The 57,671-nt window shown below is 54.4% G+C and carries 51 protein-coding genes, 4 tRNA genes and 7 pseudogenes (1 of these 62 running past the window's edge); 41 read left to right on the forward strand and 21 right to left on the reverse strand.

The window, feature by feature from the left end; translation table 11 throughout:
• The 9 genes from DW082_RS09505 to DW082_RS09545 form a co-directional block, all read left to right on the forward strand.
• A partial coding sequence (locus DW082_RS09505) for a recombinase (protein ID WP_118458378.1) occupies positions 1-1,076 on the forward strand: 1,076 nt, incomplete at its 5' end.
• 80 nt (positions 1,077-1,156) lie between these two features.
• Positions 1,157-1,480 carry a helix-turn-helix transcriptional regulator gene (locus DW082_RS09510; RefSeq protein ID WP_118458380.1) on the forward strand — a complete coding sequence of 108 codons (324 nt, stop codon included), beginning with the start codon at positions 1,157-1,159 and terminating at the stop codon, positions 1,478-1,480.
• A gap of 71 nt (positions 1,481-1,551) precedes the next feature.
• Complete coding sequence (arsM, locus tag DW082_RS09515; RefSeq protein WP_118458382.1) at positions 1,552-2,376, forward strand: arsenite methyltransferase; 825 nt, start codon at positions 1,552-1,554, stop codon at positions 2,374-2,376.
• A complete protein-coding gene (locus DW082_RS09520; RefSeq protein ID WP_118458384.1) occupies positions 2,373-2,798 on the forward strand; it encodes an arsenate reductase ArsC in 426 nt (141 codons plus the stop codon). The genes arsM and DW082_RS09520 overlap by 4 nt, the downstream gene beginning before the upstream one ends.
• Positions 2,791-3,840 carry an ACR3 family arsenite efflux transporter gene (gene arsB, locus DW082_RS09525; protein WP_118458386.1) on the forward strand — a complete coding sequence of 350 codons (1,050 nt, stop codon included), beginning with the start codon at positions 2,791-2,793 and terminating at the stop codon, positions 3,838-3,840. The genes DW082_RS09520 and arsB overlap by 8 nt, the downstream gene beginning before the upstream one ends.
• A gap of 4 nt (positions 3,841-3,844) precedes the next feature.
• A complete protein-coding gene (locus DW082_RS09530) occupies positions 3,845-4,285 on the forward strand; it encodes a nitrophenyl compound nitroreductase subunit ArsF family protein (protein ID WP_118458388.1) in 441 nt (146 codons plus the stop codon).
• A gap of 6 nt (positions 4,286-4,291) precedes the next feature.
• Positions 4,292-4,990 (forward strand): aromatic aminobenezylarsenical efflux permease ArsG family transporter, encoded by a 699-nt coding sequence (locus DW082_RS09535; RefSeq protein WP_118458456.1) that lies wholly within the window; start codon positions 4,292-4,294, stop codon positions 4,988-4,990.
• Between the two features lie 11 nt (positions 4,991-5,001).
• Complete coding sequence (locus tag DW082_RS09540) at positions 5,002-5,235, forward strand: thioredoxin family protein (protein WP_118458390.1); 234 nt, start codon at positions 5,002-5,004, stop codon at positions 5,233-5,235.
• Position 5,236: 1 nt separating this feature from the next.
• Positions 5,237-6,580 (forward strand): permease, encoded by a 1,344-nt coding sequence (locus DW082_RS09545; RefSeq protein ID WP_118458392.1) that lies wholly within the window; start codon positions 5,237-5,239, stop codon positions 6,578-6,580.
• A gap of 102 nt (positions 6,581-6,682) precedes the next feature.
• Here the strand turns inward: DW082_RS09545 and DW082_RS09550 are convergent.
• The 4 genes from DW082_RS09550 to DW082_RS09565 all read right to left on the reverse strand — a co-directional run bounded on the left by DW082_RS09550 (position 6,683) and on the right by DW082_RS09565 (position 9,819).
• Positions 6,683-6,764: transfer RNA gene (locus DW082_RS09550), tRNA-Leu, on the reverse strand.
• 112 nt (positions 6,765-6,876) lie between these two features.
• Complete coding sequence (locus DW082_RS09555; RefSeq protein WP_055201897.1) at positions 6,877-7,650, reverse strand: 3'-5' exonuclease; 774 nt, start codon at positions 7,648-7,650, stop codon at positions 6,877-6,879.
• A gap of 98 nt (positions 7,651-7,748) precedes the next feature.
• Positions 7,749-8,876 (reverse strand): DNA polymerase III subunit beta, encoded by a 1,128-nt coding sequence (gene dnaN / locus DW082_RS09560; protein WP_101571251.1) that lies wholly within the window; start codon positions 8,874-8,876, stop codon positions 7,749-7,751.
• A gap of 67 nt (positions 8,877-8,943) precedes the next feature.
• The gene (locus DW082_RS09565; RefSeq protein ID WP_118458394.1) at positions 8,944-9,819 is read right to left on the reverse strand and encodes a nucleoside phosphorylase; all 876 of its coding nucleotides are present in this window, start codon (positions 9,817-9,819) and stop codon (positions 8,944-8,946) included.
• Between the two features lie 67 nt (positions 9,820-9,886).
• Here DW082_RS09565 and glmM point away from each other — a divergent pair, with 67 nt between their 5' ends.
• From glmM to DW082_RS09585, 5 genes and pseudogenes are all read left to right on the forward strand, one after another.
• Positions 9,887-11,275 (forward strand): phosphoglucosamine mutase, encoded by a 1,389-nt coding sequence (gene glmM / locus DW082_RS09570; RefSeq protein ID WP_101571249.1) that lies wholly within the window; start codon positions 9,887-9,889, stop codon positions 11,273-11,275.
• A 295-nt stretch (positions 11,276-11,570) separates the two neighbouring features.
• Entirely contained in the window at positions 11,571-12,350 is a 780-nt protein-coding gene (locus tag DW082_RS09575) for a LysR substrate-binding domain-containing protein (protein ID WP_259335584.1), read from the forward strand.
• Positions 12,314-12,472 carry a hypothetical protein gene (locus DW082_RS15090; protein WP_259335585.1) on the forward strand — a complete coding sequence of 53 codons (159 nt, stop codon included), beginning with the start codon at positions 12,314-12,316 and terminating at the stop codon, positions 12,470-12,472. Before DW082_RS09575 ends, DW082_RS15090 begins: the two co-directional genes overlap by 37 nt.
• Positions 12,473-12,549: 77 nt before the next feature.
• Positions 12,550-13,491, forward strand: a complete 942-nt coding sequence (locus DW082_RS09580; RefSeq protein WP_118458458.1) for a YeiH family protein — start codon at positions 12,550-12,552, stop codon at positions 13,489-13,491.
• 82 nt (positions 13,492-13,573) lie between these two features.
• Positions 13,574-14,946, forward strand: a pseudogene (locus tag DW082_RS09585) (dipeptidase).
• Positions 14,947-15,404: 458 nt separating this feature from the next.
• Here the strand turns inward: DW082_RS09585 and rplI are convergent.
• The 4 genes and pseudogenes from rplI to DW082_RS09605 form a co-directional block, all read right to left on the reverse strand.
• A pseudogene (gene rplI, locus DW082_RS09590) lies at positions 15,405-15,844 on the reverse strand (50S ribosomal protein L9).
• 21 nt (positions 15,845-15,865) lie between these two features.
• Positions 15,866-16,135: a 30S ribosomal protein S18 gene (rpsR, locus tag DW082_RS09595; protein ID WP_101571240.1), complete on the reverse strand. Its 270-nt coding sequence runs from the start codon at positions 16,133-16,135 to the stop codon at positions 15,866-15,868.
• Between the two features lie 6 nt (positions 16,136-16,141).
• Positions 16,142-16,483: a 30S ribosomal protein S6 gene (rpsF, locus tag DW082_RS09600; protein WP_055201877.1), complete on the reverse strand. Its 342-nt coding sequence runs from the start codon at positions 16,481-16,483 to the stop codon at positions 16,142-16,144.
• Between the two features lie 99 nt (positions 16,484-16,582).
• A complete protein-coding gene (locus DW082_RS09605) occupies positions 16,583-18,061 on the reverse strand; it encodes a TlpA disulfide reductase family protein (RefSeq protein ID WP_118458396.1) in 1,479 nt (492 codons plus the stop codon).
• Between the two features lie 191 nt (positions 18,062-18,252).
• Here DW082_RS09605 and DW082_RS09615 point away from each other — a divergent pair.
• Positions 18,253-19,883 (forward strand): annotated as a pseudogene (locus DW082_RS09615) (fumarate hydratase).
• A gap of 85 nt (positions 19,884-19,968) precedes the next feature.
• Here the strand turns inward: DW082_RS09615 and DW082_RS09620 are convergent.
• Positions 19,969-20,847 carry a hypothetical protein gene (locus tag DW082_RS09620; RefSeq protein WP_118458399.1) on the reverse strand — a complete coding sequence of 293 codons (879 nt, stop codon included), beginning with the start codon at positions 20,845-20,847 and terminating at the stop codon, positions 19,969-19,971.
• A gap of 212 nt (positions 20,848-21,059) precedes the next feature.
• Here DW082_RS09620 and DW082_RS09625 point away from each other — a divergent pair, with 212 nt between their 5' ends.
• From DW082_RS09625 to recR, 3 genes are read left to right on the forward strand one after another with little or no spacing between them, the layout of a single operon-like run.
• The gene (locus DW082_RS09625; RefSeq protein ID WP_118458401.1) at positions 21,060-22,892 is read left to right on the forward strand and encodes a BatD family protein; all 1,833 of its coding nucleotides are present in this window, start codon (positions 21,060-21,062) and stop codon (positions 22,890-22,892) included.
• A 10-nt stretch (positions 22,893-22,902) separates the two neighbouring features.
• The gene (locus DW082_RS09630; protein ID WP_101571627.1) at positions 22,903-23,670 is read left to right on the forward strand and encodes a tetratricopeptide repeat protein; all 768 of its coding nucleotides are present in this window, start codon (positions 22,903-22,905) and stop codon (positions 23,668-23,670) included.
• Positions 23,671-23,677: 7 nt separating this feature from the next.
• Positions 23,678-24,271, forward strand: coding sequence for a recombination mediator RecR (gene recR / locus DW082_RS09635; protein WP_101571228.1), 594 nt, complete (start codon positions 23,678-23,680; stop codon positions 24,269-24,271).
• Between the two features lie 292 nt (positions 24,272-24,563).
• Here the strand turns inward: recR and DW082_RS09645 are convergent.
• Positions 24,564-24,638, reverse strand: a tRNA-Pro gene (locus DW082_RS09645).
• Positions 24,639-25,036: 398 nt separating this feature from the next.
• Between DW082_RS09645 and DW082_RS09650 the strand changes: the two genes are divergently transcribed.
• The 8 genes from DW082_RS09650 to DW082_RS09680 all read left to right on the forward strand — a co-directional run bounded on the left by DW082_RS09650 (position 25,037) and on the right by DW082_RS09680 (position 31,723).
• Positions 25,037-25,957, forward strand: coding sequence for a hypothetical protein (locus DW082_RS09650; protein ID WP_259335586.1), 921 nt, complete (start codon positions 25,037-25,039; stop codon positions 25,955-25,957).
• A complete protein-coding gene (locus tag DW082_RS15095; protein ID WP_259335587.1) occupies positions 25,903-26,211 on the forward strand; it encodes an OmpA family protein in 309 nt (102 codons plus the stop codon). The genes DW082_RS09650 and DW082_RS15095 overlap by 55 nt, the downstream gene beginning before the upstream one ends.
• Positions 26,212-26,464: 253 nt before the next feature.
• Complete coding sequence (locus DW082_RS09655) at positions 26,465-26,863, forward strand: hypothetical protein (RefSeq protein WP_118458403.1); 399 nt, start codon at positions 26,465-26,467, stop codon at positions 26,861-26,863.
• Between the two features lie 689 nt (positions 26,864-27,552).
• Positions 27,553-28,452, forward strand: coding sequence for an O-antigen ligase (locus DW082_RS09660; protein WP_147386999.1), 900 nt, complete (start codon positions 27,553-27,555; stop codon positions 28,450-28,452).
• Positions 28,453-28,456: 4 nt separating this feature from the next.
• A complete protein-coding gene (locus tag DW082_RS09665; protein WP_101571220.1) occupies positions 28,457-29,149 on the forward strand; it encodes a hypothetical protein in 693 nt (230 codons plus the stop codon).
• Complete coding sequence (locus DW082_RS09670) at positions 29,149-29,265, forward strand: OmpA family protein (protein ID WP_182424142.1); 117 nt, start codon at positions 29,149-29,151, stop codon at positions 29,263-29,265. Before DW082_RS09665 ends, DW082_RS09670 begins: the two co-directional genes overlap by 1 nt.
• Before the next feature lie 437 nt (positions 29,266-29,702).
• Entirely contained in the window at positions 29,703-30,710 is a 1,008-nt protein-coding gene (locus tag DW082_RS09675) for a glycosyltransferase family 2 protein (protein WP_118458406.1), read from the forward strand.
• A complete protein-coding gene (locus DW082_RS09680; protein WP_101571214.1) occupies positions 30,701-31,723 on the forward strand; it encodes a glycosyltransferase family 2 protein in 1,023 nt (340 codons plus the stop codon). Before DW082_RS09675 ends, DW082_RS09680 begins: the two co-directional genes overlap by 10 nt.
• A gap of 85 nt (positions 31,724-31,808) precedes the next feature.
• Here the strand turns inward: DW082_RS09680 and DW082_RS09685 are convergent.
• Positions 31,809-31,883 (reverse strand) — tRNA-Pro (locus DW082_RS09685).
• 240 nt (positions 31,884-32,123) lie between these two features.
• Between DW082_RS09685 and meaB the strand changes: the two genes are divergently transcribed.
• On the forward strand, positions 32,124-33,224 hold the full coding sequence (meaB, locus tag DW082_RS09690; RefSeq protein ID WP_118458408.1) for a methylmalonyl Co-A mutase-associated GTPase MeaB: 1,101 nt from the start codon (positions 32,124-32,126) through the stop codon (positions 33,222-33,224).
• A 39-nt stretch (positions 33,225-33,263) separates the two neighbouring features.
• Here meaB and DW082_RS09695 read toward each other — a convergent pair whose 3' ends face one another.
• The 3 genes and pseudogenes from DW082_RS09695 to DW082_RS09700 form a co-directional block, all read right to left on the reverse strand.
• The gene (locus DW082_RS09695; protein WP_310648311.1) at positions 33,264-34,109 is read right to left on the reverse strand and encodes an MATE family efflux transporter; all 846 of its coding nucleotides are present in this window, start codon (positions 34,107-34,109) and stop codon (positions 33,264-33,266) included.
• Positions 34,061-34,552 carry an MATE family efflux transporter gene (locus DW082_RS15335; protein WP_310648312.1) on the reverse strand — a complete coding sequence of 164 codons (492 nt, stop codon included), beginning with the start codon at positions 34,550-34,552 and terminating at the stop codon, positions 34,061-34,063. Before DW082_RS15335 ends, DW082_RS09695 begins: the two co-directional genes overlap by 49 nt.
• 68 nt (positions 34,553-34,620) lie before the next feature.
• Positions 34,621-36,182: pseudogene (locus DW082_RS09700) on the reverse strand (NAD(P)/FAD-dependent oxidoreductase).
• Between the two features lie 99 nt (positions 36,183-36,281).
• Here DW082_RS09700 and DW082_RS09705 point away from each other — a divergent pair.
• From DW082_RS09705 to DW082_RS09715, 3 genes are read left to right on the forward strand one after another with little or no spacing between them, the layout of a single operon-like run.
• Positions 36,282-37,007 carry a polyprenol monophosphomannose synthase gene (locus tag DW082_RS09705; protein WP_118458410.1) on the forward strand — a complete coding sequence of 242 codons (726 nt, stop codon included), beginning with the start codon at positions 36,282-36,284 and terminating at the stop codon, positions 37,005-37,007.
• Positions 37,004-38,350 carry a dihydroorotase gene (locus tag DW082_RS09710; protein ID WP_118458412.1) on the forward strand — a complete coding sequence of 449 codons (1,347 nt, stop codon included), beginning with the start codon at positions 37,004-37,006 and terminating at the stop codon, positions 38,348-38,350. Before DW082_RS09705 ends, DW082_RS09710 begins: the two co-directional genes overlap by 4 nt.
• A gap of 40 nt (positions 38,351-38,390) precedes the next feature.
• Positions 38,391-40,139, forward strand: a complete 1,749-nt coding sequence (locus DW082_RS09715) for a DUF4153 domain-containing protein (protein WP_118458414.1) — start codon at positions 38,391-38,393, stop codon at positions 40,137-40,139.
• Here the strand turns inward: DW082_RS09715 and DW082_RS09720 are convergent.
• Positions 40,132-41,363: pseudogene (locus DW082_RS09720) on the reverse strand (DUF2264 domain-containing protein). The gene DW082_RS09715 and the pseudogene DW082_RS09720 sit on opposite strands and share 8 nt — an antisense overlap.
• Positions 41,364-41,573: 210 nt before the next feature.
• On the opposite strand from DW082_RS09720, the gene DW082_RS09725 reads away from it, so the two are divergent.
• The 5 genes and pseudogenes from DW082_RS09725 to clpX all read left to right on the forward strand — a co-directional run bounded on the left by DW082_RS09725 (position 41,574) and on the right by clpX (position 46,092).
• A tRNA-Leu gene (locus DW082_RS09725) sits at positions 41,574-41,655 on the forward strand.
• A gap of 76 nt (positions 41,656-41,731) precedes the next feature.
• Complete coding sequence (gene tig, locus DW082_RS09730) at positions 41,732-43,060, forward strand: trigger factor (protein ID WP_118458416.1); 1,329 nt, start codon at positions 41,732-41,734, stop codon at positions 43,058-43,060.
• Positions 43,061-43,199: 139 nt separating this feature from the next.
• Positions 43,200-43,979 (forward strand): endonuclease/exonuclease/phosphatase family protein, encoded by a 780-nt coding sequence (locus DW082_RS09735; RefSeq protein WP_118458418.1) that lies wholly within the window; start codon positions 43,200-43,202, stop codon positions 43,977-43,979.
• 106 nt (positions 43,980-44,085) lie between these two features.
• Positions 44,086-44,759: pseudogene (gene clpP, locus DW082_RS09740) on the forward strand (ATP-dependent Clp endopeptidase proteolytic subunit ClpP).
• Positions 44,760-44,835: 76 nt separating this feature from the next.
• Positions 44,836-46,092, forward strand: coding sequence for an ATP-dependent Clp protease ATP-binding subunit ClpX (clpX, locus tag DW082_RS09745; RefSeq protein ID WP_118458420.1), 1,257 nt, complete (start codon positions 44,836-44,838; stop codon positions 46,090-46,092).
• Between the two features lie 320 nt (positions 46,093-46,412).
• Here clpX and DW082_RS09750 read toward each other — a convergent pair whose 3' ends face one another.
• Both DW082_RS09750 and DW082_RS09755 read right to left on the reverse strand, forming a co-directional pair.
• A complete protein-coding gene (locus tag DW082_RS09750) occupies positions 46,413-47,777 on the reverse strand; it encodes a PhoPQ-activated pathogenicity-related family protein (RefSeq protein WP_055201836.1) in 1,365 nt (454 codons plus the stop codon).
• A 40-nt stretch (positions 47,778-47,817) separates the two neighbouring features.
• Positions 47,818-48,285, reverse strand: coding sequence for a TlpA disulfide reductase family protein (locus DW082_RS09755; RefSeq protein WP_055201834.1), 468 nt, complete (start codon positions 48,283-48,285; stop codon positions 47,818-47,820).
• 221 nt (positions 48,286-48,506) lie between these two features.
• On the opposite strand from DW082_RS09755, the pseudogene mce reads away from it, so the two are divergent.
• The 6 genes and pseudogenes from mce (at position 48,507) to DW082_RS09785 (ending at position 53,913) form a co-directional block, all read left to right on the forward strand.
• Positions 48,507-48,916 (forward strand): annotated as a pseudogene (gene mce, locus DW082_RS09760) (methylmalonyl-CoA epimerase).
• 34 nt (positions 48,917-48,950) lie between these two features.
• The gene (locus DW082_RS09765; protein WP_055201829.1) at positions 48,951-50,513 is read left to right on the forward strand and encodes an acyl-CoA carboxylase subunit beta; all 1,563 of its coding nucleotides are present in this window, start codon (positions 48,951-48,953) and stop codon (positions 50,511-50,513) included.
• Positions 50,514-50,581: 68 nt separating this feature from the next.
• A complete protein-coding gene (locus DW082_RS14540) occupies positions 50,582-50,734 on the forward strand; it encodes a hypothetical protein (protein WP_182424143.1) in 153 nt (50 codons plus the stop codon).
• Positions 50,735-50,816: 82 nt separating this feature from the next.
• Positions 50,817-51,239, forward strand: coding sequence for a biotin/lipoyl-containing protein (locus DW082_RS09775; protein WP_118458424.1), 423 nt, complete (start codon positions 50,817-50,819; stop codon positions 51,237-51,239).
• A gap of 146 nt (positions 51,240-51,385) precedes the next feature.
• Positions 51,386-52,258 (forward strand): family 43 glycosylhydrolase, encoded by an 873-nt coding sequence (locus DW082_RS09780; protein WP_118458426.1) that lies wholly within the window; start codon positions 51,386-51,388, stop codon positions 52,256-52,258.
• Positions 52,259-52,314: 56 nt separating this feature from the next.
• Entirely contained in the window at positions 52,315-53,913 is a 1,599-nt protein-coding gene (locus tag DW082_RS09785; protein WP_118458428.1) for a beta-N-acetylhexosaminidase, read from the forward strand.
• A 130-nt stretch (positions 53,914-54,043) separates the two neighbouring features.
• Here the strand turns inward: DW082_RS09785 and DW082_RS09790 are convergent, their stop codons facing one another.
• From DW082_RS09790 to DW082_RS09805, 4 genes are all read right to left on the reverse strand, one after another.
• Positions 54,044-55,630 (reverse strand): ABC-F family ATP-binding cassette domain-containing protein, encoded by a 1,587-nt coding sequence (locus DW082_RS09790; protein WP_118458430.1) that lies wholly within the window; start codon positions 55,628-55,630, stop codon positions 54,044-54,046.
• Between the two features lie 293 nt (positions 55,631-55,923).
• Positions 55,924-56,238 (reverse strand): L-rhamnose mutarotase, encoded by a 315-nt coding sequence (rhaM, locus tag DW082_RS09795; protein WP_055201816.1) that lies wholly within the window; start codon positions 56,236-56,238, stop codon positions 55,924-55,926.
• Positions 56,239-56,308: 70 nt separating this feature from the next.
• A complete protein-coding gene (gene rhaT / locus DW082_RS09800; RefSeq protein ID WP_101571193.1) occupies positions 56,309-57,352 on the reverse strand; it encodes an L-rhamnose/proton symporter RhaT in 1,044 nt (347 codons plus the stop codon).
• A gap of 92 nt (positions 57,353-57,444) precedes the next feature.
• A protein-coding gene (locus DW082_RS09805; RefSeq protein WP_055201813.1) for an L-rhamnose isomerase crosses the window boundary here: on the reverse strand, positions 57,445-57,671 show its 3' end. 1,027 nt of this gene lie beyond the right edge of the window; 227 of the gene's 1,254 nt are visible here — the last part of the coding sequence; its start codon lies off the right edge, out of view — the gene reads right to left on this strand; its stop codon occupies positions 57,445-57,447.

Here is a 57,671-nt window from a genome sequence, read left to right on the forward strand (position 1 = left end):
CGCATATCCATGCGGCGGTCGTACCTATCGTAACGGGAGAGCGTCGCAAGGTCAAAGAGAAAAGAATCCCCGACAAACCCGGCAAAAAGAAATACCGGAAGAAAAGCCCGGATGCCGTCCGGTTGTGTAACGACGATGTAATGTCGCGCATAAAATTGAAAGAATATCAGGATACCTATGCCGAGGCGATGGCCGGTTATGGCCTGCAACGCGGCATCGACGGATCGGTCGCCCGCCATATTTCCACGCAGGAGTTTTACCGCAACGCCATAGCCGGGCAGAAGAGTTTGCAGAACAACATCGACGCACTGCTCCAGATCGAAGAACAGAAGCGGCAGGCCGTAGAACAGCTGAAGCAACAAGAGCAGGAGGCCCGGACGGATTACGAGCAGACAAAGGCCATGCGTGAACACAAAACCGCCGAGTTGGAAGCGACCGAGCATGAGTTGAAGGCGGTGAAAGGGGAACTGAAAACCGAAAAGCTGAAAAGTGCGGCGGCGGAAGTAGGTTCCAATATCGTGGAGGGTATCGGCTCGCTGGTAGGAACATCGAAAGTCAAAAGGCAGGAGCAGCAGATCGGGGCATTGCGGCAAGAGGTTGCCGCCCACGAGGAAACCATCGAGATCCTGCAAACCCAGATGCAGACCATGCAGACCGACCACAGCCGGCGATTGTTGGAAGTGCAGCGCCAATCACAGCAGACCATCGGAAAACTGCAAGGTGAGATAGATCGGATATACCACTGGCTTCCCGACACGCCCCGGCTTATCAAGTGGGGTGAGTATTGCCGAGCAATAGGATTCTCCGACGGGCAGGCCCGCGATCTCGTAAATATGCGCCCCGTCCGTTTCTCCGGAGAACTCTATTCGCACGAACATTCCCAACACTTTGAAGTCGAGAACTCGGAGGCTCGGCTCATGCGGGATGAAAAAGGCCCCGGAGGGTTTCAACTGTTCATCGACCGGACTCCGATCCTAAGATGGTTCCGGAAAAAAGCAAAAGAATTTCTCGAACGATTAGGAATAGAAATTCCCGAAAAAAGGCATCAGGCTAACACTCCTAAAATGTGGCATTGATAAAATAATGGAATGATATTGCAGATTAAAAATTAATTCGTACATTTGCGACATATTCGTAAATATACGAATTAATTTTTATGTCAAAAAAAGAACTTACATACCAGCAGGAACAGATCGCCCGGATAGCCAAAGCGCTGGGGCATCCGATCCGTGTGGCTATTCTGCAAATGTTGGCAAACCAGACCTGTTGTTATCACGGTGATATGTCTGAAATTTTGCCAGTTGCCAAAAGTACCCTGTCACAACATCTGAACGAATTGAAAGATGCAGGACTGATACAGGGCGAAATAAACCTGCCGTCTGTTAAGTACTGCATCAATAAGGAAAACTGGGCGCTGGCAAAGAAACTGCTCGGCGGTTTCATCGACGAAGTTTCAGCATCACAAGGATGCTGCAAATAGCCTATTTTTTTATTTTTACAATTCGTGTTTTTACGAACTTTTCGCAAATAAACGATTAACATATAAGCCGCATGAAAGATAAGGATTTAAAGAGACTGGTTTACGATAAATATAGCCAAATAGCTGCCCGGAACGAGAAAAGCACCTGTTGCTGTTCCGGTGCGGACAAAACCGAAGTCTATAACATACAGACAGGCGACTACTCCGAACTTAAAGGCTATGAACAGGATGCAGACCTCGGCCTTGGTTGCGGAGTACCGACAAAATTTGCTGGACTGAAACCGGGCGATACGGTTGTGGACTTGGGATCGGGAGCTGGAAACGATTGCTTTGTGGCCCGTGCAGAAGTCGGAGAATCCGGTACAGTTATCGGCGTGGACTTTTCTGAAGCCATGATAGACAAAGCACGGAATAACGCTGCAAAACGCAGTTATTCAAATGTGGAGTTCCGGCAGGGCGATATAGAGGAAATGCCCGTCAACGGCAACTCCGTAGATGTGGTTATAAGCAACTGCGTGCTGAATCTGCTGCCGTCGAAGGATAAAATTTTCCACGAAATATTCCGGGTGCTGAAACCGGGCGGACATTTCTGCATTTCCGACGTGGTTACTATCGGTACGATGCCCGAAACCTTACGCGGAGCTGCCGAAATGTATGTGGGCTGTATCGCTGGGGCCATACCGAAGAACGAATACATGGACAAGATACTGGATGCCGGCTTTGTATCGCTGGATGTGGTTAAGGAAACGCCTATTGAGATACCCGACGAAATCCTGTCCGAATACCTAACCGCCGAAGAAACGGAACAGTTCAAACGCGGTGGCAGTCCGGTTTTCTCCGTTACCGTCGTAGGTACTAAAAGTGAATGCGGTTGTAAAAGCGGATGTTGCTCATGAGAATTCTGATACTCTGTACCGAAAACAGTTGCCGCAGCCAGATGGCGCACGGTTTTCTGAAATCCTTTGATCCAACGCTTGAAGTGTATTCGGCGGGAACAAAAGCCAGCGGTATGTTAAACCCCGGCGCTGTTGAAGTGATGAAAGAGGCAGGTGTAGATATATCCGGTCATACCTCGGATAGTGTCGATAAATACATCGGTCAGACATGGGATTACGTGATAACCGTCTGCGGCGGAGCAAATGAGAGCTGCCCGGCATTTACCGGGAAAGTAAAACACCGGTTACACATAGGTTTTGACGACCCGTCGGATGCTGCCGGGTCGCCGGAGTTCATTCACAGCGAATATATAAGGGTCAGGGATGAGATAAAAGCCCGGTTCCATGAATTATATGTGACAAAACTGAAAGATCATGAGTAGAAAGAAAATGGGGGTATTGGACAGATACCTGACCTTATGGATATTCCTGGCAATGGCCATTGGCGTTGGCATTGGGTATTTTTTCCCGTCGGCCAGCACCTATGTCGATTCTATGTCCAAAGGAACGACTAATATCCCGCTGGCTATCGGCCTTATCCTGATGATGTACCCGCCGTTGGCAAAAGTGGATTACAAGCAACTGCCCAAAGTATTCAAAAACGTAAAGGTACTGACTGTTTCGCTTGTTCTGAATTGGATAATCGGCCCGCTTTTGATGTTCGCCCTTGCGATCATATTCCTGCATGATTACCCGGAATATATGGTCGGCGTAATCCTGATCGGACTGGCGCGGTGTATCGCTATGGTGTTGGTGTGGAACGACCTTGCCGAGGGAAACAGCGAATACGGCGCGGGATTGGTTGCCCTTAACAGCATCTTCCAAGTATTCTTTTACAGTTTCTACGCATGGATTTTTGTTACCAAGCTGCCGCCCCTGTTCGGATTTGAGGGGGCAATAGTGAATATTTCCATCGGAACGATAGCCAAAACAGTCGGTATATACCTTGGCATTCCGTTCCTTATGGGGATTCTCACGCGGTTCATTATGGTAAAATGGAAAAGCGAACAGTGGTACAAAGAGAAATTCATCCCGAAAATATCCCCGATAACGCTGATTGCGCTGCTGTTTACCATTATACTTATGTTTAGCCTGAAAGGGGAACTTATCGTGCAGATCCCGCTGGATGTGGTACGCATAGCCATTCCTTTGCTGATCTATTTTGTGGTTATGTTCTTCTTCAGCTTCTTTATCGGCAAATGGATGGGAACCTCATACGATAAAAATACCTCGATTGCGTTCACGGCCACAGGTAACAATTTCGAACTTGCCATAGCGGTAGGCATCGGCGTTTTCGGACTGCACAGCGGACAGGCTTTTGCCGGAGTGGTTGGCCCGCTGGTCGAGGTTCCGGTACTTATACTTCTTGTCAATATCGCTTTTTGGCTCAGGAAGAAATACTATCATAAATCAATTAATAGCTGACAACATGAGAAAAATTCTATTCCTTACCGTCATTGCCTTGGTTTCATTAACCGCTTGCGGCCAGAACCGCAGCAACAGGACTAATGCCGATGAATCGGCATCTGTCCATATGACCGCACAAATCGACCAGGCCGATGTAGTGAATGTGTATTACTTTCACGGGAAACAACGCTGCAAGACCTGTATCGCAGTGGGCGATGTGAGCGAGAAAACCATCAAAGATGCCTATGCGAACAATCCCAATGTGAAGTTCACCGAGGTTAAAACCCACGAAGAACAAAACAAGGCGTTGGTCGAAAAATATCAGGTAACGTGGAACGCATTGATTATCGCCAAAGGCGACAACAGCATTGAGATCACACAACAGGCGTTCGCTAATGCTATCAACAGCCCCGAAAAACTTACCGACCTTATCAAAACCGAGGTAGATAAAAGGCTGCAATAGGCTATGATGGAGTATTTGCAGAATCTTGCTGACGGTTCAAGCTGGCCGATACTGACCGCGTTCCTGCTCGGTCTTATGACGGCTATCAGTCCGTGCCCACTTGCGACGAACATCACGGCAACGGCCTACCTGAGCAAAGATATAGGCAACAAACGACGGGTGTTGTTCAACGGTGTATTCTACACGCTCGGCAGAATGTTCACTTATACCGCTCTCGGCATGATCTTTTACTTCGGGGCAAGCCAGTTCCGGATTGCAAAGCTGTTGCAGGGAGTGGGCGGCATGTGGCTCGGTATTGCGCTGGTCGTGATCGGGGTGCTGATGCTCGACGTTATTAGGCTGGGGGGAATCAGCACCGGCAAGCTGGCGGAGAAACTCGGCAATAAAAAGGGAAAGAAAACCTATCTCGATGCCTTTTTGCTCGGCCTGTTGTTCGCGCTAGCCTTTTGCCCCTACAGCGGAGTGCTGTACTTCGGCGGCCTTATTCCCATGACGATAGCGTCGCCGTCCGGATTACTTCTGCCGCCCGTGTTCGCCATAGCTACCGGATTGCCAGTTATCATCATTGCATGGCTGTTAGCTTACAGTGTCGGCAACGTGGGGAAGTTCTACAATAAGATGAACGTCTTTCAGAAATGGTTCAAGCGAATAATCGCCGCCGTCTTTATCGTGGTCGGTGCGTACTACATAATCATAAACATCTAACAATTAAGAATATGGAAATTTTAGTATTAGGTCCCGGTTGCCGCAAGTGTGTAACAACCTACGATGCGATTAAAAAAGTGATCGACGAAACCGGTGCGGATGCAACCGTTCGCAAGATCGACGATATTATGGAGATTATGAAGTTTAACGTAATGACTACCCCTGCGATAGTCGTGGATGGAGAAGTGAAGATAAAAGGCTATGTTCCATCCGACACGGAAATCCGCAAATTGTTAGGTGTGTAGTATGGAAACGAAAAGGGAACTAAAAATCCTCGTCTGGATGACTGTCATATTTTCAGCGGTATTCTTTATGCCGTTGGGAAGCGAACGTTTTATGACGGCCATAAACGCGATGCTCGACCTGTCAAAGTGGTACGCACAAGAACACATCGTGATGTGCCTGCTCCCGGCGTTTTTCATTGCCGGAGTTATAGCGGTATTCGTCAGTCAGGGGGCCGTGATGAAATACTTCGGGGCGAATGCGAAAAAGTGGTTGTCTTATACGGTTGCCGCTGTGTCCGGGGCTATATTGGCCGTGTGTTCTTGTACGATACTTCCACTGTTTACGAGCATCTACAAACGCGGCGCAGGGTTAGGCCCGGCAATCGCGTTCCTTTATTCCGGCCCGGCGATCAGCATACTGTCGATTATCCTCACGTGGCGCATACTCGGTACTGAAATGGGTGTTGCCCGGATGATCGGGGCTATCGCGTTCTCGGTAATTATCGGCCTTATTATGTCGTTCATTTTCCGCAAAGAGGAAAAGGCGAAGAAAGAGGAACAGATGAATTTCGAGGCCCCGCCAGTGAAACGACCGATGCGGCAGACGATGTTCCACTTCTTTGTATTGGTGTTTATCCTTGTGTTCGCTAATTGGGGTGCACCGGCTCCGGACGACACTACAAGCCTCTGGTATTACATCTTCACTTACAAATGGTATATAACCGGGATACTGTCGCTCGGACTGGCCTACTCTCTTATCGCCATACTGAAGATAAAATGGCTGTGGGTTGTGGCCGGGGTTATCGCTACGGCAGGCTCGGCGGTGCTGGCAAATATGCTTATCCCGACCCCGAAACTTATACCGCTTGTTCCTATGGTAGTCGGTATCGCATCGCTGTCGCTTATGACCTTGCTCGACAAACGCGATCCGGAAAACCGCGAATGGACGCTATCGGCTTGGGGTTTTGCAAAACAGATAATGCCCCTGCTTGCTATCGGCGTGGTTACGGCAGGCTTCCTGCTCGGCTCGACGCATGACGATACGGCGATTGCCGGAATTATCCCGAACTCTTGGATTGAATGGGCGGTAGGCGGAAACTCCCTGCTGTCGAACTTCTTTGCCAGCTTTACGGGTGCGTTCATGTACTTTGCCACGCTGACCGAAGTGCCGATTATTCAGGGATTGCTTGCGTCCGGCATGGGTAAAGGCCCTGCATTGGCCTTACTTCTCGCCGGGCCGTCGCTCTCCCTGCCGAATATGCTCGTTATCCGTGGCGTTATGGGAACGAAGAAAACAATTATCTATGTTTCGCTCGTTATCGTAATGGCGACAATCTCCGGATTTGTGTACGGAACTATTTTTTAGAAAAAATTTGGGTGACAATGGAAAGTGCCCAAATTTTGCCCAAAACCATCAAGATAAAAGCCTCAATAATTTGATTTTCAAATTATTGAGGCTTTCCAAAAGTACCCGGAGCCGGGATCGAACCGGCACGGATTGCTCCACTGGTGTTTGAGACCAGCGCGTCTACCTATTCCGCCATCCGGGCAAGATGTGTTTCGAGAGTGCAAATATAGCGCTTTATTCCTTATCTGCAAACCGTTTTCGGGAAAATGCCGCCGGAATGCGTAAAGGATTGCGTTTATTCGTGGCTGGTTCCGTTATTTGCCATTGATGTCCCGCAGGCGGATCGCCGTGATGACTTTTTTCGTATACTGCGGGAAATCGCCGTTCATCATCCACGAGTAATAACTCGGTTCCGTTCGGAACACTTCCGACACGGACCTGCCTTTGTGCTTGCCGAAATTGAACACTTCGACTCCCTTGTCGTTGTATACGATACGTCCGGCATAGTCGACGTTTTGGTCGCGGCACGAAAATTCGGCCAGAAAACCGATGTCGTTTTTCAGGTCGTCGGGGTAACGGTCGAGCTGGGCTTGCAACACTTCCAGGGTGGCCAGCGTATCGGCTTCGGCCGAGTGGGCTTCGGTCAGGTCTTTCTGGCAGTAGAATTTGTATGCGGCGACCAGCGTGCGTTGTTCCATCTTGTGGAAAATGTTCTGCACGTCGATGAAACGGCGTTTTTTCAGGTCGACGTCTATACCGGCTCGCAGGAACTCTTCGACCAGCACCGGGATGTCGAACTTGTTGGAATTGTATCCGGCCAAGTCGCATCCTTCGATGTAGCTCCACAGCGATTTGGCGATCATCTGGAAAGTCGGACAGTCGGCTACGTCCTGGTCGTAGATATGGTGGATGGCCGATGCCGCTTCGGGAATGTGCATCTCCGGGTTCAGCCGGCGGGTTTTGGTCTCCTGGCTGCCGTCGGGCATTACTTTTGCGAGCGATATTTCGACGATCCGGTCTTTGGCAGGATCGACTCCGGTCGTTTCGAGGTCGAAGAAGACGATCGGATTTTTCAGATTCAGTTTCATGGGGTGCGCGTTGTTTTCCGTGTCTCAGGTACGTATATAATACGGCACGGACTTTCCTGCGGGTACGCCGCGGGGGGATGTCCGTGCCGCAGATTCGGTTATGCGTTGATCATCATCGGCATCAGCAGCATCAGCGTGTCGGTGGCCGGCGCTTCGTCGTAAATGGGTTTGAACACTCCGGCGCGGGTCGAGTCAGCCAGCTCCAGCACGACGTTTTGCGTATCGATATTCGCCAGAATCTCGACGAGGAAAGTCGATTTGAAACCGATCGAGATAGCCTCTCCTTCGTACTCGCAGGCCAGCGATTCTTGGGCCGATACCGAAAAGTCCAGGTCCTGCGCCGTCAGGTTGATCGTGCTCGATTCGATGTCCATCTTGATCAGGTTCGTAGATTGGTTCGAGCAGACGGCCACGCGGCGGATGCCGTTGAGCAGCTCGACGCGGTCGACCCGCACGTGATTCGGGTTGTTGCTCGGGATGACGGCGTTGTAGTTCGGGTAGTTGCCTTCGATCAGCCGGCAGATCAGCGTATGGCTTTTCAGCCGGAACGTCACGTTTTTGTCGTCGAATTCCATGCGGATACTTTCGTCTTCTTTACCCAGCATACTGCGCAGCAGGTTGGCCGGTTTTTTCGGCAGGATGAACGAGGCGGCGATTTCGGTTTCGATCGGCGATACGTATTTGACGAGCTTGTGCGCGTCGGTCGCCACGAACGTAATGCTCTGCGATTCGATGTTGATGTAGACGCCGTTCATCACCGGACGCAGTTCGTCGTCGGCCGTCGCGAAGATCGTTTTGTTGATGCCCGTAAGCAACATGTCCGCGTCGGCGTCGAGTTCCCGGCGGGATTCCGGATTCAGTTCCGGCAGGTTCGGATAGCTCAGCCCCGAAGTGCCGGGAATGGTCAGCTTACCGGTTTTCCAGCTTACCTGGATCTCCCAGGTCGATTCGTTGGCTTCGATCGTCAGCGGCTGTTCCGAGAACTCTTTCAGCGAGTCGAGCATCAGTTTTACCGGGACGGCGATCAGTCCTTCTTCTTCCATATTGTCCACTTTCAGCGATCCGATCAGCGTGGTTTCCAGATCCGAAGCGGTGATTTTGAGGACGCCTTCCTTCAGGTCGAACAGGAAGTTGTCCAGAATGGGCAGCGTGTTTTTGTTGCTGACGACTTTACTCGAGGTTTGCAGCACGTTCAGCAGCGCGGTAGAAGATACGACGAATTTCATATGTTATACATTTTAGTGTTTTATATGCATTTGAACCAAATTCCAACTTCAAAGATAATTCAAAAAATTACAATCCGGCCAGCTTTTCGAGGGACATTTTGATCATCTTATCAACAAAAGGCCGGTAGTCGGTGTCCATTTCGAGGGCAACTCGCTGTGCGATAACCGTGCAGATCGTGGCGGCATCGTGCCCCAGCAGCAGCGACAGTCCGGCCAGCGCCGAACCTTCCATTTCGAAATTGGTAAAGCGTCGTCCCCGGTATTCGAACGATTCGATCTTGCCGTTGAGCGACGGATCGGCCGGCGAGAGCCGCAGGAAGCGGCCCTGCGGGGCATAAAACCCGGGGGCCGAGATCGTCATGCCTTCGACCGTCCGGTCGGCGAACAGTTCGGCCAGCCGATCCGAGCAACGGACGAAATAGGGGGCGGTCAGCAAGCGGCTCCAACCGGTGTGCTCGACGAAGTCCTGTTCCATTTCGAGATCGCAGACCGCGTTGCGCCCTTTGTAAAAATTTAGCAGCCCGTCGAAGCCGGCCGAGATGCGCGACAGCACCAGGTCGCCGATCCTCAGTTCGGGCTGGATGCCGCCGCAGGTTCCGAGCCGCACGAGTGTCAGCCGCGTTTTTTCAGCCTTTTCGGTACGGGTCTCGAAGTCGATATTCGCCAGCGCGTCCAGTTCGTTGACGACGATGTCGATGTTGTCGGTGCCGATGCCGGTAGACTGTACGGTCATCCGTTTGCCGAAACACTCTCCGGTCACCGCAACGAATTCGCGGTTTTCCGCACGGCATTCTACCGAGTCGAAGTATGCGGCGACCTGCTCTACCCGTCCCGGATCGCCGACGAGGATCACGGTATCGGCCAACTGGCCCGGTTTCAAATGCAGGTGGAAGATCGAGCCGTCGCCGTTGATAATCAATTCCGAGGGGGCGATAATACGCATGGTTTTCAGGTTTTGGATTTTTATTATTGCTATAAAAGTAATTAATTTGCGTTAAATTTCATAGGTTATGACACTGATAAAATCAATTTCCGGAATACGGGGGACGATCGGCGGACAGCCGGGCGACAACCTGACGCCGATCGATCTGGCGAAGTTTACGTCGGCCTACGCCCAGTGGCTGAAAGAGACCAGCGGTGATAAGAGACTGACGGTCGTGGTCGGTCGCGACGCGCGGCTGTCGGGTGAAATGGCGGCTTCGATCGTCGAAGGGACGCTGTGCGGTTGCGGTATCGACGTGATCGATATCGGTCTGGCTACGACGCCGACCGTCGAAGTGGCCGTGACGGGCCGTAGGGCCGACGGCGGGATTATTCTGACGGCCAGCCACAACCCGAAACAGTGGAATGCGCTGAAGTTGCTCAATGCGCGCGGCGAATTTCTGAACGATGCCGAAGGCAAGCGGGTGCTCGCTATCGCCGCATCGGACGGTTATACGTTCCCGGACGTGGATCGCATCGGACACGTGCTCGATCGCACAAGTTACGATAAGACGCATATCGATCGGGTGCTCGCCCTGAAGTTGGTCGACCGGGACGCGATCCGCGCCGCCCGTTTCAAAGTGGTCGTCGATGCGGTCAATTCGGTCGGCGGCGTGGTGATCCCCGCGTTGCTCCGGGAACTGGGCGTCGAGGTGGTGGAACTGAACTGCGCTCCGGACGGGCATTTCGCGCACAATCCGGAGCCTATTCCGGCGAACCTGACGGAGATTTCGGCGCGCGTGCCGGCCGAAAAAGCCGATCTGGGGATCGTGGTCGATCCGGATGTCGACCGCCTGGCGCTGGTGTGCGAGGACGGGACGATGTTCGGCGAGGAGTATACGCTGGTCGCCGTGGCCGATTACGTGCTGTCGCATACGAAAGGGGCTACCGTGTCGAACCTGAGTTCGTCGCGGGCTTTGCGCGACGTGACCGAACGGCACGGCTGTCGGTATTACGCCGCTGCGGTCGGCGAAGTGAACGTCGTGACGAAGATGAAAGAGGTCGGCGCGGTGATCGGCGGCGAGGGCAACGGCGGGGTGATCTATCCCGAAATCCATTACGGACGCGATGCGTTGGTCGGCGTGGCGCTGTTTCTGACGCATCTCGCCCGCAAAGGGATGAGCGCGTCGGCTCTGCGCGCCACCTATCCGCCGTATTACATTTCGAAGAATAAAATCGAACTGACGCCCGAGATCGACGTGGACGACGTGCTCCGCCGGATGAAAGCGAAATATGCGCACGAACAGGTCAACGATATCGACGGCGTGAAGATCGACTTCCCGACCGAGTGGGTACACCTGCGTAAATCCAATACCGAACCGATCATCCGCATTTACAGCGAGAGTCGCGACGAGGCGGCGGCCGATGCGTTGGCCGAAAAGATCATCGCCGATATCCGTTCGGTGATCGCCGGCTGACCGGCGGAACCGTTCCCGTATCGAAAAAGCCCCGTTCCGGATTCCGGAGCGGGGCTTTTCTTACTAAATTTGGAAACAAAACAGGTAATTTTTAGGTTAGAGTACGGTACATGCATTAAGTTCCGGCTCCGGGTGTTCGGATCTGTATCGGAAAATATCCATAACCGTGCCGTGTTTTTTAATAAGTCGGTTGCTCCGTTGGGCGTAGGCGTCGATATTTCATACTTCCGGCGACTTTTCGTGCGATCGATCCGCCGTGTTTTGATTTGTGCGCAAAGCGTATTATATTCGTCGTATGATAACCGATTTCCGACTGAAAGTTTTCCGGGCCGTGGCCGAAAGGCTCAGCTTTACCCGTGCGGCGGACGAGCTGTTCGTCACGCAGCCGGCCGTGACTAAACATATCAACGAACTGGAGAAGCAGCTCGGCGTGCCGCTTTTCGTCCGACGGCGCAATGCCGTCGCGCTGACGCCGCAGGGCGAGTTGCTGCTGGGCTATGTCCGCCGATTGCTGGCGTTGTATGCCGAACTGAACGACGCGTTCGCCGGGGACGGCGAGACGTTCGGCGGTGAATTGGCGGTCGGAGCCAGTACGACCATTTCGCAATACGTTCTTCCGGCCATTCTGTCCCGTTTCAAAAAACGTTATCCGGAAGTCCGCCTGACGCTGTGCAACGGCAATACCGAACTGATCGAGCGGATGGTGGCCGATGAAAAGCTCGATTTCGGGGTGATCGAGGGCAATGCCGGAAATCCGCAACTGCATTACGAGACGTTTATGGAGGACGAGCTGGTGCTCGTGACCGCTTCGTCGAACCGTTCGTTGCGGCAGGAGGAGATTGCGGCCGCCGATCTGAAGAAACTGCCGCTGGTGATCCGCGAAACGGGATCGGGGACGCTCGACGTCGTCGAACGGGCGCTCGCTTCGCGCGGAATTTCGTTGCGGACGCTGCCGGTCGAGATGCAGTTGGACAGCACCGAGAGCATCAAGCACTACCTCTACGGGTCGGATGCCGTCGCCTCGTTTCGGTGCAGGCCGTGTTCGAGGAATTGCGGCACAACCTGCTGCGGGTGATCGAGATCGCCGACCTGTCGGTGGTGCGCCGTTTCAGTTTCGTGATGCGGCACGGCCGCAATAGCCGCATTTGCGAGTTGTTCAAACAGTTCTGTATCAATTATTATAACCAAAAGTTATAGGAGAGCACTTTTCGTGATTGGCTTTGAACGGATCGGCGGTCTATTTTTGCGGCGTAATTCAAAAGATGAAACGACGTATGCAAACACGATCCGCCCGAAAAACCGCTGTTCTGAAAGCCTGTTTTATTCTTTGTATCGCCCTTTGCGCGACTCCGTACGTATCCGCTCCGATCGCTCTGGTCGGCGGTTTTTTATTCTCCTTGTTTTGGGGGCATCCTTTCGCCAAACTGAACCATAAGGCCACCGGACTGCTGCTGAAAGTTTCGGTCGTGGGGCTCGGCTTCGGCATGAACGTCCACAGCGCGTTGCAAGTCGGTCGCGAAGGGCTCGAACTGACGGTCGTTTCGATCGCGTTGCTGTTAACGCTCGGTTATTTCGTCGGCCGCTGGCTGCGGATGCCGCGCAAATCGTCGCACCTGGTAGCTTCCGGGACGGCTATCTGCGGCGGCAGCGCGATTGCGGCGGTGGCTCCTGCCGTGGACGCTTCGGAGAAGGAAATTTCGGTGTCGCTCGGCGTAGTGTTCCTGCTCAATTCGGTGGCGTTGATCCTGTTCCCGGCGATCGGACATCTGCTGGGGTTGACGCAGCACCAGTTCGGAATGTGGAGCGCCATCGCCATTCACGATACCAGTTCGGTGGTCGGCGCGGCGTCCGCCTACGGCAGCGAAGCGCTCGAAGTGGCCACGACCGTGAAACTGGCGCGGGCGCTGTGGATCATTCCGGTATCGCTGCTGTCCGCCCTGCTGTTCCGCAGCAAGGGGAAGAAGATCTCGATTCCGTGGTTCATCGGGTTCTTTATCCTGGCGATGTTGGCCAATAGCTACCTGCCGTTCGTCGACGATTTCAATACGGCCGTTGTGACCGTGTCGAAGGCCGCGCTGGTCGTGACGCTGTTCCTGATCGGCGCAGGGCTTTCGGTTTCGAAAATCCGCGAGGTCGGTTTCAAACCGTTGTTGCTCGGCGTCACGTTGTGGGTCGCGATTTCGGTGCTGTCGCTGGTGGCGATCTGCCATCTGTAGACCCCCGTTCCTATTTTCGGAAACCGTTGCGGATTGTCCCCGATATTTTTTATCTTTATCCCGACCTCTTAAATGCAGACTTATGGATAAAGCGAAAGCGTATATCGACGAACACAAGGAGCGTTTCGTCGGGGAGCTGTTCGAACTGTTGCGGATTCCGTCCGTCAGTGCGCAGAGCGTGCATGCGCCCGACGTGGTGCGTTGTGCCGAATTGTTGGCCGGATTGCTGGTGCGTTCCGGAGCCGACCGCGCCGAAGTGATGCCCACTGAAGGAAATCCGATCGTTTACGCCGAGAAAATCGTCGATCCGGCGGCTAAGACCGTGCTGGTCTACGGCCATTACGACGTGATGCCGGTCGATCCGCCCGACCGGTGGGAGACCGATCCGTTCGAACCGGTCGTCCGCGACGGCCGGATCCGGGCGCGCGGCGCCGACGACGACAAGGGACAACTTTATATGCATGTCAAGGCGCTGGAAACCATGTTGCAGACCGGCACGCTCGCGTGCAATGTGAAATTTATGATCGAAGGCGAAGAGGAGATCGGTTCGGGCAGCATCGCCCGATGGTGCGGCCTGCACCGGGAGTTGTTGAGAGCCGACATCATTTTGGTTTCGGATACCAGCTTGCTGTCGTGGAAGGTGCCGTCGATCACCTGCGGCCTGCGCGGTCTGTGTTACGTTGAGGTCGAAGTGACGGGGCCGAACCGCGACCTGCATTCCGGTCTGTACGGCGGAGCGGTAGCCAATCCGATCAATGTGCTCTCCGGGATGATCGCTTCGCTGATCGATGCCGAAGGGCGCATTACGATTCCCGGCTTTTACGACGGCATCCGTGAGCTTGCTCCGCAAGAGCATCGGGAGTTTGCCGCCGCGCCGTTTTGCGAGGCGGCCTATTGCAAGTCGCTCGGTATTCTCGAAACGCAGGGCGAAAAAGGATATACGACGCTGGAACGCACCGGGATCCGGCCGTCGCTCGACGTGAACGGCATCTGGGGGGCTATACCGGCGAAGGGGCCAAAACGGTGATTCCGTCTTCGGCGTATGCGAAGATCTCGATGCGATTGGTTCCCGGCCAGGATTTTCATAAAATAGGGGAGCTGTTCGCGGCTTATTTTCGGGACATCGCCCCGCGCAGCGTGAAAGTGCGGGTCAAAGTGCTGCACGGCGGCGCTCCGTACGTGTCGCCGACCGATCTGCCGGCTTACCGGGCTGCTTCGGCGGCGTTCGAGCAGACTTTCGGCCGCAAGCCGGTTCCGTTCTATTCGGGCGGCAGCATCCCTGTAATCAGCGTTTTCGAAAAGGAACTCGGCGTAAAGTCCATCCTGATGGGATTCGGACTGGACGAGGATGCGATCCACTCGCCGAACGAAAGTTATCCGCTGGCCAATTTCTACCGGGGGATCGAAACGATCGTTCGTTTTTACGCGAATTACACCGCGATGGAAACAGCATAATTTCCTTCGCGGCTTTAACCTGTTGTTTGTTTATAAGAAGAAATACGCGACGCAAAACAGAGCCAGGACACACAAACGTCCGATCGTCTCATATTTTCTTTTATACTTATGCAACACTAAAGATATAACCAACGATATAACCGATACGACAAGCGCTATCAATGCCAAATTATAATTTTTCCCAAGGGGATTTCCAATATATAGATAGAGAGCTAAGATAATAAATACCCATATCCCTGTTTGTATCGGCACTTTTTTCAAGACGGTTTATTTTTGGCGGTTAACGGCGGCGGCGCAATGATGTCGGGTCATTTGTTGATGGATGATATAGAAGATGAATAAAGATAATTATTACCTACTATATCAAAGCACAAAAGGCGGCATTTATTAAATGCCGCCTTTTAGGCGTTGTTTCTTCCTGCATTTCACATGCAATTCGGAGATAAAGAGCCGGATAATTAAGCTTCGGCTACCACTTCGAATTTAACGGTTGCGCTGATGCCTTTGTAAAGCTTCACGGCGGCTTCGTAAGCGCCGATCGTCTTCACGGGGTCTACGCTGATGCTCTTGCGGTCTACGGCGATCCCTTTTTCGTTCAGGGCTTCGGCCACGTTCGCTGCGGTTACCGAACCGAAAATGCGTCCTTCCTCGGCTTTGGCGGTGATGGTCAACGCGATCTCTGCCAGCTTGGCTGCCAGCGCTTCGGCGTCGGCGATCAGCTTGGCCTCTTTGTGCGCCTGCTGTTTCAGATTTTCGGCCAACACCTTGCGGGCGGAAGCGTCGCGCTTTTGGCGTATCCCTGCGGGATCAGGTAATTATTGGCGTAACCGGGGCGAACTTCCACGATGTCGTTGGCATAACCCAAGTTCTCGACGTCTTTGATAAGAATTACTTGCATGATATTTCCTCCGGTTTTAGATTATTTAAACATATCGGTAACGAAAGGCAGCAGAGCCAGGTGGCGTGCACGCTTTACGGCGGTGGCTACCTTTTTCTGGAATTTCTGCGAAGTTCCGGTCAGGCGGCGGGGCAGGATTTTGCCCTGTTCGTTGAGGAACTTTTTCAGGAATTCGGCGTCTTTGTAATCGACGTATTTGATGCCGGATTTTTTGAAACGGCAGTATTTTTTCTTTTTGACCTCTACGGTAGGAGGGTTCAGGTATCTGATTTCGGATTGATTCTGTGCCATGACTTGTTATTCCTGTTTTGATTTGTATTTGTTTCTGCGTTTTTCTGCGTACTCAACGGCGTATTTATCCATTTTGAAAGTCAGGAAACGGATCACGCGTTCGTCGCGGCGATACTGAGTTTCGAGGATGTCGACGATATCGCCTTCCGCTTCGAACTCGATCAGGAAGTAAAAGCCGGTGGTCTTTTTCTGGATCGGGTAGGCGAGTTTCTTGAGTCCCCACTCTTCGCCGCTTACGATCCGACCGCCGTTCTCGGTGATGACACCCTGGAATTTGCCGAACACCTCTTTGGTCTGAACGTCAGACAGCACCGGCGTGGCAATGAAAACGGTTTCGTAATGATTCATAACGATTTGATTTAATTTGTTTTGTGAAAATGTGCCGCAAAGGTAATAAAAAACAGGGAAATCCCAATGCTGTCCGCCGTTTTTTATGGTTTTTGCCGTTTAATTGTCTTTCAGCAGGCGGTCGATCGCCGCGCTGGCGCTGGAAATCCCGACCGGGGCATAGCGGGTGACGATCCTGCCGCTGCGGTCCATCAGCAGGTGGGACGGGAACATATAAAAGTCGCAAACCGTACTGAAGACAGTCGCCGAAGCGAAGTCGAACAGGAAACATTCGCCGGGGATTTTACCCTCGCCGACCATTTCGACCCACCTCTCCCGGGGCGACCATACCGCCAGGGTAACGAATACGACCTCTTTCCCTTCGTATTTTTTTTGCAGTTCGGTCAGCTCCGACATTTGGGCGATGCAGGGAGAGCACCACGTGCCCCAGACGTCGATGTAGACTACTTTCCCGGCATACCGGGAGCGAAGCAGGCCGAAAATGTCTTTTCCTGAGACGGTGTCGACCGTGCCGCCCTGTTTATCGAAATAGCAGATCTCTTTCAGGGGCGTTTCCGGGAACCGGATGTCCGTTCGCTCCCGTTCCGCCCGTACTGCCCGTACCGTCCGGTCGGAAAAATAGGGCGATTCGAAAAAGGAAGCGGGTTCCGTATCGGGTATGTCCGGGGCGCCTTGTTCCTGCAGCGTTTGGGCTACCAGTTGGAAAGTCATAAAGTCCCGGCGCGGAGAAGCGGGTTGCGTGCCGGCGAAGCGCGCGATCCGCTCCCACGGGGTGAGCGCCTTGTTTTCGGGACGGTCCGAAAAGAGGCCGAAACCGCGTTGCGCGTAATCCGTCAGAAAAGCCTGAGCGCCGGAAAAAGTCAGGCTTTGCAGATCGTTCGAAGCGATCTGGGACAGAAAGGGAAAATCTATTTGGTAGAAGCCCAGCGTCTCTCGGAGCTGGATATACACTCGTGCCGGAATGGTTTGCCGGGCCCACTCTTTCGCTGCTTTGGATAATTTGGCGCGCGCGCTGTAACGGGCCAGCGAATCTTGCATTTGCGCCGTTTTTTCCGGATACAGCCCGTAGGCGGACGAATCCCGGGGGAACCGGATCGTTTCCGACAGTTGCGACAGGTATTTTTCGCACGCGTTGATCTGGGCGTTCAGCGAACCCTGTTTGCCGCCGAAGACGAATCCCGTGTCGTCGTTGCCGCAGATTTTGCCGAAATCCAGCGTCAGCGATGCCGAATCCCCCGGGGCGGAGAGCAGGACGGCGTGGTGGGTGTCCATCCGGGCGCCGACGCCGATGCGGATGTCTTGGCGCCACGGCATTTCCCGTTTCAGGGTGAAGCTCGTGTCGCTGTCTATGAAAAAGGCTTGTTTGCCGTCCGTGCAGGGCGAATAAAGCGCATTGAGCGGGTCCCGGTAGCAGGTCGGGTCGTGGAAATCGACGGTAAGGACGCCGGTCGGATTCGTTCCCGTGTTGATGATTTTCAGATGCAGGGTCGACAGGGAGCGGGAGGTGTCGGAGGCCCGGAGCGTGCAGGAAATGCTGCCGGCAATCATTGCCAGGGCGATCAGTTGTAAACGTTTCATGGCGGCGAGTTTTAAAAGGGCGATTATAGACTGTATATTCAAAATTAAAGACTTTTTGTGGTATTTCCAAGGAGGGCGGACTTTTTATCCGGTGAAATTTACTGAGAAGATTCCCGGCGGCGGCGATCCGTTTTTCAGAGTTTCTTTTTACCTTTGTAAAATTGAAATTAATTTAAACCGCAGATAGCGCTATGTCAGAATTTATTTATCAGGAGCCTTTTCCGATTTCGGAGGATACCACCGAGTATCGCCTGCTCACCAAAGATTATGTCAAGACGGTCGAATGCGACGGCCGCAAAATCCTGAAGATCGACCCGAAAGGACTGGAACTGCTTTCGCGCGAGGCGTTCGCCGACGTATCGTTCTACCTCAGGCTTCGCACCTGCAGAAACTGGCCGATATCCTGAACGATCCGGAGGCCACCGATAACGATAAATTCGTCGCTTATACGATGTTGCTGAATCAGGCGGTGTCGGCCGAGGGCGAATTGCCTACCTGCCAGGATACCGGCACGGCGATCGTGATCGGGAAGAAAGGCGAGGACGTATATACGGGCGCGAACGATGCCGAAGCCTTGTCGAAAGGCGTTTACGAAACGTATCGCGACCGCAACCTGCGCTATTCGCAGGTGGTGCCGTTCACGATGACCGAAGAGAAAAATTCGGGGACGAACCTGCCGGCGCAGATCGACTTGTACGCGACGCAGGGCAACAAATACAGCTTCCTGTTCATCACCAAAGGGGGCGGATCGGCGAATAAGACGTTCCTGTACCAGCAGACCAAGGCGCTGCTGAACGAGGAGTCGCTGACCAAATTCATTCGGACGCACATTATGGACCTCGGTACGTCGGCCTGTCCGCCGTACCACCTCGCGCTGGTGATCGGCGGTACGTCGGCCGAAGCGAACCTGGCGACCGTCAAGAAAGCGTCGGCCGGTTACCTGGATCACCTGCCCACTTCGGGCAACGAAGGGGGGCGCGCGTTCCGCGACCTGGAATGGGAAGAAAAGGTGCTGAAGATCTGCCGCGAGAGCGGCGTGGGCGCTCAGTTCGGCGGTAAATACCTCGTACACGACGTGCGGGTGATCCGCCTGCCGCGCCATGCGGCATCGTGTCCGGTAGGCATCGGCGTGAGCTGCAGCGCCGACCGGAACATCAAGGCGAAGATCACCGAAGAGGGGATTTTCCTCGAACAGCTCGAGAAGAATCCGGCCCGCTTCCTGCCGAAGACGGCTCCGGGCATGAAACCCGCCGTTGAGATCGACCTCGACGAGGGCATGGATAAAGTGCGCGAAATCCTGTCCAAATACCCGGTTAAAACGCGCCTGAACCTCAAAGGCACGCTGATCGTGGCCCGCGACATCGCCCATGCCCGCATCAAACAAATGCTCGACGAAGGCAAGCCGATGCCCGAGTATTTCAAGAAACATCCGATTTATTACGCCGGCCCGGCTAAGACGCCGCAGGGAATGGCTTCGGGCAGCTTCGGCCCGACGACCGCAGGCCGTATGGACCCGTACGTCGACCTGTTCCAGGATCGCGGCGGATCGCTGGTGATGGTGGCCAAGGGAAACCGGACGCAGGCCGTGACGGACGCCTGCAAGAAGCACGGCGGGTTCTACCTCGGTTCGATCGGCGGCCCGGCCGCCGTGTTGGCGAAGAACAGCATCAAGAGCGTCGATGTGGTCGATTTCCCGGAACTGGGAATGGAAGCCGTCCGCAAAATCTATGTCGAGAATTTCCCGGCGTTCATCATTGTCGACGACAAAGGCAACGACTTTTTTGCCGAGTTCAAGAAAGACGGCTGCGGGAGCGGACATTGATTGCCGCGCACCGTGTAAATGAAAAGCGGCGCCGTCTCCCGAAAGAGACGGCGCCGCTTGTATAGCGTCTGCCGTTTGATTGCATTTATTCTTCTTCTACCCGTTCGAACCAGGAGATCATGCCTCCGTCCGTATCGGCGTATCGGATGATGTCGAACTTGCGGACGTTGGATGCGGGAATCATGTAACTCCGGAATTTCCCCTTGATCGTTTCTCTGTATAAACCGCGTTCCGGGTCGATAAGGCTGAAATCCGCTTCCCGACCCGGAAATCCGGTCGTGAAGTTACCGGCGGAATCGGATTGGAAAGAGGTGATCAGATCCGGTTCGGGGCCGTCCATATTTAAAAACGAAAAGGTTGAGTCCGAGAGACAATAGACGAATTTCCATGTACGGTTGTCATCCAGGTAGTAGTCTTCCCTGCCGGGGTATTTATAGACGCACACCCAGTATCCCCGGTATCGTTCGATGGTCGAGTCCAATCGGATGATCAGTGTGTCGCGTCCGCGCTGAAGCGCTTCGTCGAACAGCGCGGCGGAACCGTCCCGAATCATATCTTCACGGTACGAATCGAATCTTTTTTGCAGCGAGTCGGGTTCGAACCACCTGTAGGCAGGGGCCTCCCGGTTGTGGTTGATGTAGACGTAAGTCCGGGATAACCCGTAGACGGAATCCTGATCGTAATAGGTTTCGAGAACGGTAATCGAATCGGCCGGGTCGGCCGCATCGTATAGGGCGCCGCCCAATTGAAGGCGAATTGTATCGGCTACGGCCCGCATGTAGGCCGGATTCCTTAGGTCGGTTAGCGTACCCGGGGCGATCCTGTCGCTATCGGTTGCGTCGGTTATCGTATCGATTACTACGGCGATTGGACCGGACGGGGTCGTCCGGGAGTTCCTGTTTCCCGATCCGGTGCAGGCGATCGAAAAGCCCGCGATCAGGAAAATAAAGCATAAATATTTCATAAGTTGGAGTTTTTGAGTTTCAAAGTTACGTAAGATTAAGGATAAAACGGCGTTCGCGAAGGTCTGTTTCTATGAATGCCGGATACTAAAGCGGGATTCGGACGCGTTTCTAAAACACGGCCGGGACAAGAATGTCAGTACCCGTTGCGGGTTTTGATTAAAAACAGTTATTTTTGCGGTTAAATTGATCCGATAGCAATATGTTACGTTTGATGAAGCATCTGTTTTGGGCGGCGGCTTTCCTGTTCGTTTCGGTGGCCGCTTTTGCTCAGAAAGTCGAGTTCGAGGCGAATGCGCCGGCCGTCGTGGCCGTCGGGGAGGCTTTCCGCATCGAGTTTTCGCTCAATGCCAAGCCCGAGGAGTTCGTGCCGCCGACGTTCGACGGATTCGACGTAGTGGCCGGGCCGACCCTGTCGGAAGGCACTTCGGTGTCGATCGTCAACGGCAACGTGACCAAGACTTCGTCTTTTACCTACACTTATGTCATTCAGGCTTCGTCGGTCGGCAAGGCTTCGATTTCGGCGGCGTCGGTCAGGGTGGACGGGAAGAGCTACGGGACGCAGCCGTTGACGATCGAGGTGATCGCCGACGAAGCTTCGGCCCGGCCGGGCGCCGGCGGAGGCGAAAAGCAGGCGGGGGAGGCGCGGTCGGCGAAGCTGGGGGCCGACGATTTGCTGGTGCGGGTTGCGGTCAATCGCAACAACGTATTCAAAGGACAGCCGATCCGGGCCACATTCAAAATTTATACGCGGGTGCAGTTGGGAGGATTGGATAATGTTAAGTATCCGGCATTCAATGGTTTCTGGGTGCAGGATCTCGATGTGCAGGGATACGGCTGGCAGCGGGAGACGTTGAACGGGAAAGTGTACGACGCCAAGATTATCCGGGAAGTGCTGCTCTATCCGCAGCAGGCCGGGCTGTTGCACATCGAGCAGTTCAGCCTGAATGCCGTCGCGCAGATCGTTATGCAGACCTCGCCGCGCGGGCAGTCGTTGTTCGACGACTTTTTCGGAGGCGGGCAAACGGTGCAGGAGGTGCGGAAAAACCTGTCGACCGCGCCGGTAGCGATTACGGTCAAGGATTTCCCCGCGGGGGCTCCCGCTTCGTTCAACGGAGCGGTCGGACAGTTCCAGATGAGCGGTGGGATCGACAAGAAAACGATGTCGGCCAATGCGTCCGACAATTTTACCCTGAAGATATCCGGCAGCGGCAACTTGCCGCTGATCCAGGCTCCGACGGTCGAAATGCCTACGTCGTTCGAGCAATACAACAAGAAGACGACCGAGAGCCTCGCGCACAATGCGAACGGAATTACCGGTTACCGCCAGTTCGAATACCCGTTCATCCCGCGCGCAGAGGGTAGCTATACGATCAATCCGGTGGAATTCAGTTATTTCGATCCGGATGCGGCCAAGTATGTGACGCTGAATACTTCGTCGTTCAACATCGAGGTGCGTCCCGATTCGACCGGCGGAGGCGGGGTGTCGGGGATCGTCAGCGGAATCAATAAGGAGGATCTGAAGATTCTGGACAAGGATATCCGTTTCATCCGTATCGGCGATCCGTGTTTGACGCGGCGCGGGAACCTACTGTTCGGCAGTACGGCCTATTTTGCGGCGCTGGCGCTGATCCTGCTCGTTTTCGCCGGAGGATATCTTTATCTGAAAAAACGCCTGAGCGAGATGCAGAATACCGTGCTGGTGCGTAACCGGAAAGCGAACAAAGTGGCGTTGCAGCGTTTGCGGGCCGCCTTCCAGCACATGAACGCAGGGAGTGAAAAAGCGTTTTACGAAGAGATGCTGAAGGCGTTGTGGGGTTACATGAGCGATAAGCTGAACATTCCGGTCGCCAACCTGACGAAAGACAATATCCGCGAGGAATTGCTCAAGCGCAACGTTTCGGCCGAATTGACCGGGCAGTTTATCGATACGATCACCCACTGCGAGTATGCGCAGTATTCGCCGTCGTCCTCGGGGCGGATGAGCGAACTTTACGGCTCTGCGGCGGGGATTCTTTCCAAATTGGAATCGGTAATTAAAAAGTAACATGCATAAGATGAAAAAGATCATTCTGATCGTATTTCCGCTGGTTGCGCTGTGTTGCGGCACGGTTGTCGCGCAGGCGGATGCCGATAAAATCTGGGACGATGCCAATACGGCGTATATCAATGCCGATTACGTAGCCGCCATCGACGGTTATGAAAAGCTGCTCGATTCGGGACTCGAAAGCGACCGGCTTTACCTGAATCTCGGGAACGCCTATTTCAAACGCGGTATGAACGGCAAGGCGATCCTGAACTATAACCGGGCGCTGAAACTCGCGCCTTCCGACGACGATATCCGTTACAACCTGTCGATCGCCAACGCTTATGTGCAGGACAAGATCGATGCGGTTCCCGTTTTTTTCGCGAAGCGTTGGCTGATCGGATTGGGGAACAGCCTGAGCAGTAACGCGTGGGCGGCATTGAGCCTGCTCTTTTTCGCGCTGACGCTCGTCGGACTCGGCGCTTACCTGCTGCTGCGCCGCGTCGCGCTGCAGAAGGCCGGGTTCTACGGGGCTTTGGTTTCCGTCGCGGCGTTCGCGCTGGCGGTCGTTTATGCGGCCGTCGGGCGCAGCCAGCGCATCCATCCCGCAGAGGCGATCGTGATGAGTACGGCGGCTCCGGTCAAGAGTTCGCCCGATCCGCAGAGCAAGGATATTTTCGTATTGCACGAGGGAACGAAGGTGGCGGTCGGCGATTCGCTGGGCGACTGGCGTGAAATACGTATCGCCGACGGTAACAAGGGCTGGGTTCAGGTTTCGGCCATCGAAATGATCGATTAGCGGGGATATGTCGAAATTACTGGACGACGTGGTGAGCGAGCTGTCGCGGTTGCCGGGCGTAGGCCGGCGTACCGCGATGCGCCTGGCGATGCACATGCTGCGGATGGAAGAGCATGACGTGATGTTGATGACGCAGGCGATGGCCCGTTTCCGTTCCGATATTCGCTATTGTTCCCGATGCAACAACCTCTCCGACGGCGATGTCTGCGAAATATGCTCCGATGCGACGCGCGACCGGTCGACGGTCTGTGTGGTCGAACAGGTCAAAGACGTGCTTTCGATCGAAAATACGCGGCAGTATAACGGTCTGTATCACGTTTTGGGGGGCGTCATTTCGCCGATGCAGGGGATCGGTCCGTCCGACCTGAAGATCGACCTGCTGCTCGACCATCTGGCGAGCGGGGATGTCAGGGAGGTGATCCTTGCACTGAGTACGACGGTCGAAGGAGAGACCACTTCTTTTTATATATCGAGACGGCTGCAAGCGTGCGAAGGAGTCCGTCTGACTTCGATCGCTCGCGGGATCGGGTTCGGGGACGAGTTGGATTATGCCGACGACCTGACCATTGCCCATGCGCTGCATAACCGCCGGCCGCTGTAATCTTTCTGCGGCGTTTTTTCATTTCTTCAGTCCGATGAAACCGGGCGTTCGCTCCGGAGGTTTTCCGGGGAGTTCCATTTGTCGTGGTTTGCGTCGTTCGGAATGTTGCGGACGGCTCGGTAAATGGTATTTGCGATTTCTTTACGGCCGGATTTCCGGTTAGCATCCCGAACTGTCGGAATGTCCGTGACAGGCCGGCATGTCAGAATGACCGGGGCGGTCGAAGCGTTTTTCGCCGGGTATGATAAAAAGAGAAGCACTTACGCAATACGTAAGTGCTTCTCTTTCATTGTCGGGGTACCGGGATTCGAACCCGGGACCTCCAACTCCCGAAGCTGGCGCGCTAACCGGACTGCGCTACACCCCGCGACAAATCGAGCGCAAATATAGTAATTATTCGTTATGTGCCAAAGAAATATTCCGTTTTATTTTGCGATTGTCCGGAAAAAGAGGATGCGATTTTTTTTTGTTTCATTTAAAGTATTGGTACGTAGTTTGTTGTCGTTCGCTTTCTAATATCGAAAAAAAGTGAAAAAAATGATCTTTCAGTTGATGGAGCCGGTGGAATTTGATATTTTTGAAAAAAGTTTTATAAATTTGCACACGTGGCAGAAAGTTTGAAGTAAGTATGTGAAAATAAGATACAACATTGGACGAGGTTTGGAGCCTGCCACCTTGGAATATAACGGGGATGGATTTGAAGTTCGATGATTTTATGGTTAAATAATTTTAAGAAAAAAATTTTACTATTAAAACAGATTGATTATGAAAAGATTTTTCATTGCAGTGGCGTTGACGGTCGCATGTGCGCCGGCTTTTGCTCAGGAGGTAGTCGGACTTCAGGAAGCCCAGACCCGCAGAGGCCCCTACCTGACCAATCGTTTGTTCGACAACATTTTTATCAGTGTTGCGGGAGGTATCAATATTTATGAAGGAGAGAATGACAGTTACGGCGGTAAGCGCCTTGCGCCGGCCCTGGACGTGGCTGTCGGTAAATGGGTCACTCCGAGCGTGGGACTGCGTTTGCAGTATTCGGGCCTGAAAGCTTACGGCTGGACGAACGCCCGTACCATGTACGCGGTCGCATCGGAATCTGCCGATTCGAGGGGAATGTTCCGTGAAAAGTTCAACGTATCGAACTTGCACGGCGACGTAATGTGGAACATCTCCAACGCGATCGGCGGTTATAAGGAAACCCGTACCTGGAATTTCGTACCTTATGTCGGTTTCGGTTGGGCCCGTTCGTTCGGAAACCACGCCTATAACAACGAGTTCGCCTTCACGTACGGTTTGCTGAACAACATCCGTCTGGGCGGTCTGGTAGACCTGAACCTCGAAGTGAAGCAGATGGTCGTTAACCAGCGTTTCGACGGCGTCGTTCGCGGCAGCAAGGGCGAAGGAATGACGACCATTACGGCCGGTCTGACCTTTAAGTTGAACCGTCGCGGCTTCAGCCGTCCGATCGTTCCGGTTCCGGTAGACCTGACTCCGTACAACAACAAGATCGCTTCGCTGGAAGGAGATCTGGCCGATGCGCAGGCCAATGCGAAACGTCTGGCCGACGAACTGGCAGCCGAAAAGAACAAAGTGAAAACGACGCCTGCTCCGGCTCCCGAAATCGAGGCCCGATCATGGGTACGTTCTTCAATATCGGCAGCTACACCCTGTCTGCGAAAGAGATCATGAACCTGGGTTATGTAGCCAAATTCATGAAGGCTTATCCGGACAAGAAGTTCAAGATCGTGGGTTATGCCGACAGCGCTACCGGTTCTGCAAAACGCAACCAGTACCTGAGCCAACAGCGAGCCGAAGCCGTTTACAAAGTGCTCGTCGACCGTCTGGGCGTGAAAGCTTCCCAGTTGGAGATCGTAGCGAAGGGCGGTACCAACGAATTCCCGGAAATTCCGTTGAATCGCGTGGCTATCGTGGACGCCGACTGATAAAAGACAAATCATTAACGATAACCGGAATGGCCCGTTCATTCCGGTTATTTTTGTTTTTTGTCGGGATATCGGAATACGGCTCCCGTTTCTTTCTGAAACAAATATGCCGGCATATCGTGTTTCGGATGTCGGATTCTTTCCTGAAATCAATGTAGGAGGATCGGTATTTCAAAAGTTAAAAACTAGCTTCGTTCGTTACGCGGTCGGTTTTTCTGACTTTTTAATGAATTTGTTTTGAAAATCGAACGTTTTGTTTTATATTCATATCTTGGAAAGATTTCTTGATCTTGATCTTGCGGTTGTAAATGGGCAGATGTCCGAAACTCAAATGTCGGTTTATCATGAAGCGCAGGCGCGGATTGACAAAAAAGTGATTTTTTCTAAAGGTAAATTTGAAATGAATCTTCGGTCGGGGAGTGAAGTCGGGATTTCCGACAGGTTATTCGATCACTTCAAAACTTGTATGGACGCCCAGAATCGAAATTTAGCCGAGGCTCAATCGGATGGTTTAATTCCTGTTGAGGTTTCGCCTAATGTAGTTCGATTCATTGATCCGAATGCTCCGATCTTGTTAGGAATGACAAAAGGAGGGGGGGGAAATTCCGGAAGGGGGAACGACGAACGTGGATTTTTTTTGGAGCGGTTGTGATATTTATATTTCTAATGAAATGTTAAAAAATTTGTCTGATTGTGCAGATGGGGCGACTATAATCGCATCCCTTTCCGCGGCTTTTCCTGCCGCTACGCCTGTTGCGGCCATAACAGCTGCGGCAAGTGCTTTAGCCTCTGTGGGGCTAGGCCGTTTAGCATCAGATTATCCGAATGGAATAATTATTGACTGCGACTTAGCTCCCGGAACGCAGCATACAGGGCTTATTAGGCCGCAGGTTCCTGGTAGTATGGTGGATATGTAGGCTTATGCGCAGCAAATTGTTATACAAAGTCGCGGTTGTTTTTTCATGTATCGTCCTTGTTATTCTCATTTGGACGCGAACGTGGTTTTTAACGGTCTTAATAACTTGTTCGCTTATCTTGACTGTGTCGCAAGAATCTATAACCAACAAAAAAGCATTAAGAATCATTCGCATAGTTATTATAGCAGTAATTTTTATCGCTTCAGCGTTTTATTATTGTGTGAACCTTACTGAGACGGTGGAATCTAACAATAATCGTGATTTTTATTGCGGAGAATTTATGGTATAAGGAGCAACGAAATCAAAAAGAATGTCGTTTTTTCTTTTGCTAATTATGTATTAAATTGTGTCATTTCTACAGTTTCTGATATCTGAGATAAGTCAGAATACATTCATTCAGTTTGCAGCCACTATTACGATAGTAGTGGCTGCAATCGTTTTGCTATTTCGAATAAGACGAAAGTTTTTCCTGAATGCCGGCGAGGTTTTTTTGCTAAGTTTTCTGGGGTTGATTGCTGTTTTCGGACTTTTTTCACCTTTCCCGGAACGAAACCTTTTTTACAGGATCGGTTTAGTCTTGGGAGTTTTTGTGATCCTGAAAACTCTTTTCGGAGAGCGGGATATCCGTTTGTTATCTGTTGTCATTGTTTTATTGGGGATTTGCGAAACTTTGTATGGTATTTCCCGTTATAGATCAGATGTTTTGGGGGCTTGCGGACATTTTGATAATCCTGCCGGTTTTGCATCGATGCTGATTGCGCTGCTTCCTTTTGCAGTATATCAGGTTGTCCGCCGCGGATTTCTGTTACGGATTCTCGGAATCTGTGCAATCGGAATTTTCCTGACAGGACTCGTATTGTCGAAGTCACGGGCCGGACTAATCGCTGCAGGAGCGATCGGTGCGATCTGTTTGTTGCGATATACTTATAAATCTTTTGCGTCGCTTTCCGAAAAAATCAAATGGCTTGTTTCCGTATTCATTTCCGCGTGTATTATAGGTGGAGGAATAAGCCTGTATTTTTATAAAAAAGATTCGGCCGATGGGAGGTTATTGATTTGGAAGTCATCCTGGGATATGGTGACCGATAAACCGTTTTTCGGGCATGGGGCGAATGCTTTTCAGCCAAACTATATGCTTTATCAGGCTGCTTATTTTGAAAAGAATCCGAATAGCCGGTTCGGGAATCTTGCTGATAATGTCAGAGCTCCTTTTAATGAGTATCTTGGTTTTTTGATTCAATTCGGCGTGACGGGGATTTTGTTGCTTTCCGTACTTCTCTTTTTTTACATTCAGAAAAAGCCTGATAATAATTACCGAAGATAAACAGATGGCTGTCTTGTCATTATTGGGAATCGGCATCTTGGGTTTGTTTTCTTATCCGCTTTCCTATGCGGTTGTTTTAATTATGGTTTCGTTGAACTTGTTTCTGATCACAAGATCACAGGGACAAGATATATTGAAAGGTACTGTTCCTGTCTGGTTACTGCTGGCGATCTTTTTGCCTGCTGTTTATTATGCTAGTGTGGATTCTATGAGAAAAGTTCGATCGGAGAAAGTATGGAGTCGGTTAAAAAAACAGTACTTCATTCAGGGGGTGAGCGAACAAATGTTAACTCGATATCGTGATTTGTATTTAATTGAACAGTTTGATGATCCTGAATTTCTTTATAATTACGGAGCTATTCTGAATAAATCCGGGCAATATCAACAAAGCAACCAGGTATTGAGAGATTGCGAACGACAATTGAATGATTGCGATGTACAGGTGTTGCAGGCAGATAATTATTATAATGTCGGCGATTATATCCAAGCGGAACAGTGTGCCCGGTTAGCCTCCAGGATGTGTCCTAACCGTTTTACACCCCTTTATCAGTTGGTGTTGATTTACGATAAAACGGGCCGAAGAGTAAAGGCCCTTCAATTGTCCGATGAAATTTTAAGAAAGCCGATGAAAGTACGAAATACAGAAGTTTATAAGATTATACTTAAATTAAACGCATTTATTCAACAGAATGAATGATGGTCAGTGCAAATAGCGCTACCGGTTCTGCAAAACGCAACCAGTACCTGAGCCAGCAGCGAGCCGAAGCCGTTTACAAAGTGCTCGTCGACCGTCTGGGCGTGAAAGCTTCCTAGCTGGAGATCGTAGCGAAGGGCGGTACCAACGAATTCCCGGAAATTCCGTTGAATCGTGTGGCTATCGTGGACGCCGACTGATAACGTCGATCGTTTAACCGAAATATCCGGGATAAGTCATTATCCCGGATATTTTTGTTTTCCGGCTGCCGGTAAGCAACGATCGGACGGTCGCAGGCATCCTTAAAGCAGGGCCGGCGTTTCGAGTCGATATCCGTGAGTTTTTTTATCTATTCCGTGCGAATTGCTTCGGGTTGATTTGCAAATTCGTTTAATAATCGTTTCTTTGTTATACGAAAAGGGTCAAACGGGATAGGTTTGAGGAATATTCGGCCTTGACAATGATTTTTGTCCGAGTAAAGACGCCGGAATGAAACGGTTTGCGTACGAACGAATAGGAGGGAATTTATCGATTACTTTTGACTGTTTTGCATTGGATGGAAAGAACAAAGGATGTGCCCGGGATCAGCCTCGTGGTTCCCGTATACAACGTGCAGGAATATTTGCCCGAGTGCCTGGATTCTCTGTTGGGGCAGAGTTTTGCGGCGATCGAGATCATCCTGGTCGATGACGGTTCGACCGATGCCTCTGCCGAAATCTGCGATCGCTATGCGGCCCGGGACGGCCGCATCCGGGTCGTTCATCAGCAGAATGCCGGCGTAAGCAAGGCGCGCAACGTCGGGATCCGTCTCGCCCGCGGTAAATATCTGGGATTCGTCGACGGCGACGATTGGGTCGACCGGGATTATTGCAAGCGGCTGTATGAAACGTTGATCGATTACCGGGCGGATATTTCGATCTGCTCTTATTACGTGGCGCGGTCGCGGAAAACCAAACCCGAGGCGGCGGACGGAAAAATAACGATTTACGACCGGAAAGAGGCTATCCGGATGCTGTATGAAGATGTCCGGATCAGGAGTTTCAGTTGGAACAAGTTGTTCCGACGCGAGTTGTTCGACGGGATCGGGTTCCCCGAAGACCGTATCATGTGTGAAGATATGGCTATTATGCATAAGCTGTTTTACCGGACCGGGACGGTCGTGCAGATGAATGTTCCGTTGTATTATTACCGGATGCGGGGCGATAGCTGTACGAACGAGATGTCCCATCCGTTGAAAGAGTATCAGTTTTTTCTGGCGGTCTGCGAACAGGCGCTTTTCGAGAAAGAGAAAAACCTGCTGCCCGAAGAGCGCGGAAAACTGGAGGCCAAGGTGCTGAAAAGGGCGATCCGCCTGATCGGGCGAATCGTATCCCGTGAAAATTATACCGCATTCGAAAGCCTGTACGGCGATGTGATTGCAAGGATGCACGGTTATGACCATCTGGGGATCGGACGAATCGGTATCGGCGTTTGTCTCAGGCGGAAGATGATTTATGATCATTTCGACGGATATGCGAATCTGATCCGAAGTTGCCGGAAACTGACCGGCCGAAAATGCCGTTAACATCCAAAGGAATGAGCGTACCGGAGATAACCGTCGTAGTTCCTGTCTATAACGTGCAGGCTTATTTGCCGAAGTGCATAGACTCCCTTTTGGCGCAGACTTTCGGTGAAATCGAGATCATTCTCGTCGACGACGGTTCGACGGACGCGTCGGGGGCCGTCTGCGATTCTTATGCGGAGCGGGATAGCCGGATCCGGGTCGTCCACCAACGGAATGCCGGGGTCAGCGGAGCCCGCAATGCGGGTATTCGGCTTGCGCGCGGCAGGTATTTGGGTTTCGTGGACAGCGACGACTGGGTGGATCGCGATTTTTGCCGGACATTGTACCGGGGGGCGACGGATTACGGGGCGGATATTTCCATTTGTTCGTATTACGAGGTCGGGGAGCAAGGGATGCGGTGCGGGGCTTCCGGGGACGGCGGCGATACCGTCGTTTATGACCGCAGGGAGGCGCTGAGATTGTTATACGAAGACTCCCTGATAAGAAGTTATTTCTGGGATAAACTGTTCAAACGGGAGTTGTTCGACGGGGTGCTTTTCCCGGAAGATCATACGGTCTTTGAGGATATGGCGATCATGTACAAACTGTTTTACAGAGCGAACCGGATCGTGCAACAGAATGTGCCTCTATATTATTACCTGCTCCGGACCGGAAGTATCCTGCACAGCGGATTTGATCCGCAGGCCGAATATCGGTTCTTTTTGGTGATCCGTGAGAGGGTGCTGTTCCTGCGCGAAAAAAATGTTTTCCCCGAAGACCAGGATCGGTTCGAAGCCGAAGTGTTGAAACGAGGCGCCCATGTGATCAATCACATCTCCGTTTTCGGCGAGGCGTTCGAATTCGACGCCGTTTGCAGGGATATCGTATCTAAGATGCATGATTTCGATCGCCTGAAATTCAGCCGAATCGGTTGGGGAACTTGGTTCAGACGGCGGATGCTGTACGGTCATTACGGGCTTTATATCAGGGCGTACCGCGTATTTCGGAAAATATTCAAAAGCAAAAGCCGGTAATGCCCGACGGAAAAGAGCGAACGGTTTGAAAATAAATAAACCGAGCGGCGGCAATTATTTTGCCGCCGCCCGCATTTTCCATTTGTCGGGGTACCAGGATTCGAACCTGGGACCCCCTGCTCCCAAAGCAGGTGCGCTAACCGGGCTGCGCTACACCCCGAATATCCTTCCCCGGACGGAGAAGTCAGGGCAAAAGTAATTTATTTTTCCGGATTTGCAAAAGCGGCGCGCTGCGAAGTCCCGTGATGCGGCAATTTACCGCGGCGGAATCCGAACGACGTCTCGCCCGTACTCCGGAAGTGCGGGACATTTCCGGAATTCATGCCGGAGACTTTTCCGTTGTACGGTAGGAGAGATCAAATAAAATTGGTATCTTCGTCGAATAATCCGCGATTGGACTATGGAACACTACGAAGATATACACGGCAGGGAGCACGACAGCGCGCTGGCGGTGAACCGGGGCGTCGAACAGCCTCCCGTCGTAAACCCTTATTTCCGCCGGGCGAAACGGCATCGGATGACGACCGACGAATACATGCAGGGAATCCTGGCGGGTAATATTACGGTGCTTTCGCAGGCGATTACGCTGGTCGAGAGCCTGTTGCCCGAACACTACGCGCAGGCGCAGGAGATCATCGAGCGCTGCCTTCCCCATTCGGGCCGGTCGGTGCGGATCGGGATCACCGGGGTGCCGGGCGCCGGTAAGTCGACGTTTATCGAAGCGATCGGCGACATGGTGGCCAACCTCGGGCACAAGCTTTCGGTGCTGGCGATCGACCCGAGTTCGGAGCGCAGCAAAGGTTCCATCCTGGGCGATAAGACCCGGATGGAGACGCTTGTGCACAATCCGAGCGTTTTCATACGCCCTTCCCCTTCGGCTGGTTCGCTCGGCGGGGTGGCCCGCAAGACGCGCGAAACCATCATTCTGTGCGAAGCCGCCGGGTTCGACGTTATTTTCATCGAGACGGTCGGGGTGGGGCAGTCCGAGACGGCCGTGCATTCGATGGTCGATATGTTTTTGTTGTTGCAGATCGCCGGCGCCGGCGACGAACTGCAAGGGATCAAGCGCGGCATCATGGAGATGGCCGATATGATCGCGATCAACAAGGCCGACGGCGGCAATCAGCAGCGTGCCGATGTAGCCCGGAGTCATTTCGCCAATGCGCTGAACCTGTTTCCGATGCCCGATTCGCAGTGGCGGCCGCGGGTTTACACCTGTTCGTCGGTCGAGCACACCGGACTGTCCGAAATCTGGAACGGCGTCGAAGATTTTTTGAAATTTACCAGAAAGAACGGTTATTTCCAGCGCAACCGTCACCGGCAGGCTAAATACTGGATGTACGAAACGATCGACGAAGCGTTGCGCGAGCATTTTTACCGGAACGAAGAGGTCGCGGCCCGGATCGGCGAATTCGAGAAGATGGTGCTGGCCGACCGTAAAAGTTCGTTCGTCGCGGCCCGCGAGTTGCTGAACGATTATTTCGGCAAGATCGGGAAATAAATTCCGTCGGGAAGGCGGATAACGATTGCCGGCTGCGGGTCAGATGATCCGCAGCCGGTTCGTCATATAATATTGCAGCACCCCGCGCATCACCAGAAATGCCGTGAATGCGAACCAGAGGGCGTTGTTGCCCGCTATGCCGCGCAGTCCGTAATAGGCGGCGAAGAAGACGACCGTCGAGACGAAGACGGAGTTGCGCATCACCGCCGTCCGGGTCGCTCCGATCAGGATGCCGTCGATCATAAACGGCGCGAAAGCGATCAGCGGAATGACGATCAGCCATTCGACATAGGCTCCGGCTCCTGACAGGATGGCCGTGCTGTCGGTGAACAACGACAGGATCGTCCGCCAGCCGAAGGCGTAGACGCCGACGTAGAGTATCGCCACAACGAGGCTCCATGCGAGCAGGTAGCGGATGCATTTGCGCAGCATCTCGGGATTCCGGGCGCCTACGTAGCGTCCCGCCAGCGATTCCCCGGCATAGGCGAAGCCGTCCATCAGGTACGAGAACAACGTGAAAAGCTGCATCAGCAGCATGTTGACCGCCAGCAGCGTGTCTCCCATGCCGGACGATGCGGAGGTGAAAAAAGTGTATACGGCGACGATGCAGGCCGTCCGCAGGAAAATGTCGCGGTTGATTCGGAAAAATCCGAGCATCGGTTTGATCTTCAGGCTCTCTTTCAGGTCGATGTAGCGTAGAAAGCGCCGGTAATACCGGAGCCACAGCCCGGCGGAGATCAGCAGACCGCAATATTGCGCGACGACCGTTCCCCAGGCTACGCCGGCGATGCCCCAGCCGAGTCCCAGCGTGAACCACAGGCAGAAGACGATGTTGATCAGGTTGATGACGATGGCGATGTACATTGGGAAGCGCGAGTTCTGCATACCGATGTACCATCCCTGGAAAGCGAACAGCGAGATGGTGGCCGGGGCCGCCAGATGCGTGCGAAAAAATATTCGGCCGCATAGCGCATCGTGTGCGGCGTGCCGTCCATCATCATCAGCGTCAGCCGGCCGGCTGGACGCTGCAGGATCAGCAGCGCCATCGCTGCCGCCAGCGCGACCGAAAGAGCCCGTACCAGAATGGCGGCGATTTCGCGGAAATCGTGCGCGCCGTAGGCTTGTGCCGCCAGGCCGCTGGTTCCCATTCTCAGGAAAGCCAGGTTCCAGTATATGAAGTTGAAAACGGCCGTCCCGATGGCGATTCCGCCGATCAGCGCGTCGTCGCCGAGGTGACCGACGATGGCCATGTCGACCATGCCCAACAGCGGGATCGTGATGTTGGAGATGATGTTCGGAATGGCCAGCGCGAGGATTTTACGGTTCATGCCGCAAAGGTACGGCTTTTTTGCATCCTGTCGGCGGCATTCCGTCCATTCCGGTCATAAAAAGGACTTTACGGCTTTCCTGCAAGGTAGTCGGCGGCGCGGTCGGCGCACCGTTCGCCGTCGATGGCGGCCGAGATGATTCCCCCGGCGTATCCGGCGCCCTCGCCGGCCGGGAAAAGCCCCGCGGTCTGCGGGTGCATCAGCGTCGCCGGATCGCGCGGGATGCGTACCGGCGAAGAAGTGCGCGATTCGACGCCGACGACGAGCGCCTCGTTCGTTACGAATCCGCGCAGTTTCTTGTCGAACGAGGCCAGGCCGCCCCGCAGCGCGTCGGAAATCGTGCCGGGCATCCACTGTTCCATTCGCGTCGCGGCGATGCCCGGCACGTAGGAGCAGCGCGGCAGCGATCCGGACGCTTTTCCGGCTACGAAGTCGGCCAGCCGTTGCGCCGGGGCGATCTGCCGGTCGCCGATCTGCCGGTAGGCCAGCTCTTCGAATTGCTGCTGGAAACGCAGCCCGGCCAGTTCCCCGTGTTCGGCCCGCAGGTGTTCGAAGTCGGAAAGGCGGATTTCGGTGACGATGCCCGAATTGGCGAATACCGAGTTGCGGCCCGACGGCGACATGCCGTTGACGACCGACTCTCCGGCGCGCGTCATGGCCGGCACGATAAAACCTCCCGGACACATGCAGAACGAGTAGACGCCCCGTCCGCCGACCTGGCTGACCAACGAGTACGAGGCGGCGGGCAGGTATTCGCCGCGTTCGGGCAGGTGGTATTGCGCGCGGTCGATCAGTTGTTGCGGATGTTCGGCCCGGACGCCCATCGCGAACGGTTTGGCTTCGATCCGTACTCCCCGGCGGTGCAGGATTTCGTAGATGTCGCGCGCCGAGTGTCCGGTCGCGAGAATTACGGCGGCCCCTTCGACCGTCGTGTCGCCGAGGCAGACCCCGGCGATTTTTCCGTTCCGGATTCGGACGTCGGTTATTTTCGCCCCGAACAGCACCTGTCCGCCGGCGTCGACGATCGTCTGTCGCATCGCGGCGATGATGCGCGGCAGCCGGTCGGTGCCGATGTGCGGGTGCGCGTCGTACAGGATCGACTCGTCGGCGCCGTGGAAGCGGAAACTTCGAGCGCCTTGCGGTAGTCGCCGCGTTTTTTCGAGCGCGTGAAGAGCTTGCCGTCGGAATAGGTGCCCGCTCCGCCTTCGCCGAAAGCGTAGTTCGATTCCGGATCTACCGGGCCGTTGCGGTTGATCCGGGCGATGTCCCTTTTGCGCGCCGAGACGTCTCGTCCGCGTTCGAGTACGATCGGGCGCAAGCCGCGTTCGATCAGCCGCAGCGCGGCGAACAGTCCGGCCGGCCCCGATCCGACGACGACGACCGGCGTGCGACCCCCGACCTGCGGATAATCGAAGCGCACCGGCGGCGGAGCCTGTTCTCCGTCGACATAGATCTGTACGCCGAGGTTGACGCGGATCTGGCGGCTGCGCGCGTCGATCGAACGGCGAACGATGCGTACCAGTGCGATCCGGGATTGCGGAACGGCTATCCGGTCGGCGATCAGCGGCAGGTAACGGGCCTGGTCGGATGCCTGTTTCGGCGTGAGTTCCAGCGACAGTTCGATGGGCATAATTTTTAAGGATAAAGTTACATATTTCGCCAAAATTACTACTTTTGTTTTAAAATTAGCGTGTCGCGTGCAACATCGCGGCGTATAGCAACTGAATGTATGAGAAACCTGGTGATTATTCCGACCTACAACGAGCTTGACAACATCCGGCCGATGATAGACAAAGTCTTTTCCCTGCCTGAAAAGTTCGACCTGTTGATTATCGACGACGGCTCTCCGGACGGTACGGCGAAAGTCGTCCGGGAGCAGCAGCGGGTCTATCCCGGCTCGCTGCACCTGATCGAGCGTTCCGGCAAGCTGGGGCTCGGCACCGCTTACCTTGCGGGATTCCGCTGGGCGCTTGAGAACGGTTACGACTACGTTTTCGAAATGGACTGCGATTTTTCGCATAATCCGGACGATCTGGTGCGGTTGTCGCAGGCGGCGGTCGCAGGGGCCGACCTGGTGATCGGGTCGCGTTACGTGACCGGCGTGAACGTGGTGAACTGGCCGATGAAACGGGTGCTAATGTCCTATTACGCGTCGGCGTATGTGCGTTTCGTGACCGGGATGCCGGTGCGCGATGCGACGGCCGGTTTCGTATGTTACAGCGCGAAGTTGCTGCGGACGATGGATATGGATGCCGTGCGGATGAAAGGTTACGGTTTTCAGGTCGAAATGAAATATACCGCGTGGAAGTTGGGTTTCCGTGTCAAGGAGGTGCCTATCATTTTTACCGAACGGACGCTCGGCGCGTCGAAAATGAGCGGCGGCATTTTCCGCGAAGCCTTTTTCGGGGTGCTGAAACTGCGATTCCGTTCGATTAAACCCCGGTCTGCCGCATGAGCGGCGGGGCATTGCTGATCCGCGGAGGAACGCTTTTCGGAGACGGGGAGCGTTTCGAAGGATACGTGGTCGTCCGTGGCGACCGGATCGCCGAGATAGGCCGCGGCGCATATCCGCACGACCGTTTCGACGGCGAGACGATCGACGCCCGGGAACAGTGGGTGTTGCCCGGCGCGATCGACGATCAGGTGCATTTCCGCGAACCGGGGCTTACCTACAAGGCCGATATCCGCAGCGAGTCGGCCGCCGCCGCCGCCGGTGGAGTCACTTCTTTTATGGATATGCCGAACGTCAAGCCGCCGACCGTGACGCTCGGCCTGCTCGACGAGAAATTCGAACGGGCCGCCGAAACGTCCGTAACGAACTATTCGTTTTATTTCGGGGCGACGAACGAAAATGCCGCCGAGATCGAACGAATCGATCCGAAACGGGTGTGCGGCGTCAAAGTGTTTATGGGTTCTTCGACCGGGAACATGCTGGTCGACGACGATCGCGCGCTGGCGTCGATATTCGCCCAATCCCCGGTGCCGGTGGCGACGCACTGCGAGGACGAGGCGACCGTGCGCGCTAATATGGAGCGTTTCCGGGCCGGGTACGGCGATGAGATAACGGTGGCGATGCATCCGCTGATCCGGTCGGCCGAGGCTTGTTACCGGTCGTCGGCGAAGGCCGTCGAATTGGCGACGCGCTACGGGGCGGACCTGCACGTGCTGCACCTGAGCACGGCCCGCGAACTCGATCTTTTCGACCGGGGTCCGCTCTCCGGTAAACGGATTACGAACGAGGTGTGCGTGCATCACCTGTGGTTCAGTGACGCCGACTATGCCCGCATGGGGAATTTTATCAAGTGGAATCCGGCTATCAAAAGCGAGGCCGACCGCGATGCGTTGCGCCGCGGAATCGCGGACGGACGCGTAGACGTCGTAGCGACGGATCATGCCCCGCACACGCTCGATGAGAAGAAGCTGCCTTACCTGAAAGCTCCGTCCGGCGGCCCGCTGGTGCAGCATTCGCTGGTGGCGATGCTCGAAATGAGTCGCAACGGGGTGTTCCCGGTCGAAACGGCGGTCGAAAAAATGTGTCATGCGCCGGCTGTCCGGTTCCGGATCCGGGAGCGCGGTTACCTGCGCGAAGGGTATTTCGCCGATATCGTGTTGGTCAGGCCCGACGATCCGTGGACGGTGTCGCCGCAGAATATCCTGTCCAAATGCGGCTGGTCGCCGTTCGAGGGCGTTACGTTTTCGAATCGGGTGACCCATACGCTGGTCAACGGGAAAATCGTTTTTCGGAACGGGGCGGTGGATCGCGATGCCCGGGGCCGAGCGTTGGAGTTCGACCGGTAATTGAGGATAACGTGTCCGTCTGGACGTAAAACAATAACCATTGAAAGTATCGTTAAAAGATCGTATTCGCCGGTTCGTCGGCCGATTGGCCGAGACGTTCCGGTATGCGCCGGCCGAAACGGCCGTAGCCGTTTATGCCTTTCTGATCTGCGCGTTGATCCGGGAGGAAGTGATCGAAAACGATGGTTATGCGTTGCTGCTGCCGCTGTTTTTCACGTTTTCGTTCGTGACGAACCGGTGGTGTCGCCGCGGCGCATGGCGGATCGTTTATTATTTATCGCCGTTGCTGGCGCTCCCGTTGCTGGCGGCCGACGTCGGCGACTGGACGAGGACGGTGGCTTATCCCGTGACGCTGGTCGTCTGCGCGTTGACGGTGCTGGCCAGCGATTGGCAGAGCGATAACGAACGGTTCGTCGAGCGCGCGCTACGCTACGTGTACGACCTGCTGTCGGCCTTACTGCTGGCGTTGACGGCTTTCCTGGCGCTGATGGCCATTTTCCATTCGATCGTATACATATTCAATATTTTCACCGGGATATCGTCCGGTTTCACGACCTATGCCGCGATGTCGGCGTTCGTGCTGCTGGCGCCGGTTTGTTTCCTGGCATTCAACCGGACGAGCGACCGGGAGCAAGGCGTTCGGCCGAATCCGTTTTTCGATGTGCTGCTCAATTACGTGTTGAGCCCCGCCGTGCTGATCTACACGGCGATCCTGTACCTCTATTTCGCAATGATCGTGCTGCGGTGGGAACTGCCCAAGGGCGGAATCGCTTACCTCGTGTTCGGTTATGCGATCGTCGCGACGGTGTTGAAAGCCTGCCAGCCGATGCTGCTCCGGCGGATGTACGACTGGTATTACGGCCGGTTCAGCCTGATCGCGCTGCCGGCGCTCGCGATGTTCTGGACGGGAGTGGGTTACCGCGTGCAGCAGTACGGGTTTACGCAGGACAGGGTTTACCTGGCGGTTTGCGGGGCGATCATGACGGTGACGATCCTGCTGTTTTTCAGCCGTCGGAGCGGACGTTACCTGTATGTCGCGGCGCTGTCGGGCGTTTTACTGGCCGTTTTCACGTATATACCGGGAGTTACGGCGGCGGCTATCGGCATTCGTTCGCAGATGCAGCGCGCCGAACGGATCGTCGTCCGTCTCGGGCTGGCCGATGCTTCGGGCCGGTTGATTTTGCAGAAACGTCCCGATGCCGACTCGGTTTACCGCGAGGATTACCGTCGTCTTTACGAATCGTTCGAATACCTCGCCCGGAACTGTCCCGCCGGATTTATGGCGGAACGTTACGGGGTGGACGACTCGTTCGCTTTGCAGAACGAGGTGATTCCTCAGGTGTTGGAATGGTATGTAAGCGTGCCGTGGGCCACCGAACTGACTCCGCAGGAGGATCCGCAGCGGAACTCCGTGCTGCTCGAATCGGACGGGGCTCCGGTCGATATATCCGGATACCGCACGTTGCGGGCCGTGCAGAATTACGAGAACGGGCAGCGCCTGTATGCCGATCTGAGCCGGGATACGCTGTCGATCAAAGACAATGACGGCAGCCTTCTGTTCCGGCGGGGACTGGAAGATATGCTGCGAGAAAAGCTGTCCGGGAGCGGTTATGCCGTGCGGGATACGGTTCCCGTCGCGGCGTTGGATTCGATGAAGAGCGCGCTTCTGCAATACGAAACGGATTCGGTCAAAGTCGTTTTCGACATGGTGCGCCTGTCCCGCTTTCCCGAACTGCGTATCGAATACGTTTCGGTCGGTTTTTCCTGGAAAAATAATCCGGTCAGTTGACGGCGTGGTCGGCCGGCAGGTCGATGCCTTTCCACAGCTTCAACGAAGTCCAGTCGGCGTCGGGGGCGTTCCAGAACGGATCGTCGGCCGGCAGTCCCAGTGGCAGGAAACCGGCGCAGCACAGATACAGACTACCGGTATTGATGTAGCCCTCTCCGATACCCGGCTGCGCTCCGCAGAAACCGATTTTCAGCCATCCTTTTTCGTCGAAAGTGCCCGGGGCTTCCATCATGCGTTTCATCACTGCCGTCAGCGCGCAACGCACCTGTGCGGGGCGACTTCGGCGGGCAGCAAATGTCCGAGCGCGACCTGTCCGAGCGCTTGGAACGCCCCGATCCGGTAGGCCAGCGACCGGCCGATCGGCGGGAACGCTCCTTCCGGCGAGATTAGCCGTTCCTGTACGGCGGCGTAGCGTTGTATCCGCCGCTGCACGTCCTGAAAGGTTTTGTCGGAAACGAGTTTCCGTTTATGCAGGATACGCACCACGTCCAGCAGCATCGGCTGGATCACGAAGCTGTTGTAATAGTCCCATTGGAACAGGTCGCCGTCGCTGTACGTGCCGTCGCCTTTGTAGCGTTCGAGGTGTTTGTTGACCGCGAAGTCTATTCGCATCAGGTCGCCACCGTAGTCGTTGTCGAGCAGGAACGCTTCGATGATGCCGCTGAAAAGCAGCCAGTTGTTGGTCGGAGTGCGGATCGTGCGGGTGGATTTCAGGGCATCGACGACTTGCCGTTTGACTCGTTCGTCCAGACGCCCCCAGATTTGTTTGGGCGCCCGCACCAGCCCGTGCGCGAGGAAGGCCGCATCGACCAGCGGTTGCTGGTATTCCGTGAAGTTCATGCAATCGGCCGACTCCGGGTTGGTCGCGTTGTCGAGGCATTTCAGTACCAGTTCGATGTAGCGCGCCCGTTTCCGGCCTTCGGCGGTGCTGTCCGGGCCGAGTTCGAGCCACGGGGCGATCCCGGTCAGCGTGCGGCCGAACGCTTCGAGGTAGCCCACGTGTTGCGCTCGGTCGATCTTCGTTTCGAGCGGCATCGCCGCTTTCAGGCGCTGTTCACTCAACGCGGTCAGTACCGGCAGAGCCGTCCGGTCGAGCGTGGCGATCCAGTATTCGCGGGCCGCGGGTTCGACCGGTTGCGGAGTTTTGCGTTTGCCGGACAAAGGGGAGCAAAACAGGCAGGCGAGCAGCGTCGCCGCATTCAGCAGGAGGTAGATCCGTTTCATGACTCGGTAGGGTTAGGTTTGCGATGTTGTCGGACTAATGCAACCGTTTGCACAAAACTAACGATATTTTGCCGGAAATCAAAATGTCGGGAAAACGGGGCGGTTCGTTTTTGCCGTTTGGCCGGGAAAAAACGTATTTGCGTCATTCATGCAAAATTAGGTCGAAAATTTGCAGCCTGATGAAAAATGTGCTATCTTTGTGGCGCTTCTGCGGATATGGCGTAATTGGTAGCCGCGCCAGACTTAGGATCTGGTGCCTCACGGCGTGGGGGTTCGAGTCCCTTTATCCGCACGATGTCGGAAGGCCGCCGGACATTGTCGCAGGGCGGCCATCTTGTTCGCGTTAACGATCAAAATATTACGGATAAATGAATATTGTCAGAGAAAATCTTGAAAATCTCACCACGCTGCTGAAGGTGACCGTGGGTGAGGCCGATTACAGTGAAGCTGTAGATAAGGCGCTGCGCACCTACAAACGCAAAGCGAACGTTCCGGGTTTCCGCCCGGGGATGGTTCCGATGGGGATTATCAATAAAATGTACCGCAAAGGAGTCGTTGCCGAGGAGTCGTACCGCGCCGCTTCGAAAGCCTGCTTCGATTACATCGAAAAAGAGAAGCTCACGCTCGTCGGCGATATGATTCCGAGCGACAAACAGCAACCGCTGGATTTCGACGACAGCACCGAATACGAGTTCGTGTTCGAAGTGGGTCTGGCTCCGGAGATCGGTATCGACCTGAGTAAAAAAGATAAAGTAACCCGGTATTCGATCCGGATCGAAGATAAGATGCGCGACGGTTATCGCACCAACTTCTTGAACCGTTTCGGGAAACTGACCGACGTCGATACGGTCGAGAAGGAAGACGCGCTTGACGTAACGCTCGAACAGGGCGATACGAAAGTTGAGGAGGCTTACGTAGGTCTGATCGGCATGAGCGACGAAGACCGCGCGCCGTTTATCGGCAAGAAGGTCGGCGATTCGCTGGACGTCGATGTGACCAAGTTGTTCAAGACGCCGTCGCAGCGTGCTGCCGCGCTCGGCGTGAAGGAAGCCGACCTGGAAGGGATGGACCCGAATTATAAGTTGACGATCAATAAGATCCGCCGTTTCGTCGCTCCCGAAATGAACGAGGAGTTTTTCAAAACCGCTTTCCCGGACGGCGGCGTCGCTACGCCGGAAGCGTTCGAAAAATACATCGAGGAACAGATCGCCCGCGACTTGTCGCGCGAAACCGATTTCCTGTTGCACCTCGACGTGCGCAAATTCCTGTTGAAAAAAGCCGGACTCGTAATGCCGGAAGCGTTCCTGAAAAACTGGCTCTATACGATCAACGAGGGCAAGTTCTCGATGGAGGAGATCGACAAAGACTTCGACCGTTTCCTCGATATGATGCGCTGGAATCTGATTCAGAAACATTATATCGATGCGCTGAAACTCGAAGTGACCCCGGAAGAGGCTACCGAGGAAGCCAAGAAAATGGCCGCCGCCCAGTTCGCTTACTACGGGATTCCGAATGTAGACGGCGAGACGCTGGCGAATTATGCGAAAAATATTCTCGGCAACAAGGAGGAAAATCGGAAAGTCTACGAAAAACTGTTCGAAAATAAAGTAATCGACGTGGTAATTCCGCAGATCACGGTTTCCGAAAAAGCTATTTCGGCCGAAGATTTCGGCAAACTGGCTCAGGACGCGCAGTAGTTTTGGCAATGACGTAAAAAACGAAGGCGCAGGTCGTACTACCTGCGCCTTCGTTTTTCGATCCGTACCGGCAGACGTATGCGGAATTGTAGAGTAATGTTGTATCTTTGTAAATATTTGTGACCAAAACGGGACGACGATGAAAAAATCCGGAGCGTTTTTCGTTTGCCTTTTGCTGACTCTGCTGTGCTGCGCGCCGATAGCCCGCGCGCAGGATACTTTGCTGCTGAAAGCGATCACCTACAACCTGCGTTTCGGGGAGTTGGCGTCGCTGGAAGAGCTCGCGGCGCGAATCGCGTCCGAAAAACCGGATATGGTGGCGCTTCAGGAAGTGGACTGCCATACTCGCCGGGAGGGAATCCCGCATCAGCACGACAAGGATTTCGCTACGGAGCTGGGCTTCCGTACCGGGATGTTTCCATTGTACGGCAAGACGATCGCTTTTGCCGGAGGCTGGTACGGGATCGGGCTGCTGACGGCCAGGCCGTACCTCGGGGTGCGGAAGCTGATGTTGCCGCAGGCTTCCGCGCAGGAAGAATCCCGGGCGTTGCTGCTCGTTACGGTCGAAGTCGGACAGGATACGGTCGTGTTTGCATCGACCCACCTGGGACTGAGCGAAGAGAGCCGACGGATGCAGACGGAGTGCATTCTGAACGAACTGAAACGGTCGCGCTATCCGGTGTTGCTCGGCGGAGATTTCAATGCGGAGCCCGATGCCGCCGAGATCGCTGCGATGACGTCCGGTTGCGATCTGTTGTGCGGGATGCAGCCGACCTTTCCGGCCGACGCTCCCGACGTCAAGATTGATTACCTGTTCGGTTATCCGGCCGGTCGGTGGACGCTCGAATCGACGCAGATCATGCCTTCCGGCCTGTCCGATCACCGGGCGATCGTTTCGGTCGTCGCGCTGGCACGCTGAGCGGAAGTCTGGAAAATTCGGGTCGGATCGCTTTTTGGTTCGGGGTTTGCAGAGAAATACCGGATAGGCTTTCGATAAAAGACAGTAACGGTAAAATGAAATAATTATGAGTAAGAGCGAGTTTGAAAAATATGCGACCGGTCATGCCGGGATCAGCAGTCTTAAACTGCATCAGTTCAAAGCGGCGGCGCAAGGCTCCATCTCCCCGACGATCATCGAGGAGCGGCAGATGAACGTGGCCGCGATGGACGTCTTTTCGAGGTTGATGATGGATCGGATCATTTTTCTGGGTTGCCCCGTTTATGACGACGTGGCCAATATCATCCAGGCGCAGTTGTTGTTTCTCGAATCGACCGAGCCGGACAAAGACATTCAGATTTATATCAACTCGCCCGGAGGATCGGTGACGGCCGGTTTGGGATCTACGATACGATGCAGTTGATCAGTTCGGACGTGGCTACGATCTGCACCGGGCTGGCTGCCAGCATGGGGGCCGTCTTGCTGACGGCCGGAGCCAAGGGAAAACGTTCGGCGCTGCCGCATTCGCGGGTGATGATCCACCAACCGCTGGGCGGCGTCGAAGGACAGGCCTCGGACATCGAGATCACGGCGCGTCAGATTCTTCGCACCAAACAGGAGTTATACGAAATACTCGCTCTGCATTCGGGCGTAACCATCAAAAAGATCGAGAAGGATGCCGACCGCGATTACTGGATGACCGCTCCCGAAGCGCAGAAATACGGTCTGATCGACGAAGTGCTGTCGGCCCGGAAGAAATAGGGTGACGGAACGGAAAACGACTGCAATCTAACGAATATACGAATTTCCGCATCGCGCGGATATTTTTGAATAGAAAATGGAGAAAAAGGATACGAAACGGCCGGCGGATCATTGTTCGTTCTGCGGGCTTTCGCGTTACGAGGTGGCTATGCTATTCGACGGCGACAACGGAGCCCGCATCTGCGACCAGTGCATCGAGCGCGGGCATGCGCTGCTGGCCGAGAACCCCAAAAAGACGGTGCGCAAGGCGCCCTCCATCCGCATGGAGGAGCTTCTGAAACCGATTCAGATCAAACAGTTTCTCGATCAGTATGTGATCGGGCAGGAGAGCGCCAAGCGGCATATATCGGTGGCGGTCTATAATCATTACAAGCGGTTGCTGCACGAGGAGAGCAACGACATGCAGATCGAGATCGACAAGTCGAATATTATGATGGTCGGGCAGACCGGTACCGGGAAGACGTTGTTGGCCCGGACGATCGCCAAGTTGCTCAAAGTGCCTTTTACGATCGTCGATGCGACGGTGCTGACCGAGGCGGGATATGTCGGCGAAGACGTGGAGAGCATCCTGACGCGGTTGTTGCAGGTGGCCGACTACGACGTGGCGCTGGCCGAACGCGGGATCGTTTTCATCGACGAGATCGACAAGATCGCGCGCAAAGGGGATAACCCGTCCATCACGCGGGACGTGTCGGGCGAAGGCGTGCAGCAGGCGTTGCTGAAGATCCTCGAGGGTACGGTCGTGAACGTACCGCCTCAGGGGGGACGCAAGCATCCCGACCAGAAATTCATACAGGTCAATACGTCGAACATTCTGTTCATCTGCGGCGGAGCGTTCGACGGCATCGAGAAGAAAATCGCCCAGCGGCTCAATACGCAGGCGCTCGGTTACGGACAGCTTCACAAGGAACGGATCGATAAGGACAACTTGATGCGGTACGTCATGCCGCAGGATCTCAAATCGTTCGGACTGATCCCCGAACTGATCGGACGTATTCCGGTGCTGACCTACCTCGAACCGCTCGACCGGGTTGCGCTGCGCTCGATTCTGACCGAGCCGAAAAACGCGATCACGCGCCAGTACGTCAAGCTGTTCGAAATGGACGGCATCAAACTGACGTTCGACGAGGACGCTCTCGATTACATTGTCGATAAGGCGATCGAGTACAAGCTCGGCGCGCGCGGCCTGCGGTCGATCTGCGAAGCGATCATGATGGACGGCATGTTCGACCTGCCGGGCCAGGAGGGACGCAAGTCGCTGCGCGTGACGGTTCCGTATGCGAAAAGCCGCCTCGAAAGCGACAAATTCCGGCAATTGAAGGCCGTTGGCTGACGCGCCTAATAATCTAACCGAAACCGAAATACAGTGCCGGCCGGCGACGGAAAGTTTCCGACGGTACGTATGATCCGATAAGGAGTGTGCAAGGACATGCTCCTTTTTTTTGTGCTCGTTTGTTGCTCGTCGGAAATTTGCTTTAGCTTTTAAAAGAACGGATATCCCGCGTTTTTATCCACGGGTCCGCTTCCGAAATAAACCGTCCTGAAAAGAGATCTTCCCTTCGTCCGCCGTTTCGTCCGGCCGCGTTATCCGTTGAATGCGCGGCAAGGGGCGCCGGGAGGAAATACGGGCCGATCGAACGTTATTCGGATAAATTACAACAATTTGCCTGGATCGGTCATGAAAATGCGCGTGGAGATTTTGTATTGCCGGCCGTCGTCGGTACGGTAGATCAGATCTACGTAACAAGCTTTGAAACCGGTTTCGGGCAACGGTACGTCGACCGTGTATTTTTCGCTTTCCGGTTCCGGCAGCGGAGCGGAATTCCATTCCGCTTTGCGAAAATCGCGGGTTGGCGAGACGGCGCTCCACAGCTCTGCGCCGACAAGATTTTCGCGGGACATCTCCAGCGCGATTTTCAGATTCTTGCCTCCGGTTTTCGCCTGCCATGCGCAGGTCGGGAAAAGATTATCCGACAACAGCGAAGCGAAAAAAGCATCCAGCGTCTGCATCGCTTCGGCTCCGCCGCCGAGGTTATGCCCGGCGTTCGGGATGTAATGCAGCCGGTTGATCCCCGGGATCGAGTCGATGTAGTTCTTGACGTTGTCGGCCACCCAAAATTCGTCGTTGGTTCCCATCAGCAGCAGTTTGGGCTGCGACAATTTGCGGCGGTAGCTGTACGGGTCGATCATCTCGACGATGGCGCGCCCCTTTTCCGAAGAGATCGATTGCAGGATGCCCAGGTCGCTGTAATCCTTGATTTGTTCGCTGTATGCGCCGTACGCTTCCAGTTGGTAACGGATGCTTTTGGGCATGTTCAGGATGTCGATCACCATCGGCGCGGCTGCCGCCACGCGGCTATCCTGCGCCGCGGCGAGCCAGGTCGTCCAGCCCCGTTTCGACGCTCCGGCCACGACGAATCCTTCCACTTTGCGCTGCAACCGCTCGGCGCAGAATTCCGTCACGGCGTCCATTGCCCGCACGGCGCTTTTGGTCATCGGGAACAGCAGCGGCCAGGTGTAGTCGCCGTCCTGCTGGAAACGGTGCAACGTATAAGAGATCAGCGCGTCCTCCTTCAGGCTGTCGTACAGCGGTTGGTTCGGAACCTGCCTCAGGACGGCTGTGACGGCGCGGTTGTCCTGCGCTATTTTTCCCATCGGCGCGAGCAGGCCTTCCTGTATGCCTCCGTTCCAGTTCGGTTGTCCGTCCTTGACCGAGCCGCCGGTAATCATCAGCAGCGCGCCGGGATGCGTGATCCGATCCGGTACGATGACCGAAAGCTGGTGCGTCCAGGTGATGTCCTGCCATTTCTGCGAAGTCAACAGCAGGTGGTAGACGGTCGCATTGCCGTCGCGCACCGTTTCCCGGACTTCCCAACCGTAGGTCAGGTCGCCGTTGTGCAAATAGGATTCCAAAGCCGTCGAGGGCGTTACGGCAGGGTCTTCGGCACGCGCCCCGGCGGCGAAGACTGCAACGAACAAGATTCCCGGCAATATCCGTCGGAATAGCAATCTTAACATAGGTTATTAAATGATTATCGGATCAATCTCTTCGTCAGGGCTACTCCCACTCCAGCGTCTTTTTCAGCTCCTCGGCGCCGAATTTCGACGAATTGCCGAACCAGAGCACTTTCCCGCGCGCATCGAGCAAAACGCCGTACGGGACGAACTGCGCTCCGTAGGCGGTGAACGTCTTGTGTTCGTTGTCCACCGCGACGGCGAACGCATATCCTTTTCCGTCCATTACGCTTTGGATCTTATCTTTCGTTTCGCAGCCGATGACGACTACGTTCAGTTTTTTGCCGTAATTCCGCGCGAAGTCGTCCACGGTGGGCAGGCGCTTCATACTCAGGTCGCTGCGCGAGAAAAAGAACTCGATCAACGTGGGCTTTCCGCTTTGCAACTGGTTCTTGCTGATCCACTCGCTGAGTTTCAGTTCCGGAGCTTTTTCCCCGTTGATCAGTTGTTGCGCTTTGACTCCTGAAAAGGCCAGCAACAAAATGCCTGTTATAACGATGATCTTTTTCATGAGCACGACAATTAAACAAATATACGTATTCTTATTAATAAAACGAAAATCAGTATCAAAAGTTGCACCGATTTTAGCGACTGTATGTTTTTTGGACAGAAACTTTCCGGTAGATACTGGATTTTAAAGAATAAAATCCTAAATTTGTGAGATTCGGATTTGAATAATCCCCTTATTGCATACGGCAGCTATTAACTTACTTAAAAATAAAAATCTGTATCATGAAAGTATCGCACATCGAACACCTCGGTATCGCAGTGAAAAGCTTGGATACCGCCATCCCGTATTGGGAAAAAATGCTCGGAACCAAATGCTATAACATCGAAGAGGTCGCCGACCAGAAAGTGAAAACCGCTTTCTTTAAAGTCGGAGACACGAAGATCGAGCTGCTCGAATCGACCTCTCCCGAAGGTTCGATCGGCAAGTTCATCGAAAAGAGGGGCGAAGGCGTGCACCATGTGGCTTTTGCCGTCGACGGGATCGAAAACTGTCTGGCCGAATGCGAGGCGAACGGCATCCAACTGATCGACAAGGCTCGCGCGGAGGCGCCGAAGGGCTTAGCATCGCGTTCCTGCACCCGAAGTCTACCGGCGGCGTGCTGACCGAACTGTGCGAAAACAAGAACAAATAATTTACCTGAAACCGTATATAACTGCAAAACTAAAATGAGCGACATTCAAGAGAAAGTCAAAGAATTGATGGGGTATCGCGAACAGGCGAGACTCGGAGGCGGTCAGAAAAGGATCGATTCACAACATAAAAAAGGGAAAAAAACGGCGCGCGAACGCATTAAGCTACTGCTCGACGAAGGTTCCTTCGAAGAGTTCGATATGTTCGTAAAGCACCGCTGCAATAATTTCGGCCTCGAGGAAGAGACCTATTTCGGCGACGGCGTCGTAACCGGCTACGGTACGATCAACGGCCGTCAGGTGTACGTGTTCTCGCAGGATTTCACCGTGTTCGGCGGTTCGCTGTCCGAAACCTTCGCCGCTAAGATCTGCAAAGTGATGGATATGGCGATGAAAAACGGGGCTCCGGTGATCGGAATCAACGATTCGGGCGGCGCGCGTATCCAGGAGGGCGTGAACAGTTTGTCCGGTTATACCGAAATCTTTCAGCGCAACATCCTCGCTTCGGGCGTTATCCCGCAGATCTCGGCTATTTTCGGACCTTGCGCCGGCGGCGCGGTTTATTCGCCCGCGTTGACCGACTTCATCCTGATGAGCAAGGGCAGCAGCTATATGTTCGTTACCGGCCCGAAGGTCGTGAAGACCGTGACCGGCGAAGAGGTGACGCAGGAACAACTGGGCGGCGCTTCGATTCATGCGGCCAAGAGCGGCGTGGCCCATTTCGTTTCCGAAACCGAGGAGGAGGGGATCGAAATGCTGCGCAAGCTGCTGAGCTTCCTGCCGTCGAACAACATGGAGGATGCTCCGGTAGCCGCCTGCACCGATGCGATCGACCGGATGGAAGACGTGCTGAACGACATCATCCCGGACAACCCCAACAAGCCGTACAACGTGCTGGACGTGATCCATGCCGTAGTCGACGGCGGGGATTTCCTGGAGAGCCAGGCGAAATTCGCCCCGAACATCGTGACCGGTTTCGCCCGTTTCGGAGGCCAGAGCGTCGGGATCATCGCGAACCAGCCGAAGTTCCTGGCCGGGGTGCTCGATATCAACGCTTCGCGCAAGGCGGCCCGTTTCGTGCGCTTCTGCGATGCGTTCAATATTCCGATCGTGACGTTTGTCGACGTGCCGGGCTTCCTGCCGGGGACGGCCCAGGAGTACGGAGGAATCATTATCCACGGTGCGAAACTGCTGTTCGCTTACGGCGAGGCGACCGTTCCGAAAGTGACGGTAATCCTGCGCAAGGCCTACGGCGGAGCTTACTGCGTGATGAGTTCGAAACACCTGCGCGGCGATATCAACTATGCGTGGCCGACCGCAGAGATCGCCGTTATGGGGCCGAAAGGCGCTACCGAGGTGTTGTCGTCGAAAGAGATCGCTGCGATCGAGGACGAGCAGAAAAAAGCGGAATTCATAGCCCAGAAGGAGGAGGAGTACCGCGACAAGTTTGCCAATCCGTACGTGGCTGCCCGGTTCGGTTATATCGACGATATCATCGAGCCGCGTAACACCCGTTTCCGCATTGCGAGGGCATTGCAGTCGTTGGCCAACAAGCGTCTGGCGAACCCGCCGAAGAAACATTCTAATATTCCGTTGTAGCGATGAAGGGATTTTTCAGCAGATTGTTTGCATCCAAAAAATCCGGATCTTCATCTTCCGAAAACGAAGTGGTTGCGGCGATTGCCGTCGCTCTCGAACTGTACGGCAGGGAGACCCGCATGGCTCCCGCTGCCGTCGTTCGGACGGCGAAAGCGGCTTCCGGATGGAATTGCAAAAGTTACGGGATGACCCGCCTGCCGCAGCGCAACCGCCGCTGGTAGGGAATGATTGCAGGGCGCCGCGGCCGGTCCGGTTTCCGGGGAGTCGGGACGCCCGTTCATACAAACGACAAATCGAATCATCATGAAGGAATATAAACTGAATATCAACGGAAACGATTACCAGGTCGCCGTCAACGACCTGAACGGAAACCGCGCTGACGTGACGGTGAACGGAACGAACTATACGGTGACGCTCGACCAGGGAAAAGCCGTCGCTGCGAAACCGGTCGCTGCCGCCGCGCCCGCTCCGGCACAGCCGGCGCCTGCCGTAGCCGCGAAACCCGCCGCCGGCGGAGGCGCTGTCAAGAGCCCGCTGCCGGGCGTGATCCTCGACATCAAGGTTGCGGTCGGCGATGCGGTCAAAGTCGGACAGCGTCTGATGGTGCTCGAAGCGATGAAGATGGAAAACAACGTCGATTCGGACAAGGAAGGCACTGTTGCGGAGATTCGCGTCGGCACCGGAGATTCCGTGCTCGAAGGAGACGTATTGATCGTTATCGAATAGGCATCCGGTCCGGCAGGTTGCTGCCGGGGCGCTGTCGCAAAACATTTCGGCTATGTATAAGATCAACCGTTGGGGTGCCGCGTTCCTGCTGTTGGCGGGGATGGCTTGTTGGGTTTGTTCCCCGCTCGGCGCGCGCGCCGGAAAAGATGCGGGCGAATTCCGGGCAAATCGGGCAGTTTTCCCGCGAGGGCGAATACGTCAAGGATTATTTCGTCATCAAGAAGGGGCGTACGTTCCATTTGTTCTACAATGTGGGCGTGGCCAACGATACGCAGGACTGGCAGGAACCGGACAGCGAAAAGGCGTTCGGACACGCCACTTCGACCGATCTGGTGCATTGGGAGCATCACCCGCGCGTCATCCGGGTCGTTCCCGGTACGTGGGAGGGGCAGGTCGTATCCGCTCCGTCCATCGTGAAGCACAAGGGAACGTACTACATGGTTTATACCGGGTTCGACGACCGTTGGCTGGGCAAGCAAACCGTCGGTCTGGCTACCAGCAAAGATCTGTTCGACTGGAAACGTTGTCCGGAAAATCCGGTCTATACGGCGCCGGAGTGGGCGATGCGCAATCCGACCGGTTGGGAGGATTGCCGGGATTCGCACATCCTGCGATATGGCGGGCAGTTCCTGATGTTTTCGATGGTCACTACCGCCGACGGCAAAGGCGCGATCGCGCTCGCTTCGTCGGACGATGCGATCCGTTGGAGAGATCTCGGGCCGGCGCTGATTACGTTTACGACGCCCGAAAGTCCGCGGGTTTTCGAGCATGACGGCACATATTATATGTTCGCTACCAGCGGACACGGGAAAGTGCTCTGCAAGACCAAAGACCCGATGTCGAACCGCTGGGAAGAGGTGCCGTTCGACTGGCCGCCGGACGGATTGTGGTCGGGCTGGGAGATCGTCGAAGATAAAGGCCGTCTGATTTTTTCCGCTTTCAAGTGGGAAATGAACGGCAATTTTATCCGTTTCTGGGAAGTCGAGTGGGACGGCGAAACGCCGGTTATCCGCTACTGACCGTTTCCGGAACCGGTTTGAATGACTTAAATTAACCAAGCATAAAACGCTTCTTTATGAAAAAACTTTTTATCGGCCTGGTTGCCGCGGCGCTGTTCGCCGTAAACGGAACACGGGCGCAGAACCACCCGATCGAGATACTGCCGAAGCCGGTCAAGATCGTCGCTTTCCAGAACGCAGCCGTATTGAGCGGGGAGACTTCGGTTTATCTCGATCCGAAAGCGAACCTGAATCAGGATTACGTGACCGGGGTGCTGAAAGAGGCCGGGATCGATCCGGTCTATACGACCAAAGCCAAGAAAGCCAAACTGGCGTTTAAACTCAATGCCGTGCCGTCGAATAACAACGACGAGGCGTATCGCCTGGCCGTGATGTCCCCGGACAGCAAAAAGCAGATCGTGGCTACGGCCGACGCCCGTGCGGGGTTGCTCTATGCGTTGCAGACGCTGCGCCAGATGACCACGCCGCAGAACGGCCTGGTGACGATACCGGCCTGCGTGATTACCGATGCGCCGGCTTTCCCGTGGCGCGCTTACATGCAGGACGAAAGCCGTCATTTCCAGGGCGCTGAAACGGTCAAGAATCTGCTGGACGAGATGGCCCGGCTGAAAATGAATACGTTCCATTGGCATCTGGTAGACGATCAGGGGTGGCGTATCGAGATCAAAAAATATCCGAAGTTGACCGAACTCGGTTCGAAACGCGATTTCGACCACATGAACGTTACGTCGGAAGAGTGGGACGAGTTGTTCCCGAAACGCGCTTATTATACGCAGGACGAGATCCGCGACATCGTGAAGTATGCCGACGACCGGGGGATCAAGGTGATTCCCGAGATCGAGGTGCCGGGGCACGCTTCCGCTTCGATCTATGCCTATCCGTGGATCGGCGCCACGAGCCGCAGGGAAGGGAAAGCCGTCGTAGGCGATCTGTACGACGTGACCGACCCGAAGGTCGAGGAGTTCCTGCACGATATTCTCGATGAAGTGGTGGCGCTGTTCCCGTCGAAGATCGTGCATATCGGCGGCGACGAAGCGAATTACACGCACTGGCAGAATTCGGAGGAGATCCAGGCTTTCATGAAGGCTAACGGCCTGCCGACCTGCTCCGATTTGCAGGTATGGGCGATCAACCGGATGTCGAAATACCTCGCTTCGAAAGGGTGTCGGATGATCGGCTGGAACGAGATTACCGGCGACAATGTTCGCGGCGAAGCGCACGTACAGGCCAGCCAGTCCGAGAAATTGGCTCCCGGTACGATCGTGCAGTTCTGGGACGGGGATATCAGTCTGGTGAACAAAGCGATCGAGAAAGGGTATGACGTGGTCAATTCGAACCGTTTCTTCACTTATCTGGACTATCCGTACGAAGTGACCCCGTTCGAAAAGGCTTATTCGTTCAATCCGATTCCGGACGGCCTGGCCGATGCCGATAAAGAGAAAATTCTGGGAACCGGTTGCCAGATGTGGGGCGAATTCACGCCGAACCTCGACCGGCTTTATTATCAGATTTTCCCGCGTATCGCGGCTTATGCCGAGTGCGGCTGGACGCCTGTGGACAAGAAATACTACGAAGATTTCCGCAAGCGGCTGAAAAAGATCGAGAATATCTGGAAAGAAAAAGGTTATCTGAAAACCCAATTGGATAAATATTGATTTTCCATCCGATCCGTTGTCGTTCGTAGCGGAACGCGCGGGTCGGACCGTAAAAAAGAGTCCGGGAAAACGGAGACGATTTCGTCATACCGTTTTCCCGGACTCTTTTGGGGCGTTCCGGAAGCGGCGCTTATCCGAGTTCGACGGTTTTCGTGATTCCTATTTCGTCGGTGAAGTTCCGGTCGTGGGAGATAACGAGCAGGGTGCCCCGATAATCGCCTATCGTATCGGCGAGCACGGCGAGGCTCGACAGGTCGAGATTATTGGTCGGTTCGTCGAGAATAAATAGATCGGGAACATGGTTCGAGATCATCAGGCAGCACAGGCAGAGCCGCATCTTTTCGCCGCCGCTCAGCGCGTTGCAGCTTGTGTCCCACGTGTCTGCGGCGAATAGGGCCCGCTTGAGCCGCATCTTGATCTCGTGGTCGCAAAGGTTGCTGCGGTTGTATTTTTGCGCCAGTTCCAGTACCGTCTGCGGAGTGTCGACCAGACTGTATTCCTGGTCGAGGCAGACGTACGAGAAGTCGGTTCTGCGGATTTCGCCCGCTGTCGGGAACAGTTCTCCTGTCAGCAGCCTGACGAGAGTCGTTTTGCCGCTGCCGTTGTTGCCGGTAAGACGTATCCGTTCGCCGCTGCGGATCTCCAGGTCGAGCGGCATTCTCCACAACGGGCGCTCCCGGTCGTAACCGAAGTTCACTCCGTCCGCGGCGATCAGCAGTTTCCCGTTATGCAGCAGCGCATCGTCGAAATCGATTTTGAACCGGCACGCCGTTCCGCGCTGTCGCCGCAGATCGTTCAGCCGCTTTTCGTTCAGGCCGACGATGTCCGAATGTTTTTCCCGGAGTTTCGAAATCGTTGTTTCACCGCGGTCTTTCGCCCCTTTGCGCAGGATGCGGGGAAGCCGGTCTTTGTTCCGTTCTCCTTGGTTGAACCTTTTCTGCTGTCGTTCCGCGATTTCTTGCGCTTTTTTACGGGCCAGCCGCAGCGCGGCCTGTTCCGAATCGATCCGCTGCTCCAGGGCGCTGTCTTCGATTCGTTTTTGTTCCCGGTAGAAATTGTAGTTTCCTCCGTATGTTTTGAGCCCTTTCTTGGAGAGTTCGCAGGTGCGGTCGAGCAGATTGAGCAAGTAGGTATCGTGACTGACTACGATCAACGTAGCCTTGCAGGTGCGGATGTAGTCGTAAAGCCGGTCGCGGCCCGTGCGGTCGAGGTGGTTCGTGGGTTCGTCGAGCAGTACGATGGCCGGTCGGTGGATCGTCAGTCCAGCCAGAGAAAGTCTCGTTTTCTCCCCGCCGCTCAGCGAATCGGTCGATGCGGTTAGTTCTACGTGCGGCAGGCCCCAAGCGTCGAGAGCGGAACGACAGCGGGATTCGATGTCCCAGTCGTCCGCCAGCGTGTCGTAGTGATCCGGGTTGGCGCTGCCGTCGCAGATGGCGCGCAGTGCGTCGAGTTTCTCCGCGACGCCCAATGTCCGGCCGACCGATTCGCTCCGGATGTCCGTTTGCTGGGGAACGTAATAAGGGGAGACGGAACGGCCGATGCTTCCGCAGGAAGGAGCCAGTTCTCCGGCGATCAACCTTAGCAAGGTCGATTTTCCGGTTCCGTTATTTCCGACGATCGAGATTTTCTCGCCCGGAAGTACCGATAGGTTGACCGGTTCGAAAAGAGGTTGCCGGTTGGTATAGCGGTAATTTACACCGCTTAGGATAATACTCATCAAAGTACGATTAATAGGGGTCTTGCATGAGACCGGGTTGATAAACCGAAAAATGTTAGTTGCTTCGAGGCGTCGGTTTAACAGTACCGACTATCAATCGTTTATTCTCATCGGAGTATTTTTTGATTCGGGTGCAAATCTAAGCATTAAAATCCGGTTAACCTAACCGGGCGCGGAATTTCAACGGAATGGATTTTTTAGATGATTGCTCCTCGGGTGGTCGTTTAAGCGCGGCGAATAAATAAAAAAAGAGGATGACCGAAGTCATCCTCTCCGTCCCGGAAGACCCGGTCTTATTCCATGTAGAATACCTCTTTCAGCGGAATCGAAACCGGCGAGTTGTCCGGATTCACGTCCATGATGTCGGCCATGTAGTCCCACCATTTTTTTACGATCGGATTCGTGCCGAGATCCTGCGAACCGCTCTCGCCTCCCTGTTCCTGAACGGCGAACAGCAGGTTCGTCTCCTTGTCCCAGAAGATGTAGTAGTCGCTTACGCCGGTTTCTTTCAGCAGTTTGACCAGTTCGGGCCAGATCGCGCGGTGGCGTTTTTCGTACTCTACCTCGCAACCGGGTTTGAGTTTCATTTTAAATGCGCATTTCATAATATTGAAGTTTTATTGGTTAAGAATTCCGGAACCGGAGTCGGTTCCGGAATTCGAATAGGTTTTATCCGGTTTAGTATCCGAACGCCATGTTCATCAGCGACGGTGCGAATACCGAGAATACCAGGATCACCAGACCGATGACCAGTACGGAGATCGTTTTCGAATTGCAGCCTTTCCATTCTTTGAGCAGGATGCCCCATACGTTCGAGAACGTTACGTTCAGCGACATCAGGATGCTCCATGAGAAGGCCATCAGCAGCGGCGAATCCACCAGGAAGCTCTTGCCCATTTCCAGTCCGAAGAACTGTGAATACCACAGCACTCCGGCCAGCGCGCAGAACAGCACGTTGTTTACGAAAATGCCGCCCGGAACGGAGAAATAATCTTTTCCCGTTTTGTTTTTGATATTTTGCTGGATACAGTAAGCGGCATTCGTAAGGAATCCGCCGAAAGTCACCAGCAGGATAACCGGCAGACCGGCGAACAGCGGTTTCACGCCGTTGGTGAGCGCAGCTTCTTTGATCGGTGTTCCGGCGTCGAGACCGAGTGCGAAACAGGCGCTCATTACGCCGGCCAGCAGGGCTACGAGCAGACCTTTGGTCAACGCGAAATCTTTGATAGCGGCTTTTTTCTCCTCTTCGGTCATGTTTTTCGAGCGCAGCGAACCGGCGTAACCGATCACGGCGATACCGGCTAGCGTGATGCACACGCCTACCAGCAGGATCAGACCCTGGCCCTGGAACAGGTTCGTGCCGGCGAAAATGGCCGGCAGCAGCGTACCGAATCCGGCACAGGTTCCCAGCGAGATCGACTGCCCGAGCGCAACGCCCAGGTAGCGCATGCTGAGTCCGAACGTCAGACCGCCGACGCCCCACAATATGCCGTAAACGATGGCTTTTGCAGCGCCGCCGTTTCCGAGCAGTTCGAACAGTCCCATTCCTTCGGGAACGCCCAGCAGCGCGCCGAGCAGCGGAAATACGAGCCATGCGAAAATGCCCTGGACGATCCAGAAGCTTTCCCAAGCCCAGTTCTTCACTTTATTGATCGGCACGTACGAGCTTGACTGCCCGAAACTGCCTATCGCGATGATAAGTAAACCCAGTAAAATTTCCATATGAATCAGTAGTTTTTAACAAGCTATCCGCACATGTCGTTTTTCGGGAGAAAAACACATGCACGGACAGCTCGCTTGGTTAATATCGGATATTATCTCTTAGAGGTAATTTCCTTTTCGTATTTTTCGATTTCCGTGATGTAGTCTTCGGCAACGGGAACGTTGTTTTTGTAGCAGAAGTAGTCGTACACGGCAGCCCACGGCATACTCTTGGCTTCTTCGAGCACAGCCATGCGCTGGAACAACTGGCCGTTCGCTTCATACTGGCGCAGTTTGCTGATCGGGGTCAGCAGTGCCTGCAGGAACGCTTTCTGCGTAG

The sequence above is a fragment of the Alistipes sp. AF48-12 genome (genome assembly GCF_003477565.1).
Classification (GTDB): domain Bacteria; phylum Bacteroidota; class Bacteroidia; order Bacteroidales; family Rikenellaceae; genus Alistipes_A; species Alistipes_A hominis.

Bases quoted from the DNA above. Each gene is read 5' to 3' on its own strand.
- rpsF (WP_055201877.1), bottom strand. From the start codon at position 16,483: ATGAATCATTACGAAACCGTTTTCATTGCCACGCCGGTGCTGTCTGAC.
- DW082_RS09750 (WP_055201836.1), bottom strand. From the start codon at position 47,777: ATGTTAAGATTGCTATTCCGACGGATATTGCCGGGAATCTTGTTCGTT.
- DW082_RS09520 (WP_118458384.1), top strand. From the start codon at position 2,373: ATGAGAATTCTGATACTCTGTACCGAAAACAGTTGCCGCAGCCAGATG.
- DW082_RS09625 (WP_118458401.1), top strand. From the start codon at position 21,060: ATGAAGCATCTGTTTTGGGCGGCGGCTTTCCTGTTCGTTTCGGTGGCC.
- DW082_RS09775 (WP_118458424.1), top strand. From the start codon at position 50,817: ATGAAGGAATATAAACTGAATATCAACGGAAACGATTACCAGGTCGCC.
- recR (WP_101571228.1), top strand. From the start codon at position 23,678: ATGTCGAAATTACTGGACGACGTGGTGAGCGAGCTGTCGCGGTTGCCG.
- DW082_RS09765 (WP_055201829.1), top strand. From the start codon at position 48,951: ATGAGCGACATTCAAGAGAAAGTCAAAGAATTGATGGGGTATCGCGAA.
- glmM (WP_101571249.1), top strand. From the start codon at position 9,887: ATGACACTGATAAAATCAATTTCCGGAATACGGGGGACGATCGGCGGA.
- DW082_RS09545 (WP_118458392.1), top strand. From the start codon at position 5,237: ATGGAAACGAAAAGGGAACTAAAAATCCTCGTCTGGATGACTGTCATA.
- arsM (WP_118458382.1), top strand. From the start codon at position 1,552: ATGAAAGATAAGGATTTAAAGAGACTGGTTTACGATAAATATAGCCAA.
- DW082_RS09665 (WP_101571220.1), top strand. From the start codon at position 28,457: ATGGCTGTCTTGTCATTATTGGGAATCGGCATCTTGGGTTTGTTTTCT.
- DW082_RS09780 (WP_118458426.1), top strand. From the start codon at position 51,386: ATGCGGGCGAATTCCGGGCAAATCGGGCAGTTTTCCCGCGAGGGCGAA.
- arsB (WP_118458386.1), top strand. From the start codon at position 2,791: ATGAGTAGAAAGAAAATGGGGGTATTGGACAGATACCTGACCTTATGG.
- clpX (WP_118458420.1), top strand. From the start codon at position 44,836: ATGGAGAAAAAGGATACGAAACGGCCGGCGGATCATTGTTCGTTCTGC.
- DW082_RS09710 (WP_118458412.1), top strand. From the start codon at position 37,004: ATGAGCGGCGGGGCATTGCTGATCCGCGGAGGAACGCTTTTCGGAGAC.
- DW082_RS09695 (WP_310648311.1), bottom strand. From the start codon at position 34,109: ATGCAGAACTCGCGCTTCCCAATGTACATCGCCATCGTCATCAACCTG.
- DW082_RS09650 (WP_259335586.1), top strand. From the start codon at position 25,037: ATGAAAAGATTTTTCATTGCAGTGGCGTTGACGGTCGCATGTGCGCCG.
- rhaT (WP_101571193.1), bottom strand. From the start codon at position 57,352: ATGGAAATTTTACTGGGTTTACTTATCATCGCGATAGGCAGTTTCGGG.
- DW082_RS15335 (WP_310648312.1), bottom strand. From the start codon at position 34,552: ATGAACCGTAAAATCCTCGCGCTGGCCATTCCGAACATCATCTCCAAC.
- DW082_RS09510 (WP_118458380.1), top strand. From the start codon at position 1,157: ATGTCAAAAAAAGAACTTACATACCAGCAGGAACAGATCGCCCGGATA.
- DW082_RS09620 (WP_118458399.1), bottom strand. From the start codon at position 20,847: ATGAAATATTTATGCTTTATTTTCCTGATCGCGGGCTTTTCGATCGCC.
- tig (WP_118458416.1), top strand. From the start codon at position 41,732: ATGAATATTGTCAGAGAAAATCTTGAAAATCTCACCACGCTGCTGAAG.
- DW082_RS09630 (WP_101571627.1), top strand. From the start codon at position 22,903: ATGAAAAAGATCATTCTGATCGTATTTCCGCTGGTTGCGCTGTGTTGC.
- meaB (WP_118458408.1), top strand. From the start codon at position 32,124: ATGGAACACTACGAAGATATACACGGCAGGGAGCACGACAGCGCGCTG.
- DW082_RS09565 (WP_118458394.1), bottom strand. From the start codon at position 9,819: ATGCGTATTATCGCCCCCTCGGAATTGATTATCAACGGCGACGGCTCG.
- DW082_RS09605 (WP_118458396.1), bottom strand. From the start codon at position 18,061: ATGAAACGTTTACAACTGATCGCCCTGGCAATGATTGCCGGCAGCATT.
- DW082_RS09755 (WP_055201834.1), bottom strand. From the start codon at position 48,285: ATGAAAAAGATCATCGTTATAACAGGCATTTTGTTGCTGGCCTTTTCA.
- DW082_RS09670 (WP_182424142.1), top strand. From the start codon at position 29,149: ATGGTCAGTGCAAATAGCGCTACCGGTTCTGCAAAACGCAACCAGTAC.
- DW082_RS09540 (WP_118458390.1), top strand. From the start codon at position 5,002: ATGGAAATTTTAGTATTAGGTCCCGGTTGCCGCAAGTGTGTAACAACC.
- DW082_RS09790 (WP_118458430.1), bottom strand. From the start codon at position 55,630: ATGAGTATTATCCTAAGCGGTGTAAATTACCGCTATACCAACCGGCAA.
- DW082_RS09555 (WP_055201897.1), bottom strand. From the start codon at position 7,650: ATGAAACTGAATCTGAAAAATCCGATCGTCTTCTTCGACCTCGAAACG.
- DW082_RS09535 (WP_118458456.1), top strand. From the start codon at position 4,292: ATGGAGTATTTGCAGAATCTTGCTGACGGTTCAAGCTGGCCGATACTG.
- DW082_RS15095 (WP_259335587.1), top strand. From the start codon at position 25,903: ATGGGTACGTTCTTCAATATCGGCAGCTACACCCTGTCTGCGAAAGAG.
- dnaN (WP_101571251.1), bottom strand. From the start codon at position 8,876: ATGAAATTCGTCGTATCTTCTACCGCGCTGCTGAACGTGCTGCAAACC.
- DW082_RS09680 (WP_101571214.1), top strand. From the start codon at position 30,701: ATGCCGTTAACATCCAAAGGAATGAGCGTACCGGAGATAACCGTCGTA.
- DW082_RS09580 (WP_118458458.1), top strand. From the start codon at position 12,550: ATGCAAACACGATCCGCCCGAAAAACCGCTGTTCTGAAAGCCTGTTTT.
- DW082_RS09530 (WP_118458388.1), top strand. From the start codon at position 3,845: ATGAGAAAAATTCTATTCCTTACCGTCATTGCCTTGGTTTCATTAACC.
- rpsR (WP_101571240.1), bottom strand. From the start codon at position 16,135: ATGGCACAGAATCAATCCGAAATCAGATACCTGAACCCTCCTACCGTA.
- DW082_RS09785 (WP_118458428.1), top strand. From the start codon at position 52,315: ATGAAAAAACTTTTTATCGGCCTGGTTGCCGCGGCGCTGTTCGCCGTA.
- DW082_RS09735 (WP_118458418.1), top strand. From the start codon at position 43,200: ATGAAAAAATCCGGAGCGTTTTTCGTTTGCCTTTTGCTGACTCTGCTG.
- DW082_RS09675 (WP_118458406.1), top strand. From the start codon at position 29,703: ATGGAAAGAACAAAGGATGTGCCCGGGATCAGCCTCGTGGTTCCCGTA.
- DW082_RS09705 (WP_118458410.1), top strand. From the start codon at position 36,282: ATGAGAAACCTGGTGATTATTCCGACCTACAACGAGCTTGACAACATC.
- DW082_RS09575 (WP_259335584.1), top strand. From the start codon at position 11,571: ATGATAACCGATTTCCGACTGAAAGTTTTCCGGGCCGTGGCCGAAAGG.